At 66.8% G+C, this 55901-nt stretch carries 54 protein-coding genes and 2 tRNA genes (2 of these 56 cut by a window edge); 25 read left to right on the plus strand and 31 right to left on the minus strand.

What is annotated here, in order from left to right; translation table 11 throughout:
* Nucleotides 1-237: the final stretch of a hypothetical protein gene (locus AOP75_RS01250; protein ID WP_062076571.1), read on the plus strand. Its footprint begins 450 nt before the window's first position; the window shows 237 of its 687 coding nt (coding positions 451-687); its start codon lies off the left edge, out of view; the stop codon is at nucleotides 235-237.
* A 99-nt stretch (nucleotides 238-336) separates the two neighbouring features.
* Here AOP75_RS01250 and AOP75_RS01255 read toward each other — a convergent pair whose 3' ends face one another.
* From AOP75_RS01255 to AOP75_RS01265, 3 genes are all read right to left on the minus strand, one after another.
* The gene (locus tag AOP75_RS01255; RefSeq protein WP_062076572.1) at nucleotides 337-1434 is read right to left on the minus strand and encodes an alanine/ornithine racemase family PLP-dependent enzyme; all 1098 of its coding nucleotides are present in this window, start codon (nucleotides 1432-1434) and stop codon (nucleotides 337-339) included.
* Nucleotides 1431-2555, minus strand: coding sequence for an N-acetyltransferase DgcN family protein (locus AOP75_RS01260; RefSeq protein WP_062076573.1), 1125 nt, complete (start codon nucleotides 2553-2555; stop codon nucleotides 1431-1433). The genes AOP75_RS01255 and AOP75_RS01260 overlap by 4 nt, the downstream gene beginning before the upstream one ends.
* 103 nt (nucleotides 2556-2658) lie before the next feature.
* Nucleotides 2659-3891 (minus strand): DUF2254 domain-containing protein, encoded by a 1233-nt coding sequence (locus tag AOP75_RS01265; protein ID WP_161794515.1) that lies wholly within the window; start codon nucleotides 3889-3891, stop codon nucleotides 2659-2661.
* Nucleotides 3892-3982: 91 nt separating this feature from the next.
* On the opposite strand from AOP75_RS01265, the gene AOP75_RS01270 reads away from it, so the two are divergent.
* Nucleotides 3983-4573 (plus strand): short chain dehydrogenase, encoded by a 591-nt coding sequence (locus AOP75_RS01270; RefSeq protein ID WP_062076575.1) that lies wholly within the window; start codon nucleotides 3983-3985, stop codon nucleotides 4571-4573.
* A 28-nt stretch (nucleotides 4574-4601) separates the two neighbouring features.
* Here AOP75_RS01270 and AOP75_RS01275 read toward each other — a convergent pair whose 3' ends face one another.
* Complete coding sequence (locus AOP75_RS01275; protein ID WP_152649905.1) at nucleotides 4602-5027, minus strand: hypothetical protein; 426 nt, start codon at nucleotides 5025-5027, stop codon at nucleotides 4602-4604.
* A 119-nt stretch (nucleotides 5028-5146) separates the two neighbouring features.
* Between AOP75_RS01275 and AOP75_RS01280 the strand changes: the two genes are divergently transcribed.
* Genes AOP75_RS01280 through AOP75_RS13015 form a run of 3 tightly spaced genes read left to right on the plus strand, consistent with a single transcriptional unit; the run spans nucleotide 5147 to nucleotide 6909 of the window.
* On the plus strand, nucleotides 5147-6523 hold the full coding sequence (locus AOP75_RS01280; protein ID WP_062078274.1) for an MFS transporter: 1377 nt from the start codon (nucleotides 5147-5149) through the stop codon (nucleotides 6521-6523).
* Between the two features lie 4 nt (nucleotides 6524-6527).
* Nucleotides 6528-6767 carry a TM2 domain-containing protein gene (locus tag AOP75_RS01285; protein WP_062076577.1) on the plus strand — a complete coding sequence of 80 codons (240 nt, stop codon included), beginning with the start codon at nucleotides 6528-6530 and terminating at the stop codon, nucleotides 6765-6767.
* Nucleotides 6768-6789: 22 nt separating this feature from the next.
* A complete protein-coding gene (locus AOP75_RS13015; protein WP_500778383.1) occupies nucleotides 6790-6909 on the plus strand; it encodes a DUF8730 family Cys-rich protein in 120 nt (39 codons plus the stop codon).
* Here AOP75_RS13015 and AOP75_RS01290 read toward each other — a convergent pair.
* The 4 genes from AOP75_RS01290 to AOP75_RS01305 are packed head-to-tail and all read right to left on the minus strand — an operon-like array spanning nucleotide 6906 to nucleotide 11424.
* Nucleotides 6906-7313, minus strand: a complete 408-nt coding sequence (locus tag AOP75_RS01290; protein WP_062076578.1) for a ribonuclease E inhibitor RraB — start codon at nucleotides 7311-7313, stop codon at nucleotides 6906-6908. The genes AOP75_RS13015 and AOP75_RS01290 overlap by 4 nt on opposite strands.
* A 4-nt stretch (nucleotides 7314-7317) precedes the next feature.
* The gene (locus tag AOP75_RS01295) at nucleotides 7318-8757 is read right to left on the minus strand and encodes an alanine racemase (RefSeq protein ID WP_083966601.1); all 1440 of its coding nucleotides are present in this window, start codon (nucleotides 8755-8757) and stop codon (nucleotides 7318-7320) included.
* Nucleotides 8754-10379, minus strand: coding sequence for an FAD/NAD(P)-binding protein (locus AOP75_RS01300; protein WP_062076580.1), 1626 nt, complete (start codon nucleotides 10377-10379; stop codon nucleotides 8754-8756). The genes AOP75_RS01295 and AOP75_RS01300 overlap by 4 nt, the downstream gene beginning before the upstream one ends.
* Before the next feature lie 19 nt (nucleotides 10380-10398).
* Nucleotides 10399-11424: a pyridoxal-phosphate dependent enzyme gene (locus AOP75_RS01305; protein WP_161794516.1), complete on the minus strand. Its 1026-nt coding sequence runs from the start codon at nucleotides 11422-11424 to the stop codon at nucleotides 10399-10401.
* Nucleotides 11425-11677: 253 nt separating this feature from the next.
* Here AOP75_RS01305 and AOP75_RS01310 point away from each other — a divergent pair, with 253 nt between their 5' ends.
* The 3 genes from AOP75_RS01310 (at nucleotide 11678) to AOP75_RS12915 (ending at nucleotide 19530) form a co-directional block, all read left to right on the plus strand.
* A complete protein-coding gene (locus tag AOP75_RS01310; RefSeq protein WP_062076581.1) occupies nucleotides 11678-12940 on the plus strand; it encodes an arginine deiminase in 1263 nt (420 codons plus the stop codon).
* A gap of 34 nt (nucleotides 12941-12974) precedes the next feature.
* Nucleotides 12975-14735, plus strand: a complete 1761-nt coding sequence (locus AOP75_RS01315) for an alpha/beta hydrolase (RefSeq protein ID WP_062076582.1) — start codon at nucleotides 12975-12977, stop codon at nucleotides 14733-14735.
* A gap of 442 nt (nucleotides 14736-15177) precedes the next feature.
* Nucleotides 15178-19530: an HtaA domain-containing protein gene (locus AOP75_RS12915; RefSeq protein WP_062076584.1), complete on the plus strand. Its 4353-nt coding sequence runs from the start codon at nucleotides 15178-15180 to the stop codon at nucleotides 19528-19530.
* A gap of 96 nt (nucleotides 19531-19626) precedes the next feature.
* Here AOP75_RS12915 and AOP75_RS01330 read toward each other — a convergent pair whose 3' ends face one another.
* The 4 genes from AOP75_RS01330 to AOP75_RS01345 form a co-directional block, all read right to left on the minus strand.
* The gene (locus AOP75_RS01330) at nucleotides 19627-20403 is read right to left on the minus strand and encodes a heme ABC transporter ATP-binding protein (protein ID WP_236683053.1); all 777 of its coding nucleotides are present in this window, start codon (nucleotides 20401-20403) and stop codon (nucleotides 19627-19629) included.
* Nucleotides 20400-21377 carry a FecCD family ABC transporter permease gene (locus AOP75_RS01335; RefSeq protein WP_083966814.1) on the minus strand — a complete coding sequence of 326 codons (978 nt, stop codon included), beginning with the start codon at nucleotides 21375-21377 and terminating at the stop codon, nucleotides 20400-20402. Before AOP75_RS01335 ends, AOP75_RS01330 begins: the two co-directional genes overlap by 4 nt.
* A 122-nt stretch (nucleotides 21378-21499) precedes the next feature.
* Nucleotides 21500-22690, minus strand: coding sequence for a heme/hemin ABC transporter substrate-binding protein (locus AOP75_RS01340; RefSeq protein WP_236683054.1), 1191 nt, complete (start codon nucleotides 22688-22690; stop codon nucleotides 21500-21502).
* Nucleotides 22691-22692: 2 nt separating this feature from the next.
* Entirely contained in the window at nucleotides 22693-23349 is a 657-nt protein-coding gene (locus tag AOP75_RS01345; RefSeq protein WP_083966815.1) for a biliverdin-producing heme oxygenase, read from the minus strand.
* 104 nt (nucleotides 23350-23453) lie between these two features.
* Here AOP75_RS01345 and AOP75_RS01350 point away from each other — a divergent pair, with 104 nt between their 5' ends.
* Nucleotides 23454-25133, plus strand: coding sequence for a cation:proton antiporter domain-containing protein (locus tag AOP75_RS01350; protein ID WP_083966605.1), 1680 nt, complete (start codon nucleotides 23454-23456; stop codon nucleotides 25131-25133).
* A 114-nt stretch (nucleotides 25134-25247) separates the two neighbouring features.
* Here the strand turns inward: AOP75_RS01350 and AOP75_RS01355 are convergent, their stop codons facing one another.
* Complete coding sequence (locus tag AOP75_RS01355; protein ID WP_062076586.1) at nucleotides 25248-25631, minus strand: phage holin family protein; 384 nt, start codon at nucleotides 25629-25631, stop codon at nucleotides 25248-25250.
* A gap of 163 nt (nucleotides 25632-25794) precedes the next feature.
* Here AOP75_RS01355 and AOP75_RS01360 point away from each other — a divergent pair, with 163 nt between their 5' ends.
* Together AOP75_RS01360 and AOP75_RS01365 are read left to right on the plus strand one after the other, a co-directional pair.
* The gene (locus AOP75_RS01360; RefSeq protein ID WP_062076587.1) at nucleotides 25795-26130 is read left to right on the plus strand and encodes a PadR family transcriptional regulator; all 336 of its coding nucleotides are present in this window, start codon (nucleotides 25795-25797) and stop codon (nucleotides 26128-26130) included.
* Nucleotides 26127-27098 carry an HAAS signaling domain-containing protein gene (locus AOP75_RS01365; protein WP_062076588.1) on the plus strand — a complete coding sequence of 324 codons (972 nt, stop codon included), beginning with the start codon at nucleotides 26127-26129 and terminating at the stop codon, nucleotides 27096-27098. The genes AOP75_RS01360 and AOP75_RS01365 overlap by 4 nt, the downstream gene beginning before the upstream one ends.
* On the opposite strand, the gene AOP75_RS01370 is transcribed toward AOP75_RS01365, so the two are convergent.
* Entirely contained in the window at nucleotides 27079-27495 is a 417-nt protein-coding gene (locus AOP75_RS01370; RefSeq protein ID WP_062076589.1) for a carboxymuconolactone decarboxylase family protein, read from the minus strand. The two genes, AOP75_RS01365 and AOP75_RS01370, sit on opposite strands and share 20 nt — an antisense overlap.
* A 65-nt stretch (nucleotides 27496-27560) precedes the next feature.
* Nucleotides 27561-28418, minus strand: coding sequence for a CPBP family intramembrane glutamic endopeptidase (locus tag AOP75_RS01375; RefSeq protein WP_062076590.1), 858 nt, complete (start codon nucleotides 28416-28418; stop codon nucleotides 27561-27563).
* Nucleotides 28419-28610: 192 nt separating this feature from the next.
* Here AOP75_RS01375 and valS point away from each other — a divergent pair, with 192 nt between their 5' ends.
* The gene (gene valS / locus AOP75_RS01380) at nucleotides 28611-31442 is read left to right on the plus strand and encodes a valine--tRNA ligase (protein ID WP_083966606.1); all 2832 of its coding nucleotides are present in this window, start codon (nucleotides 28611-28613) and stop codon (nucleotides 31440-31442) included.
* 70 nt (nucleotides 31443-31512) lie between these two features.
* Here the strand turns inward: valS and AOP75_RS01385 are convergent, their stop codons facing one another.
* Complete coding sequence (locus tag AOP75_RS01385) at nucleotides 31513-32448, minus strand: DUF559 domain-containing protein (protein WP_083966607.1); 936 nt, start codon at nucleotides 32446-32448, stop codon at nucleotides 31513-31515.
* Between the two features lie 180 nt (nucleotides 32449-32628).
* On the opposite strand from AOP75_RS01385, the gene AOP75_RS01390 reads away from it, so the two are divergent.
* Nucleotides 32629-33384: a hypothetical protein gene (locus AOP75_RS01390; protein ID WP_062076592.1), complete on the plus strand. Its 756-nt coding sequence runs from the start codon at nucleotides 32629-32631 to the stop codon at nucleotides 33382-33384.
* Between the two features lie 103 nt (nucleotides 33385-33487).
* Here the strand turns inward: AOP75_RS01390 and clpX are convergent, their stop codons facing one another.
* The 4 genes from clpX to AOP75_RS12920 all read right to left on the minus strand — a co-directional run bounded on the left by clpX (nucleotide 33488) and on the right by AOP75_RS12920 (nucleotide 36599).
* Nucleotides 33488-34747 carry an ATP-dependent Clp protease ATP-binding subunit ClpX gene (gene clpX, locus AOP75_RS01395; RefSeq protein ID WP_062076593.1) on the minus strand — a complete coding sequence of 420 codons (1260 nt, stop codon included), beginning with the start codon at nucleotides 34745-34747 and terminating at the stop codon, nucleotides 33488-33490.
* Nucleotides 34748-34949: 202 nt separating this feature from the next.
* Nucleotides 34950-35669 carry an ATP-dependent Clp protease proteolytic subunit gene (locus tag AOP75_RS01400; protein ID WP_062076594.1) on the minus strand — a complete coding sequence of 240 codons (720 nt, stop codon included), beginning with the start codon at nucleotides 35667-35669 and terminating at the stop codon, nucleotides 34950-34952.
* Nucleotides 35666-36244, minus strand: a complete 579-nt coding sequence (locus AOP75_RS01405; protein ID WP_062078283.1) for an ATP-dependent Clp protease proteolytic subunit — start codon at nucleotides 36242-36244, stop codon at nucleotides 35666-35668. Before AOP75_RS01405 ends, AOP75_RS01400 begins: the two co-directional genes overlap by 4 nt.
* Nucleotides 36245-36467: 223 nt before the next feature.
* Entirely contained in the window at nucleotides 36468-36599 is a 132-nt protein-coding gene (locus AOP75_RS12920) for a hypothetical protein (RefSeq protein WP_269078800.1), read from the minus strand.
* Nucleotides 36600-37511: 912 nt separating this feature from the next.
* Here AOP75_RS12920 and AOP75_RS01415 point away from each other — a divergent pair.
* Both AOP75_RS01415 and AOP75_RS01420 read left to right on the plus strand, forming a co-directional pair.
* Nucleotides 37512-37826 (plus strand): hypothetical protein, encoded by a 315-nt coding sequence (locus tag AOP75_RS01415; protein ID WP_062076596.1) that lies wholly within the window; start codon nucleotides 37512-37514, stop codon nucleotides 37824-37826.
* 313 nt (nucleotides 37827-38139) lie between these two features.
* Nucleotides 38140-38505, plus strand: coding sequence for a DUF4190 domain-containing protein (locus AOP75_RS01420; RefSeq protein WP_152649907.1), 366 nt, complete (start codon nucleotides 38140-38142; stop codon nucleotides 38503-38505).
* Between the two features lie 67 nt (nucleotides 38506-38572).
* Here AOP75_RS01420 and tig read toward each other — a convergent pair whose 3' ends face one another.
* A complete protein-coding gene (gene tig / locus AOP75_RS01425) occupies nucleotides 38573-39898 on the minus strand; it encodes a trigger factor (protein WP_062076598.1) in 1326 nt (441 codons plus the stop codon).
* A 342-nt stretch (nucleotides 39899-40240) separates the two neighbouring features.
* Between tig and AOP75_RS01430 the strand changes: the two genes are divergently transcribed.
* Complete coding sequence (locus AOP75_RS01430) at nucleotides 40241-41842, plus strand: xylulokinase (protein WP_062076599.1); 1602 nt, start codon at nucleotides 40241-40243, stop codon at nucleotides 41840-41842.
* A gap of 59 nt (nucleotides 41843-41901) precedes the next feature.
* Nucleotides 41902-42450: a GNAT family N-acetyltransferase gene (locus AOP75_RS01435; RefSeq protein WP_062076600.1), complete on the plus strand. Its 549-nt coding sequence runs from the start codon at nucleotides 41902-41904 to the stop codon at nucleotides 42448-42450.
* Here AOP75_RS01435 and AOP75_RS01440 read toward each other — a convergent pair.
* From AOP75_RS01440 to AOP75_RS13005, 3 genes are read right to left on the minus strand one after another with little or no spacing between them, the layout of a single operon-like run.
* Nucleotides 42447-43409 carry a GNAT family N-acetyltransferase gene (locus AOP75_RS01440; protein ID WP_062076601.1) on the minus strand — a complete coding sequence of 321 codons (963 nt, stop codon included), beginning with the start codon at nucleotides 43407-43409 and terminating at the stop codon, nucleotides 42447-42449. The genes AOP75_RS01435 and AOP75_RS01440 overlap by 4 nt on opposite strands.
* Nucleotides 43410-43461: 52 nt before the next feature.
* Complete coding sequence (locus tag AOP75_RS01445) at nucleotides 43462-43956, minus strand: hypothetical protein (protein WP_062076602.1); 495 nt, start codon at nucleotides 43954-43956, stop codon at nucleotides 43462-43464.
* 56 nt (nucleotides 43957-44012) lie between these two features.
* A complete protein-coding gene (locus tag AOP75_RS13005) occupies nucleotides 44013-44255 on the minus strand; it encodes a putative acetyltransferase (protein WP_062076603.1) in 243 nt (80 codons plus the stop codon).
* A 168-nt stretch (nucleotides 44256-44423) separates the two neighbouring features.
* On the opposite strand from AOP75_RS13005, the gene AOP75_RS01455 reads away from it, so the two are divergent.
* Nucleotides 44424-45542 carry a class I SAM-dependent methyltransferase gene (locus AOP75_RS01455; protein ID WP_062076604.1) on the plus strand — a complete coding sequence of 373 codons (1119 nt, stop codon included), beginning with the start codon at nucleotides 44424-44426 and terminating at the stop codon, nucleotides 45540-45542.
* A 227-nt stretch (nucleotides 45543-45769) separates the two neighbouring features.
* On the opposite strand, the gene AOP75_RS01460 is transcribed toward AOP75_RS01455, so the two are convergent.
* The 3 genes from AOP75_RS01460 to AOP75_RS01470 all read right to left on the minus strand — a co-directional run bounded on the left by AOP75_RS01460 (nucleotide 45770) and on the right by AOP75_RS01470 (nucleotide 47832).
* Entirely contained in the window at nucleotides 45770-46600 is an 831-nt protein-coding gene (locus tag AOP75_RS01460; protein WP_062076605.1) for a CPBP family intramembrane glutamic endopeptidase, read from the minus strand.
* Nucleotides 46601-46754: 154 nt separating this feature from the next.
* On the minus strand, nucleotides 46755-47612 hold the full coding sequence (locus AOP75_RS01465) for a MarR family winged helix-turn-helix transcriptional regulator (protein ID WP_161794518.1): 858 nt from the start codon (nucleotides 47610-47612) through the stop codon (nucleotides 46755-46757).
* Between the two features lie 146 nt (nucleotides 47613-47758).
* Nucleotides 47759-47832, minus strand: a tRNA-Pro gene (locus AOP75_RS01470).
* A 132-nt stretch (nucleotides 47833-47964) separates the two neighbouring features.
* Here AOP75_RS01470 and AOP75_RS01475 point away from each other — a divergent pair.
* Together AOP75_RS01475 and AOP75_RS01480 are read left to right on the plus strand one after the other, a co-directional pair.
* Nucleotides 47965-48351 (plus strand): DUF1304 domain-containing protein, encoded by a 387-nt coding sequence (locus AOP75_RS01475; RefSeq protein WP_062076607.1) that lies wholly within the window; start codon nucleotides 47965-47967, stop codon nucleotides 48349-48351.
* Nucleotides 48352-48434: 83 nt separating this feature from the next.
* Nucleotides 48435-48508: transfer RNA gene (locus AOP75_RS01480), tRNA-Gly, on the plus strand.
* 41 nt (nucleotides 48509-48549) lie between these two features.
* On the opposite strand, the gene AOP75_RS01485 is transcribed toward AOP75_RS01480, so the two are convergent.
* The 3 genes from AOP75_RS01485 to AOP75_RS01495 all read right to left on the minus strand — a co-directional run bounded on the left by AOP75_RS01485 (nucleotide 48550) and on the right by AOP75_RS01495 (nucleotide 50127).
* The gene (locus AOP75_RS01485; protein ID WP_062076608.1) at nucleotides 48550-48972 is read right to left on the minus strand and encodes a DUF1761 domain-containing protein; all 423 of its coding nucleotides are present in this window, start codon (nucleotides 48970-48972) and stop codon (nucleotides 48550-48552) included.
* An 89-nt stretch (nucleotides 48973-49061) separates the two neighbouring features.
* Complete coding sequence (locus AOP75_RS01490) at nucleotides 49062-49541, minus strand: SRPBCC family protein (RefSeq protein WP_062076609.1); 480 nt, start codon at nucleotides 49539-49541, stop codon at nucleotides 49062-49064.
* 79 nt (nucleotides 49542-49620) lie between these two features.
* The gene (locus AOP75_RS01495) at nucleotides 49621-50127 is read right to left on the minus strand and encodes an SRPBCC family protein (RefSeq protein ID WP_062076610.1); all 507 of its coding nucleotides are present in this window, start codon (nucleotides 50125-50127) and stop codon (nucleotides 49621-49623) included.
* A gap of 370 nt (nucleotides 50128-50497) precedes the next feature.
* Between AOP75_RS01495 and cysK the strand changes: the two genes are divergently transcribed.
* Entirely contained in the window at nucleotides 50498-51433 is a 936-nt protein-coding gene (cysK, locus tag AOP75_RS01500) for a cysteine synthase A (protein ID WP_062076611.1), read from the plus strand.
* A 16-nt stretch (nucleotides 51434-51449) separates the two neighbouring features.
* Entirely contained in the window at nucleotides 51450-52103 is a 654-nt protein-coding gene (gene cysE / locus AOP75_RS01505; RefSeq protein ID WP_083966611.1) for a serine O-acetyltransferase, read from the plus strand.
* Between the two features lie 223 nt (nucleotides 52104-52326).
* On the opposite strand, the gene AOP75_RS01510 is transcribed toward cysE, so the two are convergent.
* The gene (locus AOP75_RS01510) at nucleotides 52327-52806 is read right to left on the minus strand and encodes a Dps family protein (protein WP_062076612.1); all 480 of its coding nucleotides are present in this window, start codon (nucleotides 52804-52806) and stop codon (nucleotides 52327-52329) included.
* A gap of 120 nt (nucleotides 52807-52926) precedes the next feature.
* On the opposite strand from AOP75_RS01510, the gene AOP75_RS01515 reads away from it, so the two are divergent.
* The 3 genes from AOP75_RS01515 to AOP75_RS01525 all read left to right on the plus strand — a co-directional run.
* The gene (locus AOP75_RS01515; protein ID WP_083966612.1) at nucleotides 52927-53433 is read left to right on the plus strand and encodes a CoA-binding protein; all 507 of its coding nucleotides are present in this window, start codon (nucleotides 52927-52929) and stop codon (nucleotides 53431-53433) included.
* Nucleotides 53434-53475: 42 nt separating this feature from the next.
* Nucleotides 53476-54735 (plus strand): GNAT family N-acetyltransferase, encoded by a 1260-nt coding sequence (locus tag AOP75_RS01520; RefSeq protein WP_062076613.1) that lies wholly within the window; start codon nucleotides 53476-53478, stop codon nucleotides 54733-54735.
* Between the two features lie 67 nt (nucleotides 54736-54802).
* Nucleotides 54803-55901, plus strand: partial view of a GNAT family N-acetyltransferase gene (locus AOP75_RS01525; protein ID WP_062076614.1) — the 5' portion only. Its footprint extends 173 nt past the window's final position; only the first 1099 of its 1272 coding nucleotides appear in the window; it begins with the start codon at nucleotides 54803-54805; the stop codon falls past the right edge of the window.

Genomic DNA, 55901 nt, shown 5'->3' on the forward strand with positions numbered 1-55901 from the left:
ACCGCCACGCGTGCGTCAAAGGCAGGCGTCAAGTCACCGCGCTACGCGCTCGCGGATACGGCCGATGCCTCAGCACAGCAACTGGGTCGCGTGCAGTTCGCGTTTGACGCCACCGCCTCCGGCACCAAGCTGACGGTCATGCACGAGAAGCTCGAGACATTCGCCGCGACCGACCCGTGGAAAGACTTCTGGTCGGGGTGGCTCGACGCTCTCGAAGCGGAGCTCAACGAAGGCTAGGTCGCGCCCGCTGCGCTGCGGAGCTCACGCGCTCGCGCTCGTCGGACAGTCCGGCGAGGGCGAGCGCGACCCCGTCGAGGCCCGGGCTGACAGTGGCGCTCAAGCCATCTGCGCTCGGGGAGCGGCCACGGCCCCCGACCGCTGCACGAGCCGCTCATAGACAAAGGGCGACGTCATCGCCCGCAGCAGCGCGGAGTAGTTCAGGCCCAGCCTCACTTCCTCCCCCGCCACCATGCGCGTGGGAGTCTCGAGCACCAGGTGGTCGCTGCTGGAGGCGAGCACCGTCGTGCCCGCCGACGGCGTAACGCCGTCGGGATCGACGTCCTGGCGTCCCAGCGCCACGATGGTCTGGATGATGGTCCCGCGCTCACGTGAGGACGGCACGGCACCAAAGGCCATCTGACCTCGCAGGCCCCACGACTGTGAGGGTTTGTCCAAGGACTCGATCACGGCGCCCACCAGGGCAAACGCGTCCTGACGCAAGCCCTCGATCGGCATGCGCGTCAACGGGTCGATCCCCAGCAGGATCGCCTCCCCCAGACGCAAATCGTTGACGCGGCCCACCCGGCCGTTCCCCAACGCCCACGCGAGGTTCGCAGAGTTCCCGCCGCTGACCAGTGGCGCCGCGACGCCGAGCTTGCCGGTCACCGTGGTCGCGAGCGCGGACAGCGCCGCCATCTGCTCATCCCCCGGGATCACACCGCTGCGGCACGCCAGGTTGGTGCCGATCCCCGCCAGGGTCACGTGGTGCGTACGCGAGATCGATCGCGCGAGGTCGAGCGCCTCCGCCACCATCACACCTTCGCGCAAGTCGCCGAGCTCCACCATCAGCACAATGCGGTGGTTCAGGGCACGTCGGCCCGCAGCGGCGGACAGCGCCGCCACCACGCCAGGGTCGCTCACCAGACTTGTGGAGGCGCAAGCGACTGCACGGTCGGCCCATTCGGGTGCGGGAGCGCGCAGCAGGGTCAATGGCACCCGCACACCCGCCTCGCGTAGGGCCTCGAGGTTCTCAATGCGGGAATCCGCGATGCGCGCCACACCGCCGCGCACCATGGCCTTGGCGACCTCGGGCGAGCCGAGCGTCGCCTTCGTCACTCCGGTCACCTCGATGCCGCGTGCGCGCAGCCGAGTGACCAGGGTGCGGGCATTGTCTTCGATGGCCTGGAGGTCAATTTCGATGCGGGGCACAATCACGAGGCAACCTCGACCCGGTCGTTGATGAGCGCGGGGAACGCCCGCGTCACCATCTCCACGAGCGTCGCGGGATGACCCCACAAGGCGTCGGTGACCGGCACCCCCAACTGAGCCTCATACAGCGCAATCGCCGCATCGACGTCCTGCCTCGTCATGCCCTCGTGGTTGATGGTCATCCCCACCACGGGTGCCCGCCCGAACGCCTCGATCAACGCAATCTCGCTCGTGGCGGTCGGCATGGGCACGCCTGGATAGTCACTGAGAACGTCCCGCGCCGGCGCATGCTGCATGATGACCGCGTGCGGCCGCGAGGCGCGCAGCACCACGGTCGAGCTCAGGTAGGCGGGGTGACTCAGCGCGCCCTGACCCTCGACAATGATGACGCGCGGGCGCTGTTCCTCCCAGGCAGCGACGACCGCGCCTTCGAGTTCACCCACGCCGAACTGCGCGGGGATGGCGTCCAACGCCACCCCGTACGCCGCACCCTGAATCAGCCCGGTCTGCCCCGTTCCGACCATCACCGTGGCGATGCCTGCGGCATTGAGGGCGTCGGTGAGGATCGTGCACGTGGTGCGTTTGCCAATCGCGCCATCCGTGCCAAGCACCGCGATGCGCACGCAGTCCACGCTGTCGATGGCCCCGTCGAACATCCGCAGTTCTTTGGTGGGGCGCGGGCGGCGCACGTCGTGCAAGGTCACGGACGCAATCTGCGCCGCGAGGACCATCTCCGGGTCGTCGTTGAGGAACTCGTGCAGACCGGACACGATGTCGAGCCCTCCATCAATGGCCGTCAGCACGGTGGCGCGGTCTGCCGCGGACATGAGCCCCGACAACGGCGCCAAACCGAAGATCAGCAGGTCAGCGCGGGGGCATTCCTCTAGCGAGGCCACGACGGCAATACCGTTGGCGACGCCGTCCAGCGCCACCCCGGCATCGGTCGCCTCGCAGGTGCTATCGATGACCGCGACAATGCGGTACCGCTCGGAGGCGCGCACGAGTCCGTTCGCGGTCTTGCCGTCAATGCGAGTGAACTGACCCTCGCAGTACACGACAGCGGCGGGTCGCGCGTCACCGCCCGCGGAAGCGGTGGCAGGGGAAACGGGAAAATGCGGGAGTGTCATTGCGACGTCCTCGAGTCAGTGCTCAGAGGAGGCGCCGGGAGGGCTGCTGGCGTGATGCCTGAGCCGTCAAGAGGTCCCCACCAAGAGGTAGTGGAGTGCCAGTCTACGCCGGTCCCCGCTCCCGAGCCGCCAGGGCCGCACGCCGCACCAGGTCTCGGTCGCCTTCGTCGCGCAAGCTAGCCACTGCACGGCGTTCCCCGCGCTCGGACGCCTCCACCAACTGCTGGGCCTCGCGTGGGTCGGCAACGTCGATCAAGTGCCCCAACACGCGCTGCACGCGCAGGCCAATCTCGACGAGCGCCGCCCCATCGCGCGCCACGGGTCGGAACGCGTCTTCGATGAGGTCCTCGAACCGCGGCTGGGGAACGTGGACGTGCGGGTACGGCACCTCGGGATCCGGCCGTGTGGTGAGGACGCGAATGAACACCCGCTCCAGGGCATTCAGCACCTCGATCGCCGTGCCGGGGTCATTCGTGGACGGCGACAGGGCGCGGGAGCCGATCTCCGACAGCGCGACCAGCCCCAGCCGGGGGTCCTGCTCGTAGGTGCGGTGGTCTTCAATGAGAAACGCGCCTCGCAGTTCGTGCGCGTCGGCGTCCGAGACCTCCGTGCGGCCCTCAACCCGGCCCAGCACCGTCCCCTTCCCCACCGTGACTCCCGGCAGCACGTCCACGTGGACACGGGCATCGGCCTTCCGAGCCCACCGTTCCAACTGCGCCATGCTGATTCCGGTCACACAGCCGGGGCTGTGGGCGCGAAACTCAGTCACCGGGCCGGGAGCATCCCTCGCGACCGAGCCGCCCAGGTGCGGCGCCTTGGCGTACTCGCATGCGGCGGTGGTCGCGGCGCGCTCCACGCGGTCGATGATGTCTGGCACCCGCCCAAATTCAGTGAGGTGATGTATCCAGCGCAGCAGCGTGACCACCACTGTGGCGATCACCACGAGCGTTGCGATGAACAAGACGGATCGCGCCTGCTCGCCGAACGCGTCGAGACCCAGTGCAATGATGCCCACGATCGCGAACACGAAGGCACCCAAGAACGTCGACAGCGCGTTTTGCGAGGTGGGGTCTTCAACGAGCAGCTGTGTGGCCCGAGGGGTGGTGCCCTGCGCGGCCGCCGAATATGCGGAGATCATCGCGGTGAGAGAGAACGTGGTGACCGCAAGCATGGACGTCGCCATGATGTTCAAAATGGTGCCGACGGAGTCCTGGCCCAGGTCAGCGCCCAACATCGGGAGGTATGGTCCGGCGAGCCACGCGACCAGCACGACGGCCACCGCGCCCACGGTAAACAGCACGAGCCGGAACCACACCTGTGCGGCGACTCGAGTCACCCATGTCTTCCACCACGCCATCGGATGCGCCGCCTTCCTCCAGTACTGGCCATTGTGCCTGGTGTCGCGGCCGTGTGACATCGTGGTGGGTATGAAGATTCTGCTCATTGGCCAAGGACACGTGGGTAGCGCGGCACTAGCGGCGCTCGCACCCCACCACGACGTGGTCGTCGCATCGCGCTCCACCTCACCCGCGTTGGATACGACCGACGAGGGCTCGATCAAGGCCGTGTTCGAGGAGGTCGGCGCGGTCGATGCCGTGGTCGTCACCGCAGGCAAGGTGCCGTTCGCACCCTTGGAAGAGTTGACCGCGGAGCAGTTCGCGGCCGGCTTCGCGGGCAAGGTGTTGTCGCAGATCAACGTGGTGCGCCTGGGCCTGCCGTTCGTCACCGACGGCGGGTCGTTCACGCTCACCTCCGGCGTGCTGTCGCGCGAGCCCATCAGGACGGGCGCCGCGGCGTCCACTGCGAACGGCGCACTTGAGGCCTATGTGCGTGCCGCCGCGCCCGAGCTGCCGCGCGGCGTGCGGCTCAACGTGGTGAGCCCGTCCGTGCTGGCGTCGTCACCACAGCACTTCCGGGCCTTCGCGGGGTTCTCGCCCGTGAGCGACGAGGCCGTGGGCCAGGCGTACCTGCGCGCCGTCGAGGGCATCCAGACGGGACGCACGCACACGGTCGACTGACGGACACGACGTGACGTGGGGCCGGGGGTTAGACGGTCAGCGCGACGTCCGCATACAGCGGCGCTTCCGCCGCCTCCCAGACGGGACGCAGATCGATGCGGCGCGCAGCGGGCTGCGGATCGTTCCAGTTCAGGCCGTGACGTTCCGCGATCGCGGCGATGACGTGGGTGGCGGTCGCCGCGCGAGTGTCCTTGACCTGGCAACGCCACACCGGCCCCGACGCGCTCGTGCTTGCGGGCCACACAAACGGGCTCGAGGCCCTCAGCCCCACACCGCGGTCACCCACGGGCTCAGGCCAAATCTCCAACACATCGGCCACAAACGCACGTACTGCCCGCGTTGGCAGAGTTCCGTCGTTCAACAGGTGCTGCCGAGCGAGGTCGTAAAAGTCGCGAACCGCCTCATCGCGGTCCGAGGGCAGGGGCCCCTCCCACACATGGATCACATGTCCCATACCAATGGACGGTAGAGAATGAAACCTGAGAATGTCCACAGATAACGCCACATGTGGACAAAAGGCACCAAATCAACCGTTTCGACCTCAAGGTCGGAGCCGAGTCGTACGCTGATCGAGTGACTCCCACCACCGATCGCCAGCTTCGCCTGGTGTTATGGATCGCCATTCTCGGCTCCTTTGTGTCCTTCCTCGACGGCACCGTCGTCAACGTCGCGCTTCCCGCGATCGAGGCGGAGCTGGGCGGCGGGCTCACCACCCAGCAGTGGACCGTAGATGCCTACCTCATCACGCTCGGGTCGCTCATCCTGGTCGCGGGCGCCGTGTCAGACGCCTTTGGGCGGCTTCGGGTACTGCGGTGGGGGTTGATCGGCTTTGCCCTGACATCGCTCGCCATTGCGTTGGCGCCCACCGCCGAGGTGCTCATCGTCGCGCGCCTCGCCCAAGGCGTCGCAGGCGCTCTCCTGGTGCCGAGCTCGCTCGCGCTGATCACGTCCTCGTTCTCGGGCGCCGCGCGGGGCAAGGCCATCGGCACGTGGACCGCGGCGACGTCGGGCGCCATGGTTGCTGGCCCGGTGCTTGGCGGGGCCTTCGTCGACCTCGCGTCGTGGCGGTGGGTGTTCGTCATCAACGTGGTGCCCATTGGCCTGACGCTGTGGATGATGACTCGCCTAGAGCAGCGCGACGTGCGGCTCCCGGACGCGCACGTTGACCTCATCTCCGCGGCATTGTGCGCCGTTGGCCTTGGCGGCATGGTGTACGCCTTCATCGAGCAGCCTCACCTGGGATGGTCGCATCCCGAGGTGTGGCTCACGGGCGTAGGCGGCGCCGTGGCCTTCTGCGCCTTCGTGTGGCGCCAACACGTGGTGGACCGGCCGATGCTTCCGCTGAGTTTGTTCTCCGCGCGCAACTTCGCGTGGGGGAACGTCGCGACGTTCCTGATCTACGGTGCGCTTGCGCTCAACGGCTTTGTGGTGACGGTCTACCTGCAACAGGGCGCGGGGTTCAGCGCGACCGCAGCCGGCTTGGCGAGCCTGCCCATCACACTCATCATGATCGCGCTGTCGTCTGCCGTGGGCGGATGGTCAGGGCGTTGGGGCCCGCGGATCTTCATGACGGTAGGCCCGGCGCTCATGGCCGTGGGCTCGGTGATGCTGCTTGCGGTCAGCGAGGACGTCAACTATTGGACGCAGGTGCTGCCGGGAATCGCGGTGTTCGGCCTGGGTCTCACCCTGATGGTCTCGCCGCTGACCTCTGCGATCCTGTCTGCCGTCCCACCCGAGCGCGCCGGGATTGCCTCCGCGACCAACAATGCGGTCTCGCGCGTGGCGGGCCTCATCGCCGTGGCCATGATTGGCGCGGTGGTGGGCGGCACACTCGACCTGGCCGGCTTCCACCGAGCCATGGCGGTCATCGCCGTCCTCATGGCTGCCGGCGCCGTGGTGTCCTGGGTGGGCATTCGGAACGCACCCGGGAGCGTTCCCGCCGTATCCTGAAACTATGACGTACAACCCGCAGACCGGATACCGCCCCTACAAGACCAAGTCGCTGTTGGTGGCGTACATCTTGTGGTTCTTCCTGGGAGTGCTCGGCATTCACCAGTTCTATCTGGGCAAGGTCGGTCGAGGGCTTCTGTACCTGTTCACCCTGGGAATCTTCGGCATCGGCGTCCTCATCGACCTCTTCACGCTGCCGTCACAGACGCGTCAGGTGAACACCCAGCGCGCGCTCGGCTTCTAGGCATTCCGTAGACTGAGGCGCTATGTGCTCCCCGATTGCGTGTGACTCCTGCGGCAAGACCACCTGGACCGGATGCGGTCTTCACGTCGAACAGGCGCTGGCCGGGGTCCCCGACAACGCCCGGTGCACCTGCGACAACTAGATGCCGTCGAGGAGTTCCACTCCCCACGCCTTCTTCTCATCCGCGGTGTAGAACGCGGTCCAGCCCTCATACTCCCCGCCGTGAGTGGACGCGATGCTCTCAGCAAGGTCGACCGCTTCGCGCAGCGCATTGGGCACGAGCGCCTCGTCCCGCCGCACCATGAGGATTCCCCACTCCTCGACGCCGTGGCTTGGCGGCACGAGTTCCCCCGCCACTCGCGCTGACGCCAACTCCTTAGCCGCCGCGCGCGCGGGCTCCTCCTTGGCGAAAGATACGGAGACTTCTAGGTCGCGCGGCGTGTGCGGCTCAGCGCCGCGGGCGAGGAAGGTGTCCCATCGCTCGGCGTCGTCGGACCACAGTTGATACGGCTCCACGCGGCGGCGCTTGCGCCCGAACAGTCCCATAGCCTCAGGCTAGTGCTCTGTGCGCGACCGCTGGTGCACCCGCGTCGATCTGGTCCCGCGCCCAGCCAGTACCTGTCCGTACTACGTTGAGGGCCAATGGCAGTTGGTGAGACGCGCTCTCAAGGATGTGCATGAGGTACCCGGCCGTGTTGACGAACGCGGCGATGTCACCGCGGGCCACACCGTGGGGAAAACGTAGGCGGCGACGCAAGAGGAGTTCCTCCTCCACGCAGTAGGCGCCCACCAGGAAGCCCTCCATCGGTTGCCCCGGCTCGCCGGCGCTCGCGGGCCTGACCCACCGAGGGTCCAGGAGAAAGTCGACGGACGTTGACCGCACCTGAGTGCGATTCATCGCCAGGCCCACCAGCGGGATGCCGTCGCTCGTGGACTTCCGGAAGGCGACGTCAGCCAACGTCATGCCACACCCGTCCACGATCGACCGGCCGGGCTCGCACCGGAGTTCGAGTTCGCGCGCAGTGAGGTCGGCGGCGATGGTCGCTCCGTCTATCCCGCGTGCGGTCAGTACGTCCGAGAGCCATTGCCCCCGAACGGGCGACTGCCAGTAGGGGTACATGGCCGGGGACGGCCGGGCCGCGTGCGGATCGACGAGCCCCAACCGGTCGCCCCGCCACGTGAGCTCTCCATCGGAATCCTCGTTGAGGGCCTCCCAAAAACGCGTCCACTGCTCTCTGTGCGCCAGGTAACTCATGGGGATGCCGCCGCCCATGTCGACAAATGTCACGGGATGGCCCGCTTGGCGCAGGCGATCAACCCACGGCAGTGCCTCCCGCAATACGACTGCCCGTTCACGAGCGCTGTAGGCGTTCAGGTGAAAGTGCACTCCCTCCACCACGATGTGCTGCGCCGGTGCAGCCGCCACGCGCTGATCCCACGCTTGGGAGGTGAGCCCAAAACGTGTGGCGGCGATGTCCCCGTCGGATGACGCAAGTCGCAACGCGACGCGTGCGACCGCTCCTACCCGCTCCGCCACGTCCACAACCGCCTCGAGTTCGTCCGCGTTGTCAAGGCTCAGAGTCACCCGCGAGCGCACGGCGAGCTCGATCAGTGCAGGAGACTTCACGGCAGCGGTCACGATCATGCGCTCTCCCGCCACCCCAGCGTCGAGGCACTGCTGCAGTTCCGCCAGCGAGGACACATCGATCCCCAAGCCGGCTTCGCGCGCCGCATGCACGAGCCCCAACGCCTTGTTGGCCTTGCGCGCGACACACACGCCCAGGGTCACGCCGTGGGCGCGCGCCGCGTCCTCAAGTTCACGGGCGTTGCGGGCCACCGGCGAGAAATCGAGGACGTTGACCGGAGAGCCGTACTCGCGCACGAGCGCGGCGCACTGCTCGCTGTCGGCGAGAAGGTCCTCCATCCATGGCTCAGTCCTCGCCTGCAGCGGCGCGACTCCCTCGCATAGCTGATGTGTGTCGTGTGTCATGGCTGTGGCTCCTTCACGGGTTCATCATGCGCATCAGACCGGCGCTGGGCGCGTGCAATCGTGGCTGCCCAGCGGCGCGAATCATCGTGGAGCCGGCGCTGCAGGGAGTCATGGCCCACGACCACGTCCTCTGTAGGCCGGCCCAAGGCGTAGAGGCCTGGAGTGGACGAGCCGTCGGCCGCGACGCACTGCCCATCCGGCAACGTCAGCACGCCCCGCTCCCCCGGCCGCACCATCACATGCCCGGCGCGCGCAAGGCCCCGCCACGGGGTGCGCGCGTGCTCGATCCAGGCGTGGCCTGCGTCCCACGAACGCGGTGCGGCAAGCACGCCGGGCCCGCACGTGAAGGCATCGATGGTCGTCGCGCGTGGGCCGTCGTGTGTGCCCGCGCCACGTCCGGCATCGCCCCGGCCGTGCTCCACGGTCAGCAGCCCAGCCTCGCGTAACGCCAGCAAGCGCCTGTACGTCTGCACCGGCGGCCCGAACGCCCATCTCTCCAAGGTGGCGGCCCTGCGTCGCCAGCGGGTCCAGGTGTGCTGATCACGGGGTGCGCGTTCGAGCGACCTCACCACGTCCGCGTACCCCGCTGCCCATGCGCGTCCCCACCACCAGGCGGCGTCCTCATCCAACTCCCCATGCGCGCGGGCAAGGTCCCTTTCCCCCCGGGTCGCGCGGGGCGCGGGGCCATCGAGCCGTGCCCACAGGTGCGCCGGTGTGACCGTCACGCCTGCCGCGGCGGCACCTGCCACGGCTGCGCGGGCGAGCACGTCCCACCAGGCATCGTCCGGCGCTGACTGCGGCTCCAGCCCAGCTGTCACGTCGCGCACAGCGCCCGCCACTGACAGTGGGACGCGGGCGGGTTTGGGCAGCATTTCTTCGCCCGAACGCGCAACGAGCGTCACGAGCGACGGCTCGCGCCCGCTCGGCACGTAGCGCAGGCGCGACGGGGTACCGGAGTCCTCGTGCCATGTGCCCCCACGCCCCTGCGTCACGTCTAACACAACATCGAACGCCGTCAGCGCTGCCCCGCGCACCAGGAGCGGGGCGCCGGCAGTGGGCCCCGTCTGGGGAGCACTCATCGCGACATGGTCCAGGCCAGCACCGCCTGCGTGGCCGGTCGCCATGAGAACGGTGGGCGAGGTGATGTCCACGCCGCCGGCACCGACGCCAGCGGCCTCGCCCGCAACGCACCGCCACCTCGCTCCATCCCGCTGGACAGACGTCACGGACGCCTTGATGTGCGTCACGTTGAGCCGGGGCGATTCGCAAAGCCGGTCGAAGGCCCACCCCAGGTACGCGCCCACACGAGCCCGCGGTGGGAATGGGTCAGCCTCGCCGCTCCACTCGCGAAAGCTCTGAGGCACCGCGGGGCACCGCGCGTCCACGATGCCAGCGTCGACGTTCATCAATAGGTGCGTCGGTTGATCCGCATCCCACACGGCGCCGGCCCCAGGGACGTAAGGCTCAACCACGGCGATGCGGAGCGGCTCACCTCGAGTGGCGCCCTCCCGCGCCAACGCCGTATCCAGGTCCGCCAGGGCGTAGAGCGCACGCGGCCCCCCACCCACCACGATGAGGTCATACGAGTGCGTGCGGTCTCGTCCTTGCGCATGGTCCGTCACGTGGCCGCGATCCCCTGCGTCACGCCTGGACAAAGGGGTTGGCCGCGACCGTTTCCGCCAGAGCATCAGCGCCGCCCTCGAGTTCTGCGGCCACCCACGCGTCGTTGAACACCGTGGGCAGGTAGGCGGAGCCGCCGTCGTGGATGAGGAAAGCGACCGAGTGACCAGGGCTAAGGGTGGGCAGGTCGTGACCGATGGCGGCCACGATCGCTCCAGTGGACGCGCCAGCGAGGATGCCTTCGCGCCGTGCAAGAAGGCGGCAGCCGCGCACCATGTCTGCTTCGCTCACGCGACGCACCGCGTGCGGGTGGGCACGCTCTGACAGTGCGGTCGCGAATCCAGCGCCCAGGCCGGGAAGCTTGCGCTCGGCGACCGCTCCTCCAAAGAGTGCGGAGCCTTCCGCGTCAACGCCCACAAGGGTGGTGTTCCACCCCGCTGACTCGATGGCCTGCTGACACCCCAGCACGGTTCCCGTGGTGCTCATCGCTACGTAGAGGTAGTCCGGAGGAGCACCAAGCGAGGCCACCAACTCCGGCACGGTCGTCGTGGCGTGCGCCGCGGGATTGGCGAGATTGCCGTACTGATTGGTGGTCACCGCTCCCGGCACCGCATCGAGCAACTCGGCGACGCGGGCAACGCGCGCTCCCAGGCGGTTTCCGTCAGGCGGCGTGAGGACCCGTTCCACCTGCGCGCCGAACGCTTCCATAGTCTGCGTCGCGGCGCCGGTGGCCCGTTCATCAACGACAGCGATAAACCGGTAGCCGCGTAGCGCACACTGACGTGCGAGGGCCATTCCAAGGTTCCCAGAGGTCGACTCGACCACGGTGCCGCCGGCCTGCAGCGCGCCGGTCCGTTCCATGTCATCGAGGAGGAAGTGGGCGGTGCGCTCCTTGGTGCTGCCGGAGACCTGCAAAAAGTCACACTTCGCGTAGATCCTGGCGTGTGTCTCCGGAAATAGCCGCTCCATTTGGCTCACCGGCGTGGGCACGTAGCCACCATGGATCGAGACGCTCGGCATCGGCACAGCATGCGTCGTATCACTCACCGTCATTGTTCATGCCCTCCCTTGTGTAGCCCCTGGTGGAGCCCCAACCGCGAAGGCGCCGTCGCCCCCGTCGCGGGTCCTCCTGTACTAACCATGCGCCCACATCGGACATTCCACAGGTGCGCGCAGACCACAGGGCACACTCGTGCGCGCGACATAGCGAGAGCGCGTCGCGTTCTCGCCGCCGGACTTCCCCAGTCCTGCCTGGGGTCTTGATAGCGTCAGAACTAGCGGACCGGCCTAGGAGGCGCACATGAGCGAAACCATCGTGGACACCGAACCTCGCACGTTTGGCGTCCACTCGGAGGTGGGAAAGCTGCACAGCGTGCTCGTGTGCTCGCCTGGGCTCGCCCACCACCGCCTGACCCCGTCCAACGCGGCAGACCTGCTGTTCGACGACGTGATGTGGGTGGCCAACGCTAAGCGCGACCACGACGAGTTCTGCGCGCTCATGCGTGCGCGCGGCATCGAGGTACTGGAACTCACTCAGCTGCTCACACAGACGCTCGACCTTCCGCACGCGCGGGCATGGCTACTCGACAGGAAAGTCACACCCAATGAGGTGGGGGTCGCACTGGCCGACGACGTCCGCGCTTTCCTGGACTCCCTCGAGTCTGAGACCCTCGCGCACCTCATCTTGGGCGGGTTGTCGACCACGGACCTGCCTCGCGACTTTGCTCCGCCAGCCGTGGAACTCGTGCGGGAAGAATCCGGCATGCGCGACTACCTCATGCCCCCGCTTCCGAACACGCTGTACACGCGCGACACCACGAGCTGGATCTACGGCGGCGTGACGCTCAATCCGCTGTATTGGCCCGCTCGCCACGCGGAAACCCTCGTCATGAAGGCCGTGTACACCTTCCACCCCCATTTCGCCGACCAAGTCAACACGTGGTGGGGCGATCCCGAGATCGACCACGGACTCGCAACGCTGGAAGGCGGCGACGTGATGCCCATCGGGTCCGGCGTTGTCGTAATCGGCATGTCGGAGCGCTCCAGCCGCCAAGCCATCACGCAGGTGGCTGCGGAACTGTTTGCTCGCGAGGCTGCCCAGCGCGTCATCGTCGCCAAGCTGCCCCGCATGCGCTCCGCCATGCACCTCGACACCGTGTTTACTTTCGCGGACCGCGACCTCGCCACGGTGTTCCCCTCGGTCGTCGACGAGATCGAGACGTATTCCATTTACGAGTCCCCCACCCCGCTCAGCCTCGACGTGCGCAAAGAGGACAAGCCGTTCACCGAGGTGATTGCGCAGGCGAAGGGACTCAAGGAACTGAGGCTGATCGCCACTGGCGGCGACCGCTACGACGTGGAGCGCCAGCAATGGGACGACGCCAATAACGTGCTCGCGCTCGAGCCGGGCGTGGTGGTGGCTTACGACCGCAATGTCGCCACCAACGCAGCACTGCGGGCCGCCGGCATCGAGGTGCTGGAGATCGTGGGAGCGGAACTGGGACGCGGCCGGGGCGGCGCACACTGCATGACGCAGCCCTTGGTGCGCGACCCCCTCAACTGAAGAGCCATCGTGCGAGCGACACACGGGAGGTGAGATGACAGCCCAGGCGCCACAGCGCCCCACCTCAGGCGTAATCGACCGAGCCGTGACGCGCCTGACTGTTCCCCGCGTCGGCCGGCCTCCAGCACCGGGGATCACGGAGTTCACATTCTCTGCCGTTGGCCTCGTCATTGGGCTGTACTTTTTCTCGCTGTCACTGACGCCGTCGCTGTTGCCGCGCGTGGCTTGGGTCCAGGGCATTAACTCTGGCGTCACCTTCATGGTCGGCTACGGCCTGGGGACTGCGGCGTATGCGGTCGTGAGGTTCCTGATGGTGCCGGCGGCCCGGGGCAAGGTCAGGGCGCTCTTGTTGGTCGCGTCGATGGCGGTCATCTCGGTGCAGTCGGGCCTTGCTATCTGGGCGTATGTGGGCTGGCAGAACGAGACTCGTCTGAACTTTGGCATGGATCCCCTGTCGCCGCTGGTGTGGCCGGTGATCGTGATCGTGGCGGCGGTGACGGCGGCGCTCATCCTGATGTTCGCACGCGCCGTGCGGGGGCTGTTTCGATGGGCTGACGACCTCGCCGACCGCTTCCTCCCGCGGCGCCTCGCGGTGGCTGTGGTGGCCGTCGTGCTTGGCGGGGCGCTGTGGTGGATCGCGTCGGGCGCGTTCGTCAACGCGTTCTTCACGGTGTCCAACTGGGCCTTCTCTACGCAGGACCTCGCCGACAAGCCGGGTGTGACTCAGCCGAGCGCGACGGAGCGCTCGGGCTCTCCCTCGTCGCTGGTGGCGTTCGAGGACCTCGGCCGGCAGGGGCGCGCATTCGTCTCCGGCGGCCCACGCGCAGCGGACATCGATCAGGTGGGACCTGGCGGCGCGGTCGAGCCCGTGCGCGCCTACGTGGGCCTGCGCAGCGCAGACACCATCGAAGGCCAGGCTGAGTTGCTGCTCGACGAACTGATCAGGGCCGATGCCTTCTCCAGGGAGGTGCTCGTCGTCGCCACCACGACGGGGACAGGTTTCTTGGCGCCGCACGGCGTCGACTCGCTTGAGTACCTCTGGAATGGCGACACCGCGATCGCTGGCGTCCAGTACTCGTACCTGCCGAGCTGGATTTCCCTGCTCGCGGACCAGGACGTCGTGGAGGAGACCTCGCGGGTGACGTTCCGCGTGATTCACGACTACTGGGCGACGCTGCCCGACTCGGACCGCCCGTCCCTGTACCTGTACGGGCTGTCGCTCGGGGCGACGGGCGTGGAGGCGGTGCTGTCCAGCGTCGACATCCTCAACGAGCCCATCGATGGCGCGCTCATGGTGGGCCCGCCGTTCCTCAACGAGATGCATTTTGAACTGACCCGTGACAGAGATGACGGCTCCCCCGCCGTGCTGCCGGTCGTCAACGACGGCAGGACCGTACGGTTTGCCGACGAGTCCGGCGTGAGCGATGCCAACGGCCCCATCTGGGGCGACACCAAGGTCGTCTACCTCCAACACGGGTCCGACCCTGTGGTGTGGTTCAACCAGCACCTTGCCTTCTCCAGCCCCGACTGGCTCGCCGAAGGCGAGCGCGCGCCGGACGTCTCCGACACCATGGCCTGGTACCCACTCGTCACCATGTGGCAGGTCCTGCTCGACCTCCCGGCGGCAGGCAGCGTCCCTGACGGCCTTGGCCACCTGTACACCGTCACCGCCAACCTGCAGGCATGGGCGGCCGTCACGGGCGTCGAGATTGCCGACGGCGACCTTGCCTCCCTCGCGGCGCACCTGGAGGACAGAGATGCCGCGCTCGAGGCGCTGCGGGAGGCGGCCGAATAGCGACACGTCCGCGCGAGGTCACGATTGGGTGACAGCGACCGCGAGCCACTGCGCATTTACATACACCTGCGTATGCTGTTGCTCGTGGCGCAGCACCTACGAGTGCGCCCGCAAAAGGGGGTGCGGGGCCGGGAGTCTCGCTGAGGGGATTCCCGCCCCGCCGACCGCACTGCCCCCGCCGACCTCGACCTCGAGCCGCGCCCTCACAACGTCGAGCCGCGCCCTCACAACGTCGAGCCGCGCCTTCACAGCGTCGAGCTGCGCCCGCGCGACGCCGTCGGACCCCGCAGTACGCGCCCCTGCAGACTCATTTATGCAATATCGCAAGCACCTAATTGCTTTTTTGACGTAAGCGCCGCTACTCTCCCGGTAAGGCATGCCTCACCAGGAAGCCGCGGCGCGTCGATGCGCCTCCCGAATGACCACATCTCTGGAGTCCCCTGTGACATTGCGTAGTGCGCGCACACGCCCAGCCGCCTGGCTGGCTGCCGCGATATTGTTCACCCTCACCGCCGCCGGTCTTGCCGCGGTGCCGGCGTCAGCAACAGAGCCATCCACCGGCTCGCTGACGTGGGCCGTCAAGACGTCGTTCCGCGACTACATCAGCCGCGGCGGGAGCGTGTCCGCGAGCGCCGGCGCCACGGACAACGGCACGGCGACGTCGTTCGCTGCAGGGAGCTCAGACGTCGCTGAGGGCGCGGGAGCCGCCAACTACACGGGCTCCGTGACCTTCGCCTACCCGGCCCACGGGATCGACATCACACTGGAGCAGCTGCGCATCACGCTCGACGGCGGTGGCGGCGCGACTCTGAGCGCGCAGAGCGCTGGCGCGCGTCACGTATTGGCCAGCGTTGACCTCGCAGCGGCGGGCACCAGCACGGCGGAAGGCGTCACCACATACACCGCAGCTCCCACGACGGCACTTCCAGGGATGTCCAACGTTTTCGGAGCGTCATACCCGGTAGGCACGGCGTTGGCTCCGATCACGTTCTCGTTCGCTGAGGCGCCCGTGGAGCCGGCCCCCGAGCCCACCGTCACGACTGAACCATCGCCGGAGCCCAGCGTCACCGCCTCTCCTTCGGCCGAGCCCAGCGTGACGGCCGAGCCCACTGCCGAGCCCACCGTCACGGCTGAGCCGTCACCGGAACCCACCGTGACCACGCAGCCTTCCCCCGAGCCGACGACGACGCCGGACATCGACTTCGGCGTCACCATCGACTCCGTTGAGCAGGGCAAGAATGAGGCCGTCGTCACGTTCTCGGGAACATACCCCGCCACGGTCGGAGGCAAAACGACCGGCATCTATGCGTTGTGGTGCGCCGAAGGCCACGACAGGTCCGGCACCCCAGGCTGCGCGTCCTCGCGTGAGGTAGGCGGCTGGTTCTCAAGCGCCGGCCGCGGCGCCACGATCGTTGGGTCCGTCGCAGACGGCGTGTGGAACTTTGACAACGCGCAGGTGACCGTGCCCTCCACGGTCGGTACCACCCTGTGCAAGGGACAGGAAGACGCCACCACGTGTGGGCTTTTCTTCCGGCTCGACCACCACCACACCACGAACGACACGTATGACCAGTTCGAGGCCATCGAGGTTCCCCGGCCGACCCCAACGATCGACGTGTCCGTCACCGAGGACCTCGACCGCGACGGCCAGACGGTGACCATCACGGGCACCCACTTCTACGTCGGCGCTGACGACGCACCCCAGGGCACCCGTCCACCCCTGCAAGGAATGAATAGCGGCGCGTACGTGGCGTTCGGCAAGTTCTCCGACGACTGGCAGCCCTCACAGAACTCCTCGACCGCCGTGCGCAAGGTCGACTCCTCGCAACAGCGGTGGGCCCTGCCGGCGTCCTATCTCGCCACCGATGGCACCAACCCTGTGCCGCCCATGTTCCAAGGCTCGCTGCGAGGCCAGGGCGTCGCAGTCAACGACGATGGCAGTTTCGAGATCACTCTCGAAGTAAGCGACTTTGCCCCCTTCGCCGAGGGCAAATACGGCATCTACACCTACGCCGGCAGCGGCGCCAAGTACGCGCCGTACGAGACCGCGACGCTGCTGTCCTTCGAGGACCCGTCGCCGACCATCACCGTCTCGGCCACCACTGGGCTCGATCCCCAGGGACAGATGGTCACGATCACCGGAACGGGTTTTGTCCCCGCAGACGGTCAAGCACCCACGGGCACGCGCCCGCCCCTCATGGGCATGTACTCCGGCGCGTACGTGGCTTTCGGCAAGTTCTCTGACGATTGGCGACCATCCGTCGGCTCCGCGACGGCCATCAGGAACGTCGACTCCGCACAGCAGCGGTGGCTCCTTCCCGCGTCCTACCTCGCTACTGACGCCACCAATCCCGTGCCGCCCATGTTCCAAGCCTCCCTTCGCGGGCAAGGCGTGGCGCTGGATGAGGACGGGGGCTTCGAGATCACGCTCCTCGCGTCCGACTTCGCACCGGAGGCCGACGGCAGTTACGGCATCTACACCTACGCCGGCAGTGGCGCCAAGTACGCGCCGTATGAGACGGCAACGCGAGTGAGCTTTGCCTCGGAGCCGGTGGACCCCGTGGACCCGGTTGATCCAGTCGATCCCGTTGACCCTGTCGACCCCGTTGACCCGGTGACGCCAGCGAGCGGCACGCTCACCTGGGCAGTGTCCGAGCGGTTCAACACCTACGTCACCGGGATTGGCGGTGGCGCCATCTCCGTCAAGGGGGGTGCGCAGAAGTCGGGCAACGCCTTCGTGTTCCTCGCCAACGGAGGTGACTCCGATGTCACGCTCGGCACCGGTACCGCGAAGTTCCGCGGCACCGTCAACTACAGCGCCCACCACGGCGCGTTGTCGGTGGCTCTCCAGAACCCACATATCAAGGTCACGAGTTCCACCTCGGCTGTCCTCAGCGTGGTCTCCGGCGGCAAGCGCGTCGAGTTCGCGAACCTCAACCTGGGGGCGTCCCCCCGCACCGCCGCGGCGCAGGCCGTGACTTTCTCGAAGGTTCCCGCCACGTTGACGGCCGCCGGCGCGGACATCCTGACCTACGAGGAGGGTTCTGCCCTGGCTCCAGTCACGGTGACGCTCGGCGCATCCAAGCCTTCGTCGGGCAACGGCGACGGCAGCGGCCACGGCAGCGGCCACGGCAGCACGGACGGCTCGAACGGTGGCGGAACCACAGGCTCCACCGGCGGCTCCACCACCGGGAACCCGAACGGCGGCGGAGCGATCGTCGTCGAGGATCCGGCCGATGCTTCGGCCTCCGTGGTGGGGCGCCTCACCTGGGGCATCAGCACTGGGTTCCGCAACTACGTCACCGGCCCCATCTCGCGCGGACAGGTATCCGTGACAGGGGCGAGCTCGAACGGCTCGACGTTTACGTTTGTTCAATCGAGCGGCTCGGCCAACCCAGAGGCCGGCTCGGGATCCGCCTCGTACGCGGGCTCGGTGCGCTTCACCGGCCACCACGGCGCCTTGGACTACTCGTTCGCGAACCCGCAGGTCCGCCTCACCTCCCCCTCGACCGCCGTCCTGAACGTGGCCGTCAACGGTGCACGCATGGACTTCGCGACGTTGAATCTGGCAGCGGGTGCGCGCTCGGAGTCGGGCGGCGCGGTGCGCTACGCAGGCGTACCAGCCACACTGACCTCCTCCGGTCGATCAGTGCTGACCTTCGGCGGAAACTCACTCGGGGTCGATCCCGTCACCGTCACCTTTGGCAAGGGCGCAAGCACCACCGCGGGCACTGGCACCCGCGTGGTCCAGTCCTCGGTGACGACAACGGCCTCCGACATTCCCGCGACGGCCCCCGCCACGACGGGCATCGAACTCGATGACGCCACCTTGGAGGCGCTGCTGTCCGGGGAGGTCGTCACGATTCGCGTCCCCGGCTTCCAGCCCAACGAGGAGGGCATCAAGGTAGTGATCTACTCCACGCCCACCGTCCTCGCCTCCGACCTCACGGCGGACGCCAACGGTGTGGTCGAGTGGACCGGCGCCCTGCCCGCTTCCTTGACTGGCGAGCACACGCTCACGTTCCAGGGTTCCGTCGACAAGGGCATTCTCCTGTCCATCCCGGAGACCAGTCTCGAGGGGATGTGTGTCGCAGATGCCACCGTGGCGTGGGGCTTCAAGTCAGGTTTCCGCGCTTACCTCGAGTCCACCACCGCGAAGGGACAGTGGGAGCTCGATGGCGTCGAGTACAACGACGGCGACTTCGTGTGGCTGGGCGGCGAGGCGGCGATTGACCCTGAGGACCTCACGGGCACGGTCACGACGAGCGGCTCCATCCGCTTCACAGGCCACGACGGGGCGCTCGACACCACCATCGCCAATCCCACCGTAGAGCTGTCTGCGGACGGCGCCTTCTTGCTGCTCAACGTTCACGGCACAACTCAGGCCGGCGACGACGTGACCCAGGAGGCCATTCGGTTCGCCGAACTGGACCTCGAGGGCGGTGAGGTCAGCGTCGTTGACGGGGCCACGGTAGTGACCGGGATTCCCGCCACCTTGAGCCAGGACGGCGCTGAGGCCTTTGGCACCTACCCCAGTGGCGAGGAGCTCGACCCCGTCAGCCTCACGCTTACCTCACAGGATGGGTGTGAGGCCGCACTTGCCGGCGAGACTGTCGCCGCCGTCGAGACCGAGCCGAAGCCGTCGGCCTCCTCCGAGCCCGAGGCTGAAGCCGAGGTCACGGCCGCGACCACCGAACCCGAGCAGGGCTCGACCTGGTGGATCTGGGTCATCGTCGCGCTCGCGGTCATCGCCGCGGCCGGCGCCACAATCGTGGTGGTACGCCGCAAGGCCTAGCGCGTGCGCCGAGAGGCGCGCGTCACCACTGCACAGATGCGAGGGGTCGCCCTGGGGACATGGGCGGCCCCTCGTACGTGTGTCAGCGTGCGCGTGTCAGCGTGCGTGCGAGCGGACGGGCACCACGAGCGGGTAGCCGTCGGCATCCTCGATCACCCGCACCGCAACGCCGTACACGCGCTCCAGCAACGCCGGCTCAAGGACCTCGGACGGAGCCCCCAGCGCCGCCAGGCGCCCTCGTTCCATGATCGCGATCCTGTCCGCATACGCGGCCGCGAGCGACAGGTCATGCAGGACAACGGCGACAGCCACGTCGGCAGCGGCAAGCGACCGTGCCACCGTCAGCACATCCTCTTGATGTTTGAGGTCGAGCGCCGCAGTGGGCTCATCGAGGAGCACCGCCTGGGTGCGCTGCGCCAACACACGGGCGAGGGATACGCGTGCACGTTCGCCCCCGGACAGCGACGTAAAGGTGCGCTCGGCAAGGTGAGTGACGTCGGCCTCCGCCATCGCCCGCGCAATAGCTTCGACATCCTCCGCGGCGCTGGCATCGCGCCACGGCGCCCGCCCCATCTCGACCACCTCGTGGACCCTGAAAGGGAACGCGACCTGGTTGTCCTGGGTGAGCACGGCGCGATGGCGCGCCAAATCCACGGCACTCCATTGCGCGACCGGGCGCCCATCACAGAGGACCTCTCCGGATGACGGGGTGCGGTCCCCCGCCATCACCCCCAGGAGCGTCGACTTCCCGGCGCCGTTAGGCCCTACCAGGGCGAGCACCTCACCGTGGCGCACGTCGAGCGAGACATCTCTCACGAGCGTTGCCTCGCCTATCGTCACGGTCACGCCGGACACGGAGAATGCCGCGGTCACGCCCACCCTCCCTGCTTGGACCGGGCGCGGCGCAGCAGCCAGAAGAAGAACGGGCCGCCAATAAGGGACGTCAGCAGACCAATCGGAAGTTCCGCGCCCGTCACGGCAGTGCGCGCGAGCAGGTCAGCCCACACCATGAGCGTCGCTCCACCCAACAAGGAGCCCGCGAGAAGCATGCGGTGCGCCGGCCCCACCATCATGCGCACGGCATGCGGTACCACCAGACCCACGAACGCGATAATCCCTGCGAACGCCACGGCTGCGCCCGTCAACACTGCGACAACGATGATCGACACCACGCGCAACCGTTCCACCCTCAGTCCCAGGTGGCCTGCGGTCCGCTCGCCCAGCGCCAGCAGGTCGTAATGGCGTGCGAACGCAAACGCCACCGCGCCGGCCACGATCGACAACGCCACGACCACCGCCACCTCGTTCCAGCGCGAGCCGTTGAGTGATCCCAGCTGCCAAAACACAATCTGCTCGCGCGCGGCCGAGTCGCCGATGAAGATCACGAGCGCCAGCCCAGCCCCTGCAAAGGCGTTGACGGCGATTCCGGTCAGCAGCAGCGTCACCACCTCGGTGCGGCCCTGCGCACGGGCCATGAAGTACACGAGCAAAGTCGCCCCTACCCCGCCTGCGAAAGCCAACCCGGCTGTTCCGAGCACGCCCGCGAACACTCCACCGGAGACGATCGCCAGCGCGGCCCCGAGCGCTGCGCCCGCAGACACTCCCACCACGCCAGGCTCCGCCAGCGGATTGCCGAAGATCGCTTGCATCACCGCGCCGGCAACCGCGAGCGCCGCGCCCACCGCAAGGCTCATCGCGACACGGGGAAAACGGATCTGCCACAGCGCCTGATAGGTGACGTCGCTGTCGGGGGCCCACGCGGTCTGCCAACCCAGGCCCTGGAGCGCCGCGCCCACCACTTCCGTCACGGAGACCGTCAACTGCCCCACGCCGGCAGAGGACACCATTCCCGCCACGAGGAGCAGCCCTAGCGTGGTGAGCAAAGCGGGCGCGCGCCACCGACCCCGGTGGGCATGCGTGCCCACACTCAGCCCGGCATCGGCCCTACCGGGCGCGACGTGCGTCACGCTCAGCTCTCCGGCGCGTACAGGGCACGGGCCAGCGCGTCCACGATGGCCGCAGAGCGCGGCCCAAAGGCGAGCAACTGGTTGTCCGCCATGTCAATAATGCGCGCGTTCTGGCCGGCAGCGGTGAGAGCGATCGCGGGCTTCGCCTCCAGCAGGCCCTCGACGCCACCCACGGACTCCAGCCCCCTCGTCATGACGATGATCGCCTCAGGGTCGGCCGCCAGCATGGCCTCGTCCGTCAGCGGTTTCATGCCTTCCAAGCCGGTCTCGCTCGCGGCATCGACGCCTCCGAGCGCAGAAATGATCTGGTCGGCGCCGGACTCCGAGCCGAACATGTAATAGATGCCTGAGGCCCCGCGCAGGTACAACATCATGACCCGCATGCCCTCGGAGGGGGCCACCTGCTTGATCTGGGCAGAAGTCGCAGCTACCTGGTCGGCGATCAGGCCGGCGACTTCCTCTCCGGCCGGTGCGACGCCAAGCGCCTGGGCGACCTGGCGAGCCAGTTCCTCCGCGCCGGCAAACGTCGCGCCATTGTCGACGTACACCACCGGCACGCCGGCGTCCCGGATCTGCGCGATGGCGTCAGACGGGCCGATGCTCCCGTCAGTGATCACCACTGTGGGCTCGAGCGCCAGGACCGCCTCTGGACTGACCGTGTGGCTGGAGCCCGTGACGACGGGAAGGTCCTCCGTGCCGGGGAACTCTGCCGAGGCGTCGCGACCCACGAGCCGGTCACCCTGGCCCAAGGCCCACGCGGTCGCGGCAATGGATCCGGAGATGTCCATAGCGACCACGCGCGAGGTGTCGGTGACGGTCACGTCACGGTCACCGTCACGTTCGCGCGACACAACGGTGACGGGAAGATTGGGCTCAGGGGCAGGGGCCAACGCGACCACCGATGGATCAGCGATGGTGGCGGTCGACGGACCCACGTACGTGTGGGGGTCGGACAGCACCTTGAGGTCGGTCCACGGCACCGGACCGTGCGGGGCCTCGCTCGCGGGAGTGCCTTCAGCTGTGCTGCCGGCAGGGGATGCCGCTGGCTCGGCGGCGCTCGCTTCCCCAGAGCCGGTCTCGACGGCGCCAGCGCGTGAGTCGGTCGGCGTGAGCGGAACCGCGCAGGCGGCGAGGGCCAAGGCCGCGGCTGCCGTGACGGCGGCGATCGCGCCGCGCGCGGAACGGACCGGCATGGTCAGGAGGCCACGGGCTCGGGCACGCTCTCGCCGAGCGCGTTAAACATGTCCCCGTTGAAGTGGAAGGCTCGCTTAGCCTCAGCGAACAACACCTGCGCCTGGTCTTCCGTGAAGTCGAGGGAGTCGAGCTGATCGCGGTATGCCCGCTTGTAGCGCACGGGGCTATCGATCTCGTCAAACCGGTAAAACGCCAACTGTGCGGGCGTCGCGCCGTAGTGGCGAGCAACGAGCGAGGCGATGGCTTGGCCACCCGACAGGTCGCCGAGGTAGCGCGTGTAGTGATGCGCGAGGTAACGCGGCACATCGGAGTCATCGATCGCGAGCAGGTGGTCAACGTAGGCCCGAGTCGCCGGGAGCGCCGGGTGGGTGTCTTCCCAATCGGCTGCGCCCAGGTGCTGGAGATCGCTGACAATCGAAGCAAAACGCGGCAGCGCAGGATCCGCGAGAAAGGCCGGGTCGCCCGACTGCACCTGGCGTGCCTCCAACGCGCGGTATACGTAGGCGTACTGAGCGAGGTAGCGGGTATACGCCTCCAAGCTGAGTTCGCCACCCATCAGGCGGGAGATAAAGGAGCGGTTCTCCGTGTCCTTGTGCTCCACGGCGGTGGCGTCGCGCAGTCGCGCGGCAAGGCCTGCTTCAGGCTGGGTGCTGGTCATGGCCGCCATGTTAGCAATTACGCAAGGCACCTGTCACACAAAAAAGTAAGGTTTGCCTTGGTTCTCGAAACTTCCAGGTAAAACGGCTCCCGTAGAATGATGCGATGCTGGACCACGCACCCCTCCTCACGACCATGGCCGTGGGTCTGGTGATGGCCTTCATTCTGGGATTCATCGCGCAGCGCCTCCGCCTGTCCCCCGTCGTCGGCTATCTCGCCGCCGGCCTCCTCATTGGCCCCTACACGCCCGGATTCGTGGGCGACACGGATGTCGCGTACGAACTCGCGGAAATCGGCGTCATCTTGCTGATGTTTGGCGTGGGCCTGCACTTCTCGTTCAAGGACCTGCTCGCCGTGCGCAAGGTCGCACTCCCCGGCGCGGTTGTCCAGATGGCCGCCGCCACCGCGCTTGGTACCGGCGTTGGCCTGTGGCTCGACTGGTCGCTCGGCGCGTCCATGCTTTTTGGCCTCGCATTGTCAGTCGCCTCGACGGTGGTCATGCTGCGCGCACTCGAGGACAAGCAACTGCTGGACACTCGCGCTGGTCACATCGCCGTGGGCTGGCTCATTGTAGAGGACCTCGCCATGGTGGTGGCGCTCGTGATCATCCCCGTGCTCGCGACCGATGCCTCCGGCCCAGGCGCCATCGCGGGCGAGTTGGTCTGGACACTCGTGCGGGTCGCGATCTTCGTGGCACTGATGCTCATTGTCGGCAAGCGCGTCATCCCGTGGCTGCTGGCCCGGGTGGCCGACTCCGGCTCGCGCGAACTGTTCACGCTGTCCGTCATCGCCATCGCCATGGGCGTGGCCGTGGGCGCGGCTTGGCTGTTCGACGTCTCGTTTGCCTTGGGAGCATTCTTCGCAGGCATGATCATGCGCGAGTCCGAGCTGTCGCACCGCGCCGCTGAGGACTCCCTGCCCCTGCGAGACGCGTTCTCCGTCCTGTTTTTTGTGTCCGTTGGCATGCTGGTCGACTGGCACATCGCGGTCGAAGCGCCGCTCGCCCTGCTCGTGACCTTCCTGGTGATCGTGGTGGGCAAGTTCGCCGTCGCCTACGCCCTGGTCCGCGTGCTGCGGTACTCGAAGCGCATGTCCCTGGTCGTCGCCGCTTCCCTCGCGCAGATCGGTGAATTCTCGTTCATCCTGGTCACCCTGGGAGGCGAGTACGAGATCCTGCCGGAAGCCGCTCAGGACCTCGTGCTCGGCGGCGCAATTTTGTCGATCGTGGTGAATCCGCTGCTGTTCGCATGGGTGTCACGCCTCTACCGTGACGGCAACGAGCCCGACGACGCGGACCCTGCCGACGAGCCCCGCAGCTACACCGGGAGCGAGCACGTCATCGTGGTGGGCTTTGGCCGCGTCGGCACCCGCTCGGCGACGGCGCTGTGGCAGGCAGGCGTACCTACGGTCGTGGTCGTCGACGACGAGAACACCGTCAAGGCACTGAGGGAGGACGGCCAGGAGGCGATCCTGGGCAACGCCGTCCGCTCCAAGGTCCTCCGAGCCGCTGGCCTCAAGAGCGCCACCACTGTGCTGGTCGCGATTCACGACACGCTGACGGCGGGCGCGATCGTCTCGAAGATCAAGAAACTTGACCCGTCTGTGCGCGTCCTCGCGCGCGGCCAGGGCGACACCGACATTGAATACCTTGAGGCCCTGGGAGCCGACCGAGTCCTGGTGGGCGCCTACGAGGTCGCAGATCTGATGGCAACCGACGTCCTGACGGACCCCGACACTGACGAGGACACCCTCCCGAGCACGCCGCCCTCGCCCCCACCCCACTAGGCATGTGGCGCGCCCTGCGTCCTGCAGGTAGCGCCCGGCGCAGACTTCGAGCCGCCCCAGGAACGCACGAGGGCCCCGGGCGACAATCGCCCAGGGCCCTCGAAGCAGCGTGCGTTAGTCGCGGTCGCCCGCGCGCTCCTTGATGATGAAGGTCAGCAGAATCCAGCCGGCCAGCGCAGACGCAAGCCACACAATCACCGTGCCAAGCACCCAGGCAAGGACACCGTCAATGGTGAGCCCGTCCGTCAGGAGGGTGGCCAGGAGTAGCGCCACGAACGTCGAGATGAGGGCCACGCCGCCCTGCAACGCCTTCGCGTACTTGTGGGCCATCTTGAAAATGAATGGCGAGAACAGCGCCTGGGCCACCACGAAGATGACGACGGCGATGATGAAGCCGTTCATCTGCATGGAGAAGCCATCGACGACTGCCGACGCAATGAGAAGGCCGACGACCGCGGCCACGATGTTGGTCAGAACACTCCAGAGAAATCGCACCATGTGACCGACGGTACTGCACCCCTTGCCTCGTGCGCTCGATAAACCTGCGCGACACGCCCGGGACACGAGGCATGTTGCTAGACAAGGGGGCCGCGCAGCGCCCCACCCTCGCTACACGCCGTCCGCCTTGCAATAGTGTGCGTCACACACTATTGTGGGAGGCATGCTCGAGCCCGACCTCGTCGCCCAGCACCGTCAGGAACTCCGGCGGGGAACCACCTCGCTTGCCTGCCTGGCGTTGCTCGCGCAGCAGCCCGACTACGGCTACAACCTCCTGTCCCGGCTCGCAGGCCTGGGCTTGGCGACGGAGGCCAACACGCTGTACCCACTCCTCCGCCGACTCGATAAGCAGGGCCTGCTGACCTTTGAGTGGGACACCTCAGACGCCCGCCCGCGCAAGGTCTACGCGACGTCTGCGGACGGCATCGCACTCGTCGACCTCCTGCGTACGGACTGGAACCTCCTCACCGACGCACTGAACCGCATGGAGAAGCCATGACACTCACTGAGCGATACATCGCCGCCGTCACCACCAAGGTCCCCGCGGGCCAGCGGGAGGAGGTCGCGTCAGATCTCCGCGAGGCCATCACGGACGCGATCGACGCGCGGCTCGATGCCCAGCCCACGACCCCGGCGAGCGCGATCGAGCGCGAGGTTCTCAACGATATGGGCGACCCAGAGCACCTAGCCGCGACCTACGCGGAACGTCCGCTGTTCCTCATTGGCCCCGCTTTGTTCCTCCAGTGGAAGCGGCTCACGGTCCTGCTGCTGTGGATTGTGCTGCCCATCATTGCGGTCTTGATCCCCATCGCGGGATACCTCGATGGGGACAGCTGGGGAGCGGTCGTGGGCCAAACGATCGGCGGCACCATCACGGTCGGGGTCCACCTGGTGTTCTGGGTGACGCTCGTGTTCGCAGTGCTCGAGCGCTCTGGGGTCACGGCACGCGATGTCTCGGAGCCGTGGTCCGTGGACAGTCTCAAGGAGACGCCGGATGCCACGGTCCCGGTCGGTGACACCATCGGCGCTGCGGCCACGCTGGTGGTGACGGCGGTGTTCCTCATCTGGCAGCAGGTGTATCCCTGGGCGAGCAACTCCGCTGGCGAGGGCCTCCCGCTTCTCAATCCTGAGCTATGGACTCTGCTGCTACCCGCACTCCTCGCGGTCATGGCGGTCGAGTTGGTTGTCCTCATCGCACGGCAGGTGCGGGGTTCCTGGACACGGGCCGATGCCTGGGTCACCGTGGCACTGAACGTCGCCTCCGTGACGTTGCTCGCCATTCCGGTCTGGCAGCACCAGCTACTGAACCGAGAGCTCTTCACGGAAATTGGGTGGCCCGACGCGGCGACGACGGTCACCCTTGATCAAGTCGAGTGGCTGACGCTTGTCGTCGTCGCAGTGATCGCGGCCGTGGACATCGTGAGCGCAGTTCGCAGGGCGCGCCGCGTCACTCCATCCCGCGGGTGACGCGGTTCCATGCGTTGATGACAGCGACCGTCTCGACGATGGCCCCCAGCTGCTTACGCGTGAAGAACTCCGCGGCCTCATCACGTGCGCGACGCTCCAGGCCCCTGGGTGGATCCGTAAGGATCTCCGCGAAACGCAACGCGGCCGCATCACCGTCAGACACCAGGTCTGCGCGCATGAGCATGACGGGTCGCGCTAGTGCAGAAATCAACTCGGGTGACGTGCCCAGGGCGGCTAGCTGTTCGGAGTGCATGCGGATGCAAAAGGTGCAGCCATTGATGTGAGAGACGCGCAACCGCAGCATCTCGCGCAGGCGCGGCTTAAGTTCGTCCCCCACGGACATGTCGAAATCCTCGAGGGCCTTCAAGAACTCTGGTCGCACCGCTGCCTGACTCACGGGCCGACCCTAGCAACGCTCACCGACACGCACCAGTACCCCATGCCAGCTGCTGTCCCGACGGATCACACACCAGGCGCAACGCGTCGACGCCGCCACAGCAAGGCAGCCACAAAGACGAGCCCGGCGAGCATGACCAACCCCTCGGGCCGCGCCGCGAACCACCACTCGTTCGTGACCGTGACGGCGCCGGACAGCAGGACGGGAAAGGCCACCGCATTCGCCACGCCGTGCATGATCACCGCGGGCCAGACCGTGCCCGACCGCTCCTGCATGGCGCCGTAGATAAAGGACATGGGCACCATCGCGAGTACAAACAGCGTGAGATAGGCACTGAGTGGCACTCCTGACTGCGAGCCGAAGACCACGACATACGGGATGTGCCACAGACCCCACACGGCTGCGACCATCAGGTGTCGCGCGGCGGCCGGCACACCCCGGGACGCGAGCCGCGGCTCCACGTACCCACGCCATCCGAACTCTTCGCACGCTGCGTAGACCAGCCTCAACACGAGTGCACCCGCGACGCCGGCGGCAAGCGTGCCCGCGGCACCCGGCGCGAAACTCACCCCGCCCAGCAGCCACCCCACGGCTAGCACGGCTGCCGTAAGCGCCGGAAAAAGCGCCACGGCCAACAGGTACCAGCGACCGTTGCCTCGAAAGCGGGGACGCAAGCCGGCATCGGCCCACCCGTCCCCGGCCCATGAGCGAAGGATCACCGCCATCAGCAGCGGACTGAGGATGAACAGCAAAGCTGCGGGCGACTGCTCTGGATCCCCGCCCCCAGCGGCGGCGCCGAACGCCCCCACCACGGACAACCCAAGGACCCCCACGGCAAACGCCACCAGGTTGCGCGTGCGCGCGGGCTCGACGCGTCTGGACGCGTGCGGGGCGCTGGAGGGTACGACGACGGAACGCGACATGACATATCTCCTTTGGTGCGCGGCGCGCCCGTGCGACGCCGTCAAGGCGACGCTATTGAGGGCACGGCGACCGAGGCATCGGCCCTCAGTACGGCTTGTGAGTGCCGGCGGAATGATTGAGATGCACGGGGCATCGGCCGCGCGGGCGATGCGCCGTGCGTGCGTGCCGCCTGGTTCTGGAACAATGACCCCATGACTGCACGCATCCCCGACAAGGCCACCGTCGACGGACTCGAGGACCGCTGGAACCAGACCTGGGAGGCCGACGGCGTCTACCGCTTCGACGCCTCCAAGTCCCGCGAAGAGATCTACTCGATCGACACTCCCCCGCCGACCGTGTCAGGTTCGCTGCACGTGGGCCACGTGTTCTCCTACACTCACACCGATGTCGTGGCGCGATTCCAGCGCATGTGCGGCCGCGAGGTCTTCTACCCCATGGGGTGGGACGACAACGGCCTGCCGACGGAACGCCGCGTGCAGAACTATTTTGGCGTCCGGTGTGACCCGTCCCTGCCGTATGAGGAGAACTTCGAGCCTCCGCACGTGGGCGGCGACGGCAAGTCGATCAAGGCGGCCGACCAGCAGCCCATCTCGCGCCGCAACTTCATCGAGCTGTGCGAGCGCCTGACCGCTGAGGACGAGCAACAGTTCGAGGCACTGTGGCGCCACCTCGGCCTCTCCGTGGACTGGTCGCGCACCTACCAGACCATCGCGCCCAGCTCGCAAGCGGTCGCGCAGCAGGCATTCATCCGTTCGCTCAAGCGCGGCGAGGCGTACCAGGCGGAGGCCCCGACCCTGTGGGACGTGACTTTCCGTACGGCAGTCGCTCAGGCCGAACTTGAAGACCGCGACCGCCCCGGCGCGTACCACCGCCTCGCATTCGAGCCCGCCGCGGACATGGAAGAGGCAACCGGCTCCTACGACTCGGTGTGGATCGAGACCACCCGCCCCGAGCTCCTGGCCGCATGTGTGGCCCTCGTCGCGCACCCTGACGACGAGCGCTACCAGCCCCTGTTCGGCACGCATGTGCGCACGCCGATCTTCGGCGTCGAGGTTCCCGTGGTTGCGCACCGTTTGGCCTCGCCAGACAAGGGCTCCGGCATCGCGATGATCTGCACGTTTGGTGACGTCACCGACGTGATCTGGCAGCGCGAACTCGACCTGCCGATCCGTTCGGTGTTGGGCCACGACGGCCGGATTCTGTCCGAGCCGCCCGCCGGAATCGACTCCGATGCCGCCCGCGCCGCCTACAACGAGCTCGCTGGACTCACCGTCTTCTCTGCGCAAAAGCGCATGGTCGAGATGCTGGTCGAGGCAGACGTGATGGACGGCGACCCCCGGGCCATCCAGCACCCCGTGAAGTTCTTCGAAAAGGGAGACAAGCCGCTCGAGATCGTCACGTCGCGCCAGTGGTACATCGCCAACGGTGGTCGCGATGCGTCGCTGCGTACCGCGCTGTTGGGCCGCGGCGAGGAGCTGGACTTCATCCCCTCGCACATGGGCAAGCGCTACGAGAACTGGGTCAACGGCCTCACGGGCGACTGGCTGATCTCACGCCAGCGCTTCTTTGGTGTGCCGATCCCCGTGTGGTACCCGCTCAACGACGCCGGTGAGATTGTCTGGGACTCCCCGATTGTCCCCGACGAGGACCAGCTTCCCGTCGACCCCTCCTCCGACGCAGCTCCCGGCTACACCGCCGAGCAGCGCGATGTCCCCGGCGGCTTCACCGGTGAGAAGGACATCATGGACACCTGGGCGACGTCGTCGCTGACGCCCCAGATTGTGTGTGGATGGCGCGACGACCCCGAGCTGTACGCCAAGACCTTCCCCATGGATCTACGCCCCCAGGGCCAGGACATCATCCGCACCTGGCTGTTCTCAACGGTTGTGCGCTCGCACCTTGAGCACCACGAACTGCCGTGGAAGCACGCCGCGATCTCTGGCTGGATCCTGGACCCCGACCGCAAGAAGATGTCGAAGTCCAAGGGCAATGTCGTGACGCCCATGGGGCTGCTGGAGTCGCACGGGTCAGATGCCGTTCGGTACTGGGCGGCCTCGGCTCGCCTGGGTACGGACGCGGCCTTTGACGAGGGGCAGATGAAGATTGGTCGCCGCCTCGCGAACAAGGTGCTGAATGCCTCGAAGTTCGTCTTGGGCGCGACTGGCATTGCGACTGTCGCCAACTCCTCGCTCGACGAGGGTGTGGCGGCTACCGCGCACGTGACCGCCGGAGTGGTCAACGGAGCATCGATGGGGCTCAGCGGCGGCGCGGCAGGCGATGCGCACCCTGCCGCCCTCGACGGCACCGGCTCACTGGTCACTGACCCGCTCGACCGTGCTCTGCTGGCGGCGCTCGCCGACGTCGTGGACACCGCGACGACGGCGTTTAGCGCCTACGACCACACGCGCGCGTTGGAGCGTGCGGAGACGCTGTTCTGGACGTTCTGCGACGACTACGTGGAGCTCGTGAAGGCACGTGCCTACGACGGTGCAGCGCCTGGAGCGGACATTGACCCGCTCGCGCCGTGCTCGCCTGGAGCGGCGTCCGCGCGTGCCACGTTGGTGATCGCGCTGGAGACGTTCCTGCGTTTGTTTGCGCCGTTCCTGCCGTTTGCGACGGAGGAGGTGTGGTCGTGGTTCCGTCCGGGTACTGTGCACCGCGCATCCTGGCCGACCTCGGAGCCGCTCCGCGCGGTCGTGGGTGACGGGGCCGATGCCTCGTTGGTGGCGACGGCGGGCGAGGCCCTCGCCACGATCCGCAAGCTCAAGTCGGAGGCGAAGGTCTCTCAGCGTACGGAGCTCACGTCGGTTGACCTGCTGGTGCCGGAGTCGAAGGTGGCGGCTGTTCACGCCGCGAAGGCGGACCTTATGGCTGCCGGCCGGGTCCAGTCGTTGCAGGTCGTGGACGCCGTGGCGGCCCTCGACGAGGGCGTGGATGGCGATGGGCCCGAGGATGGCTCAGGCTCCCCCGTCGCGGACACGACCGTGATGCGCACCGAGAACGCGGTCTTCGCGGACGCCTAGCCCGCCCCTCCCCCTTCTCCCCTGGCCGAACATACTCGGCGGGGATACGCAGCTGCGAGCGCCCTCGCCGTCATTTTTCGACGGCGAGGGCGCCGCCGCGTGAGCGCTGTGCGATGACCGCTCGGAGCACCTCACGGCACCAGTTGGGCCGCTCGGTGACATCCCAGTATGAGAAGCGCACAGTTACTACTCCCTGCGCAAGTAAGGCCGCGTCGCGATTGAGGTCGCGCTGCCAGTGTCCCTGCGTGGCGTGGAACGCAGCGCCGTCGAGTTCGACCGCGATCCTGAGTTCCGGGTGATAGAGGTCAAGCCGGTACCGCCGGCCCCCGGCGACAATGTCGAACTGCCTCACCAGCGCAGCGAACTCCGGGAGGTTAAGCACGTCATGCTTGGCGTCGTACTCCAGCGATGACTCCACGCCGTCCTCGGCGTCCTCGAGGTACTGCTTGAGGATGGGCCGGTCCTTCACGCGTGGCATCACGGCCAAGGCGCGGCGCACGCCCTCGACTCTGATGCTCCCCTGCGCCAGCGCGGCGTAGAAGGTTCCCGCTCGGATGCCATGATCCAACCGGCCAAAGCACTGGGCGAGCGCCATGCACGGCTCCACGATTTCCCAACTGTCAACGAAGTCAACCCGCGGCGCGTAGCTGGCATAGGTCACCCGTAGCCAGCGCGGGGCGTGCGCGATGCGCTGGTGCCGCGGCACTACCACCGTGAGGATGTGGGGCGGTTCGGAAAGCACGCCCGCGATGAACAGCGCGGTCTCCCCTGCGAGCGTGCCGCGCGTCCCTAGCCACCGGGACACGGCATCCGCCCTGGTCCAGTAGCTGCGGGCGGCGCTCGTGTGGGCATACAACCCTGGCACGACCCTCACTATCTGTCCGGACTGTAGCGCTTGGCGAGCCGCGAAGTCAGACGCGATCGCGGAAAGCTCATCCCACGTGAACGCGCGCCACGTCGCGGCAAGCACCTCGGGCAAGTCACGCGGCGAGGAGCACCTGGGCATGCTGTGGAGTCTCTTCACCCTGCCACTGTGCGACGTCAACTCTCGAGAAGACGGGCCGATGCTCGCCACAGTGGATAACTGCGGTCACCGTGGCGGGTGGGGACAGGAGAGCCGCGCTGCTATCCACAGATACGCGCTTGCCGTAGAAAACGTACGCGCTTGGTCCCTAGCGTCATCGCCATGATCACTCCCAAGACAATCATCACCGTGGCCAGCGTGGCGGCCGCGGCACTGACTCTCACCGCATGTGGGGTTGCTTCACCACAGGCGTCGGACCCGGCGGAACCACAGGCGATACGTTCCTCGGCAGTCGACGAGCCCTCGTCGCTTCCCACACAGGCGGCCCCATCGGCCTCAACCTCCCCCAGCACGGCGGGTGAGGCTGACACTGACGCCCCGGAAGATCCCGCGACCAGCACGGACGACGGTGTGCGGGTCACGTCCGGCACGCTCACCCAGGACGAGATTCTCCGTCAACTTCCTGCCGACACGCTCGACCAGACGCCGGAGGCCGCAGCCAAGCTCTTGGGTTTCTACCTCAACCTCGAGTACGCCATGCATGCCGACCCCTACGACACCCGCCTCTTCACAGCCTTGTCGCTGAACGATTGCGCGTACTGCAGGGACGCGCTCGCGCAGGTGGCGGTCAGCGCATACTCGTCGGTCACCTACACGACGGACGGGTGCCAGTGGGAAGACGTGGCTCCCGGGACCGAAGAGGGCTACATGTTCATCGAGAGCGACGGCTCGTGGCTCATTTCGCAAGTGTGTGATGGCACGACAGTCGCCGTCTCCCGGCCCGGAGTCAGTGACGCTGAGACCGCCGTGGCGCCGGCGTGCGCCACGGGCCGGGTGGGGTGGAACGGCACCAACTGGATGATCGGAGACGTCGCGATGGGAGGGTTCTCGGACTGCCCGTGGATCACCGAGGAATGATCCGGCGGGGGCGCCGTGAATGTTCGGCGGCCCGCGTCGCGTTACCGTTTCCCCGCCGCTTTTGTTCGGCCAGGGGAAGGGGAACTCGCAAAGGTAGAAGGGGTTACGCGGCGCCCTCTTGCTCCTCGAGGTGTGGGTGGAAGGCCGGGAGGACGCGGTCCAGCACGACTTCACGAGTCACGACGACACGCGCCACGTCGGAACGCCCGGGGACGTCGAACATGGTCTCCTGGAGCACTTCCTCCATGATGGCGCGCAGACCGCGCGCACCGGTGCCGCGGCCAAGGGCCTGTTCGGCGATCGCCTCGATTGCTTCACGGTCGAACTCCAGTTGCACGCCGTCCAGCTCGAACATCCGCTGGTACTGCTTCACGAGGGCGTTCTTGGGCTCGGTGAGGATTGAGACCATGGCGTCAACGTCCAACGGCGAAACCGTGGCGATCACTGGGAGTCGACCAATGAACTCCGGGATCAGCCCAAACTTGTGCAGATCCGTAGGCGTCACCTGCGTGAAGAGGTCAGAGTTGTCGGCCTCCTTCAGCTGTGCTCCGAAGCCGATTCCCTTGCGACCCACCCTCGACGAGATGATCTCCTCGAGTCCGGCGAACGCGCCACCCAAGATGAACAGGACATTCGTGGTGTCGATCTGAATGAACTCTTGGTGGGGGTGCTTGCGCCCACCCTGCGGAGGCACGGATGCCTGGGAGCCTTCGATGATCTTCAACAGTGCCTGCTGCACGCCCTCACCGGACACGTCGCGTGTGATCGAGGGGTTCTCGGCCTTGCGAGCGACCTTGTCGATCTCATCGATGTAGATGATGCCGCGCTGAGCCTTCTCAACGTCGTAGTCGGCCGCCTGGAGCAGCTTGAGGAGGATGTTCTCGACATCTTCGCCCACGTAGCCAGCCTCGGTGAGCGCGGTGGCGTCGGCGATCGCGAACGGCACGTTCAGCATGCGCGCGAGAGTCTGCGCGAGGTACGTCTTACCGGTTCCCGTGGGACCAATGAACAGCACGTTGGACTTAGCGATGTCCACGTTGTCCTCGCCAGCCTTGACGGCCGCCTCACCTGCACGCACGCGCTTGTAGTGGTTGTACACGGCGACTGAGAGAGCGCGCTTTGCACCCTCCTGCCCCACGATGTACTGCTCCAGGAAATCGAAGATCTCGCGAGGCTTGGGCAGCTCAGTCAGCTCGGCCTCGGCTGCCTCCGCAAACTCCTCTTCAATGATCTCGTTGCAGAGTTCAATGCACTCGTCGCAGATGTACACGCCGGGGCCTGCAATCAGCTTGCGGACCTGCTTCTGCGTCTTGCCGCAGAACGAGCACTTCAGCAGGTCTCCGCTGTCGGCCGGTCGGGTCATCGGGGTCTCCTCTCACGGTCTCGGGCGCCATCAACCTCGAGCCGTCTTGACTCAGGCTACCTAGCCCCTGTGACACGTGCCGGGCGACGCGCCGCCAGGGCGCACCCCACAGCGCGTGCCGGGTGGGCATCGGCCCCCTGAACGACAACGGCGGCCGCTCCCCCTTCGGGCAGCGGCCGCCGTCAACGGTCTTTCGCGGGCCTTACTCGGCCTGCTTGAGAGCGCGGTCCTCGGGCGAGGTGGTGTCGACGCCCTTGCGCGACTCCAGCACCTGGTCCACCAGTCCGTACTCCTTGGATTCCTGAGCCGACAGGAAGCGGTCGCGCTCGATGTCTTCGCGCACCTTCTCTTCCGTTTGACCAGTGTGCTTCGCGAGCGTGTACTCGAGCCACTCACGCATCCGGATCATCTCTTCTGCGTAAATCTCGATGTCCGAAGCCTGCGCACGTGCGCCGCCCTCAATACGCGGCTGGTGAATCATCACACGCGCGTTGGGCAGTGCCAGGCGCTTGCCGGGCGAACCAGCCGCGAGCAGCACCGCGGCAGCCGAGGCCGCCTGGCCCAGGCACACGGTCTGCACCTCTGGCTTGATGTACTGCATGGTGTCGTAGATCGCGGTCAGCGCGGTCTGCGAACCACCAGGCGAGTTGATGTACAGCGTGATGTCACGGTCGGGGTCCTGGGACTCGAGCACGAGCAGCTGCGCCATGACGTCGTCCGCGGAGGCGTCGTCGATCTGCACGCCGAGGAAGATGATGCGGTCCTCGAAGAGCTTCGCGTACGGGTCCTGACGCTTGAAGCCGTAGGCCGTGCGCTCCTCGAAGGACGGCAGGATGTAGCGCGAACTGGGGCCTGCGGGGGCTGCACCACCGAAGCCTGCCGTGCGGCCCGCTGCGTAAAGTGCCTGCTGAATCTCGCTCATGCCTTGCCTCCCTGCGACGCGTCGCCGGCCTCGGCCGCGTGGGTGATGACCTTGTCGACAAAGCCGTACTCGAGCGCCTCTGGGGCGGTGAACCAGCGGTCGCGGTCTGCGTCCTTGTTAATCTGCTCGGGCGTCTTGCCCGTCTGCTCCGCGGTCAGGGCGGCGAGCGTCTTCTTCATGTGCATGATGAGCTCGGCGTTGATGCGGATATCCGTCGTGGTGCCGTAGATGCCGCCGGAGGGCTGGTGCATCATCACGCGGGCGTGGGGCGTCGCGAAACGCTTGCCCTTGGCGCCCGAGGACAGCAGGAACTGTCCCATCGACGCGGCCATACCCATCGCAACAGTGGCGACGTCTGGCTTGATGTACTGCATGGTGTCGTAGATCGCCATGCCAGCCGTGATGGAGCCACCAGGCGAGTTGATGTACAGATAAATGTCCTTGTCCGGGTCTTCCGCGGCAAGCAGCATCATCTGGGCGCAGATAGCGTTCGCGTTGTCGTCGCGCACCTCGTCGCCGAGCCAAATGATCCGCTCACGCAGTAGTCGGTTGAAGATCGAGTCGTTCAGCGCCATTCCAGCGCCGTCACCTCGAGCCGTGATCTCGTTCACGTGTGTCCTCCTGTTTGAACGTCTTGCTTGACCCTAACGCGCAGCACCCACGCTCTATTGCCGTTTACCCCCTTGTTTCGCTACTGGGAGAACGCTCCGCGGTGCCCATGGCCGGAGCCTCCGTCAGTACCTGTGTCCGACGTTTGCCTCGACCGTCCGGAACAACGCGCGAGGGACGCGCGCCGCACTAGGAGTTGCGCTCGGGGGTCTCAGGATCGGTCAGCGTCTCTGCGGCTTCCGCGGCACGCGCGTCGAGAGTGCTTCTCTCTTCTTCCGAGAGCTCGGCCCGCTCCTTCTCGTACTGCTTGAACTTTGTCATCGCGAGCACGGTGAAGTGGGACGACGACAGCTGTTCACGCGCCGACCGCTTGCCGGAAAGAACATCGTCGTAAAGCCGCTCGTCTGACTCCGGCGTCGCGTGCCGTGGCCTCGACCGCCATCGAAAAGCCATCAAGGGCGTCGTACACGTGCCGTAGCGCACTATCGATTCCTGAGCGCATCTGTTCCGCTTGCTCGGCGAACTGAAAGAAGATCCATCCCTCTTGTGGCTCTCCAACGGTCCACCTATTGAGGTAGCGCTGAGCCTCGTCCACCGTGCCCGCAAACCCGGCACCATACCTCCCGGTAGCCTCGGATAGTTGTTCGAGAGTCCCTTGCCCCACCTTTATTCTCATATCGCCGGAGTTTGCACAGATTGGTTGCACCTGCATGTTCGAAGTTCGAGTTGGCTTTTTCCTAGTTTTCTTGGCATTGCTCAGCTTCCTTGGACTGGCGAACGGGGAAGCAACCATTGGGACGTATGTAGGAGTGGGGGCGCTCTGGTGCATATCTGGAGCGGCGCTGTGGAAGGCTTCAGCCCCAACACGACGCGGGTACGACGCTAGCCTCTTGGACGCGCGCGACAGGGGCGACGACGCATTCGTCGCCGCGGCTCGAGGTCAGCAGCGCGGCCGGATTTGGGCGTTCCTGTGGGCGCTCACGTGCGGCGTTGCGGCTGCGGCTGCACTTGCAATAGCTCTCATTGCTAATGGTTACCCCGGATAACGGAAGACGTCCACACAGATTGGTTGCACCCGCATGCTCCATGGAGACCGTGCATGCCCAATCGACAGCAAGCACACCGGTCGAACAGGCCTCCTGCTATCTTCGAGGCCGGAAGTAGGAACGATGTCATTCACACCCGAGAGGGCGCCTTCCCGTGCTGTTTTGAAGTTTTAGACTTATTGGCCCAGTGGTGTTTACGACCCTGTTCTGCTTCGCAGGCTTCGGCAACCTGGTCTCCGATTCGGCGCCAGTGTGGGCCTATGTAGCGGTCACGGCCCTGTGGCTCATCGCTATTGTGTCTCTTTGGCGCGCATCGTTGCCCGCCCGTCAGGGCCGTAATCGCCAAATGCGCGAGGCACTCAAGATAGGTGGCCAAACCGCTCTCGACGAACTCGCACATCAGCGGTCCCTCCGCACACAAACACTGGGATGGGTGCTGGCATGGGCATGCTCCGCCGTCGCAGCGATTGTGATCGCGTTCGTCGCGATTGGCCTCACTTAGTGTCGAATAGCCACGCGGGTGTCTCGAGCCCCTCGACCCAGAACGCAAGAACGACCCCCGTCACACAAGAAACGGCGTGCTCTTGCGAGACACCGGGTCGTCAGGCCCATCGTCATCGTCGCCTTCCTCGCTGTGGTGAGTGACACGTTGCAGTTCTATGGCCCAGCGCAAGGGTCGGAGTTCGCCCGCGGCCACAGCCGGTGAGACGCGACACAGCTCTGAGCGCCCGAGTCCTGCTCGACCCGGCCCGCTCCCGCTAGGGTGGCGCCATCGCCATGGCACCCAGCCCCGGCATCGGCCCTGAGGAATACCCGTGGCGCAACCACCACCGCAACAGCCCCAGCAGCCATACCCACCCGCACCATACGGCCAGCCCCAGCAATACCCCTACGGCTATCCCCCGGCGCCTCAGCCGCGCGCGCAGGACAAGACCTGGATGAACATCACGGCCTTCGTCACTGCGCTGTGCGGCATCTCGATCGCGGGGATTGTCTTTGGCCACCTGGGGCTTGGGGCTGCGAAGCGCGGCGAGGCGGATCAGCGCGGGTTGGGGCTCGCCGGTCTCATCATCGGCTACGTCCAGGTAGGCCTCGTCCTCGCCGCGATCGCGTTCTACGTAATCTTCTTCATTGTGTTCATTGGCGCGTTTGCGTGGGCTGACTCCGGCGGCAGCCTGTAGACCCGCGGCATGCGAAGGGCCCCGTCACCAGTGTGGTGACGGGGCCCTTCGCGTAGCCGAGGGGGGCTTACTCGCCCTTGTCCTCCGAGGACTCCTCGTCGGCCTTCTTCTCGTCTTCCAGCGAGCCGATGACCTCAGACAGGTCAACGACGTTGCCGGCAGTGTCCTTGATGGTCGCGCGGCGCAGGGCGAAGGCGGTGGCCTTCGAGCGTGCAACCTCAGAGACGATCGCGGGGATCTGGCCGCCCTGCTCCACCTGCTGGATGAAGGTCTGGGGGTCCATGTTGTACTGACGCGAGGCGTTGATCAGGTACTCGAGGAGTTCGTTCTGCTCGACCTCGATCTCGAGGTCATCGGCGAGCTGGTCCAGCAGGATCTGCGCGCGCAGGGCCTTCTGAGCCTCCTCGGTGACCTCAGCGCGGTGCTCGTCATCCTCGAGGCGGTTCTCGTTCTCGAGGTGCGAGTGCACCTCACCCTCGATGACCTTCTTGGGCAGCTCGAAGTCGGTCGCCTCCTTGAGGGCGTCCAGCAGCTTTTCGCGGGCCTCGATGGCCTGGTTGTTCGCCTTGATGCGGGCGGCCTGGGCGCGCAGGTCGTCCTTCAGCTCGTCGACGGTGTCGAACTCAGAGGCGAGCTGTGCGAAGTCGTCGTCCACCTCGGGGAGCTCGCGCTCCTTGACGGCGGTGACCTTCACGGTGATCTGAGCGGTCTGGCCAGCGTTGTCGCCGGCGGCCAGAGGTGCCTCGAAGGTGGTCTCCTCGTCAGCGGACAGGCCGATGAGCGCGTCATCGAGGCCCTCGAGCATGTTGCCCGATCCCACCTGGTACGACGTGCCCTGCACGTTGTCGACGTCCGCACCGTCCAGCTTCGCGGCGAGGTCGATGGTCGTGTAGTCGCCGTCGGCCACGGGGCGGTCGACAGTCTTGAGCGAGCCAAAACGCTCACGCAGGTTGGTCAGGCGCTCCTCGACGTCCTCGTCAGAAACCTCGACGGGCTCGACCTCGACGGTGATGTCGGAGGCGGCGGGCAGCGTCACCTCGGGGCGGATCTCCACCTGAGCGGTGAACTCGAGACCCTCGAAGCCCTCTTCGGAGCCGGGGATCTTGACGACCTCGACCTCGGGCTGGCCGAACGGGCGGATGCCCTGCTCGTTCACAGCCTCGGAGTACCAGCCGGGCAGACCGTCGTTGACGGCGTGCTCGATGACGGCGCCCTTACCGACGCGCTGCTCGAGGATGCGCGGGGGCACCTTGCCCTTGCGGAAACCGGGGATCTGGACCTGCTCGCCGATGTGCTTGTAGGCGTGGTCCATCGAGGGCTTGAGGTCTTCCTCGGTGAGGGTGACCGTGAGCTTGACGGTCGTGGCGTCGATCTTCTCGAGGGCGCTGGTCACTGATGTGCTCCTGAATATTGGGATTGGGTCATGCCCGCATGCGGGCACGCCGCTAGTTAAGGCAACCCCACGAGTCTAGTCGGAGCGGCCCCTCACGCCCAATCGCGTTCGCTCTGGGCCAAGGCTCGGGTGGCTGCGGCCGGCGGGAGGGGCCGATGCTTGGGCGGGGGGAGGCTGTCGTCGAGGGACGATGGCGCGGCTGGGTGACGCTTGGCGCTCGGCCGCCGCCGGGGGCGATTGGGCCGCAGGCAGGACCGACTTCCTGTTAACGTTAACGCTAGGGACGATAGACGGCGCCCCCGCAGCGACGCGGGCGGCGCCAAGAAGAGAAGTGGAGCACCGGTGACGGACGCGAAGACGCCTGCAGCCACCTTAATTAGCGAAGGCCGCACCTCCCTTGGAATCGAGCTGGGGTCAACGAACATCAAGGCCTGTCTCATTGGCCCCGACCACGAGGTGCTGGCCACCGGCTCACACGCCTGGGAGAACCAGTTCGTTGACCGCCTGTGGACGTACTCCGAGGACGCGATCTGGGAGGGACTGCAAGGCGCGATCGCCGCATTGCGGGCAGCAGTCGAGGACGCGCACGGCGTCACGCTGGCCTCGGTGGGCTCGCTGGGGGTGTCCGCGATGATGCACGGCTACTTGGCATTCGACGCCTCCGGCACACTCTTGGTCCCCTTCCGAACCTGGCGCAACACGAACACTGGCCCCGCGGCCGTGCACCTGACCTCAGAACTGGGTTTCAACTTCCCGCTGCGCTGGTCCGCCTCGCACCTGTACCAAGCGGTCATCGACGACGAGCCCCACCTCGCTGACGTAGCTTTCGTCACGACCCTGGCGGGCTACGTGCATTGGAAGCTCACCGGGCGCAAGGTGCTGGGCGTCGGCGACGCCTCCGGCATGTTTCCGATCGATCCGGCTACGCGCGACTACGACGCGGACATGCTCCGGCGCTTCCAATCTCTGATCGACGCGCGCCGCACTAGCCTCGACGTCGCGGCCCTGCTGCCGAGCGTGCTCCTGGCTGGCCAGCAGGCCGGGGAGCTCACGGCCGACGGTGCCGCACTCCTGGACCCCTCGGGCACACTCCAGCCCGGCGCTCCCCTGTGCCCGCCAGAAGGCGACGCTGGCACCGGCATGGTCGCGACCAACGCGGTCGCGCCGCGCACCGGCAACATCTCCGCGGGGACGTCGATCTTCGCGATGGTGGTGCTGGACAAGCCCCTCGACGCGGTGCACGAGGAACTCGATATCGTGACCACTCCCGCAGGCGACCTGGTCGCGATGGTCCACTGCAACAACGGGGCGTCGGAGCTCGGTAGTTGGGCGTCTGTGTTCACCGAGTTCGCGGCGGCTGTGGGCGGCTCATCCGACCCCGATGCCGTGTTTGGCGCGCTCTACGACGCCGCACTCGCGGGCGAGCCAGATGGCGGGGGCTTGCTCGCGTACAACTACTTGTCGGGCGAGCCCATCACGGGGCTCGAGGAGGGGCGCCCCCTGGTGGTCCGGACGCCGGGAAGCCGCCTCACGCTCGCGAACTTTATGCGCACGCAGGTGTACGCAGCGTTTGGCACCCTCTCCCTTGGCATGAAGGTCCTCCGCCGTGAAGGCGTCACGCTCGATGCGATGTTCGCACACGGCGGGATGTTCCGTACCGCGGGCGTGGCGCAGCGCTTGCTTGCTGCGGCAATCAACGCGCCCGTGACGGTCGGCGACACGGCCAGCGAGGGCGGCGCTTGGGGTATCGCGGTCTTGGCCGCCCACCTGCGCTCAGGAGACGGTGCGCCGTTGGAGACGTACCTGGCGGACACGGTCTTTGCTGGGGCCGATGTCGTGGTGGCCACCCCGGACGCTGCGGACGTCGAGGGGTACGAGCGTTGGCTGGGCACGTACGAGGCTGGTCTTGAGATCGAGGCCGCGGCGGTGCGTGCGATCCGGTAGAGCGATCTGGTAGTGCGATCCCCTCGCGCTTGGCGTGCATGCGCCGTAGGGTCGAACGTATGGCTGATACACACAATGGCGTGAGTGTCCTCTCCCCCGAGGTCCGCACCGCCACCCCCGAAGACGCTCCGACCCTGGCGCGGCTACTGGTCGAATTCAACCACGAGTTCGACGCCCAGGTGGATGACATCCGGGAAGTCGAGGGCCGGCTCAGCCGACTCCTCGCCCGGCGCGATTTCTTCGCCGTGCTCGCTGGCGATCCCGCCATCGCGTTCGCCACCGTGGCGCTGCGCGCCACCGCGTACAACGACAGCGCAGTGGCAGCCCTCGAAGACCTCTACGTGGCGCCTCAGTGGCGCGGCATGGGAGTGGGGAGCACCCTGATGGAAGCACTAGGAGAGCGTGCCCGCGAGCGCGGCATCCTCGCTGCGGAGGTCTTTGTCGACGAGCCCGACGCGGGCGCACTGCGCTTCTACCAGCGGCACGGGTTTGTGCACCGCGACCCCAGCACGGGAGACCGCGCGTTCTACCTCCACCACGACCTCGACTCTGGGACGCGCCTGCCACACCCGGAGCGCCAGTTCGAACGGTCTGCCGCTCGCTCCTAGGCGGGCGCGTCCTTGTACATCGTTGAGGTCGTGTACTTGAGTGTGAATCCAAGACGGTCGTAGAGGCGGGTCGCACCTGTGAGCGACTCCGAGTCCACGTCGAGTTCAATGACCTCGTACCCGCCCGACTCGGCACCCGCCTGAATGGTCGCTGCCAGTACTGCGGCTCCCAGTCCTTGCCCGCGCGAGCCGGGGACCGTCCCCACCAAGTTCACGTACAGCTCGCGCGGCACCCACTCAGCGCTCAGCGCATAGGAGAGGACCTCGCCGTGGGGCCCGACTGCGATCGTCGAGACGTCCGGCCTGGAACTCGCAGCTGTCCATCGCTCGAGCCACGTCTGCGCGCTTGGGGGCAGACTGCCCCAATGGTCGGCGAAAGCCGAGCAGTGAGCAGTATGGACGGCAGCCACGTCGTCTGCCGTGGGGCGCCGCAGCGTCACTCCAGCGGGCACGTCCACGGTGAGTGAAGCATCGTCCCTCGTCAAAGGGCGGGCCAGCGCGTTGAAGTACCGCACCGTCTCGTACCCGCGGGCGCGCAGCATCGACTCAGCGGTGGAACCCACGCGTCCGGGGTCGGAGCGGAAGAATGCCGGCGCGTCCGGGTGACGTTCGCTGGCCGCTGCTGTGCCGCGGGCCTCCATGCGATCCATCAGTTCGCGTCCGATTCCCTGCCCGCGCCAGTCGGCATGCACGCCGCCGCCCAGCACGCACCGGGCGCGCCCGCGTTCATCCAGTGATTCGGAGATCCAGACCTGCCCGTAGGCGACGAGAGCACTTCCCGCCCACACCGCGAAGGTGTCGCGAGTGGGGTCAACGTCGTGGGCCTCGAGCTCCTCCTTGAGGTCCGCCGCCGAGTAAAACTCGTCGTTGCGGTCCACGGTCGCGAGGTGGGTGGTGAGCCGCTCCCACACCTCGACGTCGCCTACGGTCAGCGCGCTCCAGCGCAACGATGCATCCACCGGGAAATCCTAACGCGGCGCCAAGGGCGGCGGCCGCCGCCGGCAGTTGCAGTCAGCTCACAAGGGGCCACGCGCGAGCGGTGGCCTCGCTCACGTCGCTTGCCCTGATGCGCTGCCAATTGAGACCGCCTCGCGCGAACGTCGCGAGCACCGCAGCGGGCACGTCGCGGCCTCCCAGGGGGCGCGACCCCCATGTGCACGCGCGGACGTGGACCAGGTCGGCCGCGAGCGCAGCGGGACTCCCGTCGTAGCGCCACGGTCCGGCGAGGCGTCCCACCCAGTAGGCCTCGTCCTCGTCGCGGGTCCAGACCCAGGACCCATCCGAAGCCCCCGCGAAGCGCAGGACACGCCGCGCCACCCGCTCGCCGTACTCCGTGTCGAGCCGGGCAACGGCTCCATCGGCGGACTCTGGCGGCGTCGCGAGCGCACCGCCCATGCCGCACAGTCCCTGGTCCAGGGCGCGATGCACGCCCGCGAAGGCAGGAACATGCACGTCCCGTGAGCGCTGGGGCGCGCGATAGACGGCGGGCAGGGTCCTGTCAGTCATGCCATGGGAACGACCACGTGGGCACGCATCTTCCGAAGGCGGTGTCGCGGACCGTGTCAGTCGGTGGGGCGTGGCCGGCGCTCAGGGCGAGGAGGCACGGGCTTGGCGGCGACGATGCTGTCGACGGGGATGCGGACAACGCCTCGCACCCCATCCACGACGAGCGTGTGGTCGTCAGCGCTCAGGAGTTCGCCCAGGGCGTCCGTCGCCTCTCCGGTGGGGATCAGGTAGCGCACGACCACTCGCGCACCAGGCGCGGGGAGACGGATGAGGCCCTGATAGTCACTGTGCTCAGGCATCTGCCCATCCTCCCAGGTTTACCCCGGACCGCCCTCGGGGCGCCCGCCGCCTGTCCGCTACTAGGCTTTCACCGTGACCACACCCCACCCGCGCATCGTCCTGCCTCGCCCTGGCGCCCTGCCGCGCGGCGCCGTGGCGTCGCCGGGTGCAGTCGGAAGCGTGATGCGGTGAGCGCGGTGCTCGACTCGCTGCGGCGCTGGCCCGATGTCGAGGCCCCTGGCCTGGTCGCCGTCGACGCGGCGGATCGGCTGATCCTGGACGAATCCGCATCGTTGCGCACCTCCGCCCAGCCAGGGAAGGTGGTGGTCATCAACGACTCCTATGGCGCGCTGACACTCGGCGCGGCAGCTGACGGCGCGAGTGAGATCCGCGCGCATCTCGATGCCCTCACGGGCGAGCGTGCGCTTGAGGCCAACGCGGCACGGGTGGACCTCACCGGACACTTCCGCCCGCTCCCCCTTAACGCAGAGCTCGTGAGGGACGCGCGGGTGGTCCTGCTCCGACTTCCCCGATCCCTCGACGCGCTGCGCGACATTGCCGGGCTGATCGCCGCACATGCGGATCCCAGCGTGGTCGTCGTCGCGGGCGGCCGCCTCAAGCACATGTCCGTATCGATGAACCCGGTGCTGTCCGCACACTTCGAGCAGCTTGACGTCAGTCACGCCCGGCAGAAGTCGCGGGTGCTGATTGCCCGCGGGCCGCGCGAGGGTCGCGACCCCGTGCCTTCGGCCGCAAAGGTGGACGGCCTCCACGTGCGCGCGTACGGCGGGGTCTTCGCGGGCGCCAGCCTCGACATCGGCACGCGGCTGCTGCTGGAGAATCTCCCCGCCGCTCCCGCGGGCGGGACGCCGAGCGACCCTTACGTTGATCTAGCGTGCGGCACGGGGTTTATTGGCGCATGGATGGCGACTCACTACCCCGGCGCGTACGTCCACGCGTGCGATCAGTCCGCAGTTGCTGTGGCGTCTGCGCTGGCAACGATGCAGGCGAACGGTGTCGAGGACCGCGTGACGGTCGTGCGCGACGACATGCTTGGCACCCGGCCCGCCGCAAGCGCGTCGTTCATCACCTTGAACCCGCCGTTTCACTCGGCCGCTGCCGTGACGGACAGCATTGCGCCACGCATGTTCGCCGATGCGGCACGGGCCCTGCGCCCAGGCGGTGAGTTGTGGTGCGTGTGGAACTCCGGACTCAAGTACCGGCCACTGCTGGAGCGGACCATCGGCCCCACTCGCCAGGTCGCCCGGAACGCCAAGTTCACCGTCACCGTGTCGACGCACAGGTGACCTCACGGCGGCTCCGGGGCCACCATGAAGAAGGCCCCGGAGCCACGTGCGTTCGTGCGAGTCGTGAGCGACAGCGGGCACTTGACCCACGGTCCCCACGACTGGCCCGGACCCACTGGACGCGACCCCCATGGGTGCACTCCGGACCGGTGCAGGCCACAGGTCGTGAAAGACATCCACGCCGAAGGCCCACCCCGGACGACGGACGAGCCGACGTGCGCGGAAAGTCAGTCAGTGACGGTTTCGGCTTTCTTCTTCGATTTGCGGTTCCCGTCGAGGTCGTAGCGGAATGCCACGAACAGCACCAAGATCAAGGAAAGGTACATCGCGAGTTGACCGATAGTGGCACCCAGTCCAGCAACGGTCATCACCGTAGGGGCCTCTCCAGTGGCTTTGTTGACGAGGCTGCCCCAGTCCCAAAGCGCGTGCATCAGCATCGGCACCACGAGCGTGCCGGTCACGCGCCGCGAAATATAGAACGTCGACCCTGCCAGGAACGCCGCGAGGATCTGGAAACCAGTCGAGCTCACCGGCGCGCCGAACGCGATGTTGATGACGTGCAAAAGGCCGAACATGAGGCACGTGATGAACCAGGAGGCAATTTCCCCGACCGTGCCACGCGCACCTGTGAGCAGGATTCCGCGGGAGACAAGCTCCTCAGAAAAACCCACAAGGAGAACTCCGGCGCCGATCGTGAGAATGTGCGTCAACTCGAGTGCACCAAAGTCCGCGCCACCGAGGCTCATGGCCCCGCCCACGGTGAACAGGATCGGCACGATCAGCAACCACTTGGGAAGGTTGCGGGTCTTCTCACGCAATGCCGGCGCCCACCAACCGAGCAGAGACGTCGCGACCACAAGGAATGCGGCTCCAACAGCAACGGGGATGACGATCCCTTCGAGAGCATTCTGCTGCGTATCCTGCACTGCTTCGTAGTCGGTATCCATGACGGTCCACATGACGAACATCACCGCGACATAGCCGAGGAACACCGCCAGACCCATCCACAGGTTCGGGCTGACTCGAACCCTACTTGTGCTTGTCTTGTCGGTCGCCATCACAGTTCCTCCTCGGTGCGACAGAGCCGCGTAATTAGGTTTGCCCTTGAGAATGTACTGACTGAGAACCTATTTGTCACGGAGGCTTGCGGGATGCGTCGCACGGCGATGCCGTCTCATCACCCCGTTACGACGCCAGATGGCTAGGCGCGAGTCAGGCACTCGCGGCCACGGTAGCTGTGAGGAGTCTCGTGAACTGGCGGTGCAGGGCGGGGGTGATGTCTTCCAACGCATCGCGGACTGCGGTCGCAGCAGCGATGCCTTCGGCCGTGGCGACGATATGGATGGCACGCCGGTCAGCGTCGATTCCCCTCACCCTCTGCGCAAGCCCCTGGCTTTCGAGCGTGTCGATCATGTAGGTCGCGCCAGCGGGCGAGATGCCGAGGTCTGATACGAGGGTTGACGGCCGGCAGGCGTCGTGGGAGGTGATGACGAGCAACGCAATGATGCGTCGGCCCCCAATTCTCTCCGCACGCGCATTGCCCAGTCGCGAGGCGATCGCCTCCGACAGCTGTTGTCCGGTGCGGGCGACTTCGGCGGCAAGTTCCCAGGCAAGCGGCACTAAGGATGCTGCCGCCCCACTACTCCGACCCGGCGCGGCTCCGACCGCCGTCAGACGGACGATTTCCTCGGCAAGGCTTGCAGACGTCGCAAAGAACCGCTCAAGCCCATTCGCCGCCCGGTCGGCAGCCTCGCGACCGGCATCAGTGAGCAAGTACTCGCGTTTCCTGCGGTCGACCGTGGAGCGCTGCGCAGCTACGAGCCCACGCGCGGTGAGGTCGCGCAGAAACCTCAACACTTGGCCTCGCTCGAGGCCCGAGAGTTCAGACAGTGCCACGACAGTTGCGCGGGGCTGCGTCGCCAACGTCGCAATCACAAGAAGCTGCTCGTCGCTGATGTAGTCAGTGCCGAACGCGCTGTCAATCACCCCAGTGAACTCATTAGCGTACGCGGCCATTCGGTCTACGAGTCGCCAAGAGGCGGCCCGCTCGGCTGGCTTGGATGCATTCACCTGAGTATGGTACGGCGACAGTCGTGACGGTTGCTCTGCGTCGCTCGGACTGCGCCGGCACTCACTCCCGGGCCCCTCCCGAGGGGGAGCCTCTGTCAACGATGCCCCGGGACATCTGTAAACGATGTCCCGACACATCACAAGAGTCGGGGTGACAGGATTTGAACCTGCGACCCTCTGTTCCCAAAACAGATGCGCTACCAAGCTGCGCTACACCCCGGGCCGCCCGCATCGCGGGCGACCTAACTGTAGTACGACTTCAGGTGCTCGCACGACCGCAACCCGAGCATCGGCCCTCCATGAGCCCCTCTCCCACACGTAGACTCACGGTCAGACACCCAGTGGAGGCCGCATGCTGATCGCCGCTCAGATCTTCGCTACAGGTGCGGCGTTGCTGCACCTGTACATCTTCTGGCTGGAATCGTTCGCGTGGATGCGGCCCAGCACGCGGAAGGTCTTTGGCGTTGCCAGTGAGGATGAGGCGCGCGTGACGCGCTCCATGGCCTACAACCAGGGCTTCTACAACGCTTTCCTCGCGGTGATTGCGCTCGTGGGCGTGATCTTCCTGTCGACCGGTACCACCGCGGTGGGCGCGGCGCTCGTGTGTGCTGGAGCGGGCTCCATGGCGGCGGCCGCGCTGGTGCTCGTCACGACTGGGAGGGCCTACACGAGCGCCGCCATCAAACAGGGAACCCTCCCTGCGCTGGCGGTGATCACGCTCATCATTGCGCTCGTGTGACGCGCGGCGTTTTTATCCTGGCCGCGGCTCGGCTACTCTAGTGGAGCCGATGCGGCAGACAGCAGGTCTGTCACGTCGCCAGTGCGGGTGTAGCTCAATGGTAGAGCCTCAGTCTTCCAAACTGATTACGCGGGTTCGATTCCCGTCACCCGCTCCACTTCGAGGCCCTCGCCACCCGGCGGGGGCCTCGACGCTTTCCTAGCCCAGGAACAGGCCAATGATCGCGCCAGCGACCGCGAGCGCCACGGTGTCGTGCACGCCGTCGATCCAGGTTGCCGCCTGGCCGCGCATCGCGAAGCCGTCGTGGATGAGGTGCGCTCCCCATCGGAACGCGAACCCCAGCACGGCGCCAGTGAGCGCCGCCGCCCACCACGAGTCGACGCCAAGAGCCACAAGAAGAACTGCGAGCATGATCACGCCAGCGAGGTTGCCCACCACCATCTGGCCAAACGCCAGCGGCATGTTGGCATCCTTCATGTCGTCATCGGTGAATCCGACGGCGCGCTGCCAGTGGCGGAAGAACACCGGCGGCGAGTACCACACGGAGCCGATGATGAAGGTGGCGATAAAGGCAAGCACGACTCCCAACCAGGGGACGTCAGCGAAGCTCAGCCATTCCATGAGGTGCTCCTTTCACGGCCGACTCCACCGAGAACCGTCGGCTAGGGGCGGCCGGCGGTCGAAAGTCCGCCGAGTATGTTCGGCCAGGGCTAGAGGGGGTCTGCGGCGGCGCGGCGTTCTGCTTCCTTGGCGATGTCCGCCAGGTCCGCCTCCAGCGCCTTGCGGGAGGCCTTCATGCCCCCGGCCCCAAAGAGCGTCCACCCCCACCGCTGCATGAGCGACTGGTCGCGCGGGGCACCCGTGAAGGCGCAGGTGAGGACGGCACCGTCTGCCTCGGGCTCCACCCTGAACTCCGTCGTGTAATAGACCCCATGCGACAGGGACCCCACCGTGGTGGACTCTGGTGCATTCACACCCGTGACTTCCATGACCTCGGACGCCTCCGCGCCGAACATTTTGCGCGTCTCACGCCACCGCGTGCCGACCTCGTAGCCGTCGCCCTCGAGGCGCTCAACCTTGCGGATCGCAGAGATGACCTCGACGGCGGAGTCGAGGTCCGTGAGGACCGCGAACACCGTCTCGACGGGCGCGGCAACAACGCGCGACGCCTCGACTGACCTGACCTTCATGACGCTCCCTCCGTGACTGCCGGGGACAACATCCCTGCTATCACCGTAGCCCAGCGGGCGCGTGCGCGCGCGTTCAGCCCTACCCGGCCCGGGCGGCGTCCGCCCCGTCTCCGCACTCCTCGATGAGGAACCGTTGCAGGACGGACAGCGAGACCAAAAAGTCGTCTCCGGCCTCGCGCTTCACGGCGCCCGACTGCAACTTCACGAGCCCGTATTCGGCGAGCGAAAGGTTGCGGGTCACGGCCGTGATGCCCTGGCTAAACGACGCGACCCGGCCGTCCACCACATCGAAGCGGATCGTGGACGTCGTGGTGAGGTCCGGCGCCTTGAGTTCAGTGACATAGGAGTGGGGGCGGTCGACGGCCACGAGACGTTGCTGCACCGTGAAGGGCTCCCCGTCCTTGCCGCGGCCCGACGTGACGAACTCCGAACCGGGCTCACCCCAGGCGCCGGTCACCACATCGATGCGGTCAATCTGCGGGTGGTGCCGCACCTGGGCCTCGGGGCTGTCGATGAACGCCCACACGTCCTCGACCGCCGCATCCAGCGGCATGGTGAAGTCGCATTCGATGGTCAACGCGGGCATGTTTCCTCCATGTGCCAGGGACGATGCTCTGGCCACCCTAGCGGACGAGCCCATTGGTTGTTGCTCACCGGGGGCATCGGCGCTAGCCTGACGCTATTCGCACTCGGAGGGACCGCGACATGAGCAACGGCACGCGCACTGACGCGACGTTTGCCCGCGCCTCCCTGATGTGTTCAAGCCCCTCCTGCATGTGTTCGTGCATGTGCGGCGAGGGCTGCTGTCTGTAGAGCGCTGGCACCAGCCCGCGGCTACGTCCGCGGATACGCGCAAGCCGCCAGCGCTCGTCCCCAGGAATCACCCCGATTCACCTCGCGTTACCCCCATCAGTCGCGTCCATACCGGGCGCTCCACAACCGAAGGAAGAGAACCCATGGCCAAGATCTATGAGGACGCCACTGCCCTCATCGGTAACACCCCGCTCGTGAAGATCAATGCGCTCGCCGACGGCGCCGGCGCCACCGTGCTGGGCAAGCTCGAGTTCTACAACCCCGCCAACTCCGTGAAGGACCGCCTGGGTGTCGCGATCGTCGACGCCGCAGAAAAGGAAGGCTCCCTCAAGCCCGGCGGCACCATCGTCGAGGCCACCTCCGGCAACACCGGAATCGCCCTGGCCATGGTGGGTGCAGCCCGCGGCTACAACGTGGTGCTCGCCATGCCGGAGACCATGTCCAAGGAGCGTCGCGCACTGCTGCGCGCCTTCGGTGCCGAACTGGTCCTGACCCCCGGACCCGAGGGCATGAAGGGCGCAGTCGAGGCTGCCAACAAGATCGCCGAGGAGCGTCCCGGCTCCATCCTCGCCCGCCAGTTCGCGAACGAGGCCAACCCCGAGATCCACCGCCGCACCACTGCGGAGGAGATCTGGAACGACACCGACGGCGAGGTCGACATTGTCGTCGCCGGAATCGGTACCGGCGGCACCATCACCGGCGTGGGCGAGGTACTCAAGGCGAAGAAGCCTTCCGTGCAGATCGTTGCCGTGGAGCCCAAGGAATCCGCAATTCTCAACGGCGGCCAGGCTGGCCCCCACAAGATCCAGGGAATCGGCGCGAACTTTGTGCCCGAGGTCCTGAACACCGAGATCTACGACGAGGTCTTCGACGTGGACTCCGAGACCGCCATCGCGACCGCGCGCGCCGCTGCCCGCAAGGACGGCCTGCTGGTGGGCATCTCCTCCGGCGCTGCCCTGCACGCCGCGATCGAGATCGCCAAGCGCCCTGAAAACGCCGGCAAGACCATCGTGACGATCATCCCGTCCTTCGGTGAGCGCTACCTGTCGTCGGTGCTGTACGCCGACCTGATGGACTAAGGAGCACCCTTCACGCATGTCTGACCGCATTGGCCCTCTGGGACTGGCCCTCGAGGACATCCGCACCGCCAGGCGCCGCGACCCCGCGGCACGTTCAAACCTGGTGATTGCGCTGTCCTACCAGGGCGTCCACGCCGTGTGGCACCACCGGGTGGCGCACTGGCTGTGGAACCACGGTCTCAAAAGCTACGGGCGACTGTGGTCGCAGCATGCGCGGCGTCGCACCGGGATCGAGATCCACCCCGGTGCGACGCTGGGTCGCCGCGTCTTCATTGATCACGGCATGGGCGTCGTCATTGGGGAGACGGCCGTGGTCGGCAACGACGTCCTGCTCTTTCACGGCGTCACTCTGGGCGGCACGACAATGAGCCCTGGAAAACGCCACCCCACCCTGGGCGACCGCGTGGTCGTGGGCGCAGGCGCCAAGGTCCTGGGACCCGTGCACGTGGGCTGTGATGCGCGCATTGGCGCCAACGCCGTACTGGTGCGCGATGTCCCCGAGGGCGCCACCGCCGTAGGCATCCCCGCCAAGATTCGCAATCACCCGTCGGAGCGGGAAGCCTCAACTGCGGCATCGGCCGTGGACTCGGGTGACTCGCAGCATCATCCAGACCCGGATGCGCCGCCCATCGACGTGGAACAACGCGAGCCCGCGATGTACTACATCTAACGTGCCTGGCACCCGCCAGCCGCAATCGCTTTCCCCGGCGCGTGTAGTGCAGTAGTTCACTTTCACTCCCGCTTTCGAGAACATCGCGCTACAGTGTCAAACAGAGCACACGCTCGACACACGTGGCGCGCCCCTCAGCCGCGCCAACGACGAAGGGCCCCCGCCTCACGGCGGGGGCCCTTTGTCGTGCCAGGCGTACGGGCCTTAGCCCGGGCATCGGTCCTTAAGAAGCGAACGCGCGCAGCATCCAGGCGGTCTCCTCGTGGAACGCCAGGCGAGCGTTGTAGAGGTCCGCGGTTGCGCCGTCGCCAGCTTCATCGGCGGCCTCGGATAGCGGGCGAATCAGCTCCGCCGCCTTCTCGTGATCGCGCTGCAGGTTCGTCACCATCGTCATCGCGTCATCCGTGGGCTCATGGTCCTTGAGGCTCGTGAGCTCAAGCATCTCCGCCATGGAGCCGGGCGAGACATCCCCGAGCGCCCGAATTCGCTCGGCAAGTTCGTCGGCAGCAAGGAACAGCGCGTTGTACTGCTCTTCCAGCATCAAGTGGAGCGAGCGGAAGTGCGGGCCCGTGACGTTCCAGTGGTAGCCCTGCGTCTTGAGGTACAGCGTGAAGGTGTTCGCAAGGGTCTGCGCCAAGCCGGCGTTGATCTCCTTGAGGTGTGCTTCGTCGATCCCAATCGCGGGGGTCGTGGCGTCAGCCATGAAACTGCTCCTTCCAATCGTCGTACGGGATACATGGAGGTAACGGCTGGGTCACAGTGATCATTCCCGCCCCTGTCCGGCCCGCGGGAATGGCCTCAGCGCGGGTACGGTTCTAGAGATATGGACACTTCGCAGCCCATCCCGTCAGTGCCCGTCGACGGCCCCTCCTGCCCTGCCCCGTCGAGCGATCACGCGCCCGAGGACGCTGTCCTGGCGCAAGCGCTGAGCCAGGCGAAAACGGTCGCAGTCGTCGGCGCCTCCCCCAACGATCACCGCACGTCCTACGCGATCGCGGTGTGGCTCATGGAGAACACGCCCTACGAGGTATTCCTCGTCAACCCCATGGCTGTGGGCGAGGAGATTCGCGGCCACGCCTTCTACGCCTCACTCGCCGACCTGCCGGTGACACCGGACATTGTCGACGTGTTCCGCCGCAGCGAGCATGTGCCGCCGGTGGCCGATGAGGCCGTCGCCGTAGGCGCGCGCATGCTGTGGATGCAGTTGGGCGTGGTCAATGAGGAGGCCGCCTCCACCGCACGGTCGGGAGGCCTTACCGTGGTGCAGAACCACTGCATCAAGGTCGAGTACGCGCGCCTGCGTGATCAGATCGAAGCGCACCACGCGTAACTCGCCCGGCCGGCGCAATGGCCCGGTGCCACAATGGTGCGCATGACGACTCCTGACGGCTACCGCCGTGTCTCGCTCGACCAAAGTCGCTCTCGGGAAATGCTTCACATCGATGCCTTCGCGTTCGCGTTCACGGTGCCCGCCAAGGACGAGGGCTTTCTCGACACCGTGGTGCCGTGGGAGCGCGCCCGCGCTCTCGAGGTGGCCGATGCCTCCCGCGGCAAGGTCGGCACGCTCGCTGCCACGCACGCGAGTTTTGAGTTCTCGATGCGCGTGCCTGGTGGCGCTGAAGTCCCCACCTCTGGGCTGACGTGGGTAGGGGTGCACCCCGGTCACCGGCGGCGCGGGCTCTTGCGCGACATGATCGCCGATCACTTTGAGCGCTCGCTCGCACGCGGCGAACATATCTCCGTCCTCATCGCTGCCGAGACGGAGATTTACCAGCGATTTGGCTACGGGCTCGCCACCGTCGATGTCCAGATGGACTTAGGGCGCGGGGTGGGCCTGCGAGAGCTACCCGAGGCGGACAGCCTCACAGTAGAGATCGACACCGCCTCCGTGAGCGAGCACGGCCCCATCATTTCCCAGGTGCAGTCTCAGATGACGAGGCCTGGGATGCTCACGCGCTTTGCGTCACACACCCTCGAAGACCTCTTCACTGACCTCGAGGTGGATCGCGAGGGTGCCGAGCAACTACGCATTGTCGTGATCCGCGACGGCGACACCCCCGTAGCGTGGGCACTGTTTCAGCGCAAGCAGGATTGGGGCGCCACCGGAGCCTCGGGGCGCACGCGGGTGCGGGTATGGGGAGCGCTCACCGCAGCCGCCACGCAACGACTGTTCACTGTGCTGTGCGACTTTGACCTCATGACCTCCACGGGCGTAGGCGGCTTCGCGCCCGACGACCCGCTGATTTTGCGCCTCAAGGACGTGCGCGGCGCCAAGCTCGCGATCAAAGACAAGTTGTGGCTGCGCGTCCTCGACGTCCCCGCCGCGCTTGAGGCCCGCGCCTACAGCGCGGACTGCGACGTCACCGTCGCGATCACCGACGAACAACTGCCTAACAATGCCGGCACCTGGCGCATCCGCGTGAGCGAGGGACGCGCGAGCGTTGAACGGGCCGATGCCCCGGCTGACGTCACGCTCGGAGCGCAAGAGCTGGGTGCGGCGTACCTGGGCGGAACCACGGTGGCTCAACTTCACGCCGCCGCGCTCGTGACCGAGCACAAGGATGGGGCCGCCCGCGAGTTGTCGCGGGCGTTCGCCTCAGACGTCACGCCAGCCAGCAACCTCTGGTTCTAGGCCCAGGATGCGCCGGGAAAACACCACACGATTTCTTGACCGAACCAATACCTGAAAGACTGGGCACATGAAGAAGGCACAGGGTTACCAGTCCATCTCCGTCCCCGAGGACCGCCTCGACGAGTTTTTCCAGGTGGTGCAGTGGGCCTTCGTCGGCGAATGGCTCAAGGAAGACCGGCAGGACTACGTCGACGCCCTGCCCACCGAGCGTGCCCGCGCCCTCGAGGTGAACGACGAAGTTCGCGGGGAAGTCGGCGAGCTTGCGGCGGTCCACGCGTCCTTCGGCACCGAGATGATCACGAATGGCGGAGGCCGGGTCAAGACCGCAGGCCTGTCGTGGCTAGGAGTGCACCCTGCTCACCGTCGTCGTGGCCTCATGACTGCGATGATGCGCGACCACTTTGACCGGTGCATCGAGCGTGGAGAGGCAGTCAGCGCGCTGTACGCCATGGAGGCCGAGATCTACTCGCGCTTTGGCTACGGCATGGCGTCCCAGACGGTCAAGGCATCCATCCCCCGCGGATCCGGCATGTGGCCTGTCGACGGTGTCGACGACCTCACGATCCGCCTGGAGCGCGCAGACTTCGACAAGCACGACCAGCTCGTGGCCGACTTGCAGGCAAAACTCACTCGTCCGGCCACGATCATCAACCCGGTCGGTTCCGGTCGCAACGCGCGATTCACCGACCCCGTGGGCAACCGTCACGGCTACGAGAAGTGGCGCATCGCGATTGTCGAGGACCGCGGCGAGCCCGTCGCCTACGCGTTCTTCCGCCGCAAGGCAGACTCCGAGATCGGCATCCACGACGGTGTGTGCCAGGTGCGTGAGCACGGCGCGCTGACCGCTGCGGCGTCACAGAAGTTGTGGCAGACGCTGCTGGACTTCGACCTCGTGGGCACCACCCACACCGAGAACCTCGCCACGGACGACCCGCTGCTGCACCAGTTGAAGGACGCACGCGGCGCCCGCTCCAAGGTGATCGACAACCTGTGGGTGCGCATCCTCGACGTCAAGACGGCGCTCGAGTCGCGCGAGTATTACCACGACTGCGACGTCACGTTCTCGCTGACCGACAAGCACGTGTCGGCGAACCAGGGCGTGTGGCGCATCGTCGTGGACGGCGCGGACGCGCAGGTCAGCAAGATCAGTGATGACGCCACTGCGC

Source organism: Demequina globuliformis, from assembly GCF_000975155.1.
GTDB classification, from domain to species: domain Bacteria; phylum Actinomycetota; class Actinomycetes; order Actinomycetales; family Demequinaceae; genus Demequina; species Demequina globuliformis.

Bases quoted from the DNA above. Each gene is read 5' to 3' on its own strand.
- AOP75_RS01260 (WP_062076573.1), bottom strand. From the start codon at position 2,555: ATGACACTCCCGCATTTTCCCGTTTCCCCTGCCACCGCTTCCGCGGGC.
- AOP75_RS01270 (WP_062076575.1), top strand. From the start codon at position 3,983: ATGAAGATTCTGCTCATTGGCCAAGGACACGTGGGTAGCGCGGCACTA.
- AOP75_RS01275 (WP_152649905.1), bottom strand. From the start codon at position 5,027: ATGGGACATGTGATCCATGTGTGGGAGGGGCCCCTGCCCTCGGACCGC.
- AOP75_RS01285 (WP_062076577.1), top strand. From the start codon at position 6,528: ATGACGTACAACCCGCAGACCGGATACCGCCCCTACAAGACCAAGTCG.
- AOP75_RS13015 (WP_500778383.1), top strand. From the start codon at position 6,790: ATGTGCTCCCCGATTGCGTGTGACTCCTGCGGCAAGACCACCTGGACC.
- AOP75_RS01290 (WP_062076578.1), bottom strand. From the start codon at position 7,313: ATGGGACTGTTCGGGCGCAAGCGCCGCCGCGTGGAGCCGTATCAACTG.
- AOP75_RS01295 (WP_083966601.1), bottom strand. From the start codon at position 8,757: ATGACACACGACACACATCAGCTATGCGAGGGAGTCGCGCCGCTGCAG.
- AOP75_RS01310 (WP_062076581.1), top strand. From the start codon at position 11,678: ATGAGCGAAACCATCGTGGACACCGAACCTCGCACGTTTGGCGTCCAC.
- AOP75_RS01315 (WP_062076582.1), top strand. From the start codon at position 12,975: ATGACAGCCCAGGCGCCACAGCGCCCCACCTCAGGCGTAATCGACCGA.
- AOP75_RS01335 (WP_083966814.1), bottom strand. From the start codon at position 21,377: ATGGTGTCCTCTGCCGGCGTGGGGCAGTTGACGGTCTCCGTGACGGAA.
- AOP75_RS01340 (WP_236683054.1), bottom strand. From the start codon at position 22,690: ATGCCGGTCCGTTCCGCGCGCGGCGCGATCGCCGCCGTCACGGCAGCC.
- AOP75_RS01345 (WP_083966815.1), bottom strand. From the start codon at position 23,349: ATGACCAGCACCCAGCCTGAAGCAGGCCTTGCCGCGCGACTGCGCGAC.
- AOP75_RS01350 (WP_083966605.1), top strand. From the start codon at position 23,454: ATGCTGGACCACGCACCCCTCCTCACGACCATGGCCGTGGGTCTGGTG.
- AOP75_RS01355 (WP_062076586.1), bottom strand. From the start codon at position 25,631: ATGGTGCGATTTCTCTGGAGTGTTCTGACCAACATCGTGGCCGCGGTC.
- AOP75_RS01360 (WP_062076587.1), top strand. From the start codon at position 25,795: ATGCTCGAGCCCGACCTCGTCGCCCAGCACCGTCAGGAACTCCGGCGG.
- AOP75_RS01365 (WP_062076588.1), top strand. From the start codon at position 26,127: ATGACACTCACTGAGCGATACATCGCCGCCGTCACCACCAAGGTCCCC.
- AOP75_RS01375 (WP_062076590.1), bottom strand. From the start codon at position 28,418: ATGTCGCGTTCCGTCGTCGTACCCTCCAGCGCCCCGCACGCGTCCAGA.
- valS (WP_083966606.1), top strand. From the start codon at position 28,611: ATGACTGCACGCATCCCCGACAAGGCCACCGTCGACGGACTCGAGGAC.
- AOP75_RS01385 (WP_083966607.1), bottom strand. From the start codon at position 32,448: ATGCCCAGGTGCTCCTCGCCGCGTGACTTGCCCGAGGTGCTTGCCGCG.
- AOP75_RS01390 (WP_062076592.1), top strand. From the start codon at position 32,629: ATGATCACTCCCAAGACAATCATCACCGTGGCCAGCGTGGCGGCCGCG.
- clpX (WP_062076593.1), bottom strand. From the start codon at position 34,747: ATGACCCGACCGGCCGACAGCGGAGACCTGCTGAAGTGCTCGTTCTGC.
- AOP75_RS01400 (WP_062076594.1), bottom strand. From the start codon at position 35,669: ATGAGCGAGATTCAGCAGGCACTTTACGCAGCGGGCCGCACGGCAGGC.
- AOP75_RS01405 (WP_062078283.1), bottom strand. From the start codon at position 36,244: ATGGCGCTGAACGACTCGATCTTCAACCGACTACTGCGTGAGCGGATC.
- AOP75_RS12920 (WP_269078800.1), bottom strand. From the start codon at position 36,599: ATGACAAAGTTCAAGCAGTACGAGAAGGAGCGGGCCGAGCTCTCGGAA.
- AOP75_RS01435 (WP_062076600.1), top strand. From the start codon at position 41,902: ATGGCTGATACACACAATGGCGTGAGTGTCCTCTCCCCCGAGGTCCGC.
- AOP75_RS01445 (WP_062076602.1), bottom strand. From the start codon at position 43,956: ATGACTGACAGGACCCTGCCCGCCGTCTATCGCGCGCCCCAGCGCTCA.
- AOP75_RS13005 (WP_062076603.1), bottom strand. From the start codon at position 44,255: ATGCCTGAGCACAGTGACTATCAGGGCCTCATCCGTCTCCCCGCGCCT.
- AOP75_RS01460 (WP_062076605.1), bottom strand. From the start codon at position 46,600: ATGGCGACCGACAAGACAAGCACAAGTAGGGTTCGAGTCAGCCCGAAC.
- AOP75_RS01475 (WP_062076607.1), top strand. From the start codon at position 47,965: ATGCTGATCGCCGCTCAGATCTTCGCTACAGGTGCGGCGTTGCTGCAC.
- AOP75_RS01485 (WP_062076608.1), bottom strand. From the start codon at position 48,972: ATGGAATGGCTGAGCTTCGCTGACGTCCCCTGGTTGGGAGTCGTGCTT.
- AOP75_RS01490 (WP_062076609.1), bottom strand. From the start codon at position 49,541: ATGAAGGTCAGGTCAGTCGAGGCGTCGCGCGTTGTTGCCGCGCCCGTC.
- AOP75_RS01495 (WP_062076610.1), bottom strand. From the start codon at position 50,127: ATGCCCGCGTTGACCATCGAATGCGACTTCACCATGCCGCTGGATGCG.
- cysK (WP_062076611.1), top strand. From the start codon at position 50,498: ATGGCCAAGATCTATGAGGACGCCACTGCCCTCATCGGTAACACCCCG.
- cysE (WP_083966611.1), top strand. From the start codon at position 51,450: ATGTCTGACCGCATTGGCCCTCTGGGACTGGCCCTCGAGGACATCCGC.
- AOP75_RS01510 (WP_062076612.1), bottom strand. From the start codon at position 52,806: ATGGCTGACGCCACGACCCCCGCGATTGGGATCGACGAAGCACACCTC.
- AOP75_RS01515 (WP_083966612.1), top strand. From the start codon at position 52,927: ATGGACACTTCGCAGCCCATCCCGTCAGTGCCCGTCGACGGCCCCTCC.
- AOP75_RS01520 (WP_062076613.1), top strand. From the start codon at position 53,476: ATGACGACTCCTGACGGCTACCGCCGTGTCTCGCTCGACCAAAGTCGC.